Consider the following 50,929-nt stretch of genomic DNA (forward strand, 5'->3'; position numbering starts at 1 on the left):
TGCCCGCTCGCCCTGCTCGGCAGCGCCTTCTATCCGGTTCTTGTCCATCGGCTCGCAGATTACGATCCACGCTTCCTTCCCACGCTCGGTCACCCTCACGCAGTTGCGCTTCACTTCGTTCGCTGTGATCAACTCACGACGGGACTTGCACCCGCAGGAGTGCGCCCGTGCCGGGCGCACATAAAAAAATCCCGCGCCAGTGTGGCACGGGATTGAAAGTCCCATCGTTGCGATGGGTCAGGGAGGGTCAAACATTGTCAGCGGGGGACGCTGAAGCAACGACTGCAGTATAGGTGTTCAGTCGCCGGCGCGTCTGTGGTGCGTGTTGCCGCTTTTCGTGACCGAATGTGACCGGTGGTTCAGTGCTGCGAACGACCGGATTTCTGTCTCCAGTGGCGTAGCGCAAACCACACGAGCGTGCATGGCACGGCAATGGCCAAGGCTTTCACCAGATCCAGGCGTCCCTCGCTGAGCAGATCCCAGGCGAGTACGCCAACAAAAATTCCGGTTCCTTCGGCGATCGGGATCCTCGTCGGGCGAAGTGCCATGGTGTTCAACCGTGTGTTTTTTCAGAGAAAAAAACAAGAATTGGAATGGGGGGGGCGGGGAGGGGGCGGGGAATGGAAAGGTCAGCGATCGTGAGCAGCACGTCGCGCAAAACAGCAGATATCTGAATGAGCAGCAGCATGCGGGAGCGTTCCACCGGTCTGATCATCAAGGCGCCGATCTTAGTACACGGCCTTGGGGGGGGTTTAGTACTTTCGTCAGGGTTGTGTGACGCTCTGTAACAGAGGCCAGCTCAGGGTGAAGCGTGCGCCGCCGAGTGGCGACTCGTCGGCAAAGGCGCTGCCGCCGTGCTGTTCGAGAACGAGGCGGACGATGGCCAGACCCAGTCCGTGGCCGCCGGTCGCGCGGTCACGCGAGCGGTCGAGCCGGGTGAAGGCGGTGAACACGCGCTGACGTTCGTCCGGAGGGATGCCGATTCCGTCGTCGTCGACGTGCACCCGGATATTCTTGCCGACGACCTCGGTGCTGACGACGATTCTGCTCCGCGTGTATTTGAGCGCGTTGCGCAGCAGGTTGGTTACCGCATACGGCATGCTCTTCAGATCGAGTTCCACTTTCTGGTCTTCCGGCAGGCTGCTGGTGTCGATCGAGATGTCGAGGTTACGGCCGAGAATGCGCACCGATTCGACTTCATCCGCCAGCCAGGAGGCGAAATCGACCGAGGTGAGGTGCGGCTGCGGCTGCTCCCGTTCGAAGCGCGAATAGGCCAGACTGGACTCGATGAGTTCGTCGAGTTCGTCGAGATCCTCCTCCATCATCTGCCAGAGCCGTTCCCGCTCATCCTTTTCCGGTGTTTCGGCCAGCATTTCGAGGGCGAAGCGCATGCGGGCGATCGGCGTCCGCAGTTCGTGCGAAATGGCGGACGAAAGCTCCTTCTGCGTGGCGATCAAACGCTGGATACGCTCGGCCATCCCGTTCAGGGTTTCGGTGAGCAGATCGAATGCGCTGCTTCTGGCCTCCGGCGCGCGTCGTTCGAAATTGCCCTCGCCGAGTGCACGTGCCGTCTTGCGCAAGGCCTCGAGGTCGCGCCAGACCGGGCGGACCCAGAACCAGACGGCGATGGCGAGGAACAGTCCGATCAGGCTCCAGGTGAGCAGCCGGATGCGCAATTCAAAGGGCAGCGTGCGCGGTTTTTCGGGGTTGCCGTCGGGACGGATCGGCCCGACGACGAGAATCTGCGGGGTCTGCTTCAGGCGGTGGTAGATGATATCGCCTTCGGAGTCGACCACCAGTTCGCCGGCATCGAGCTTTTCTGCCTGCTTGGGTTTGAGCTTGAGGGTCCAGCGCTCGACGATGTCGATCTTGTAGGCGAACTTGGAGTCCAGTTCCTTGATGATATCGGTCCACTCGCCGCGTGGCTTGCGGAACAGCGCATCCTCGACGAGCACGATCGTGCCTTGCATGAAGCGGCTGGTGTAGTCGTCGGTGATGCCCTTCAGGGCGGACGAGATGACGAAGTCGGCGACGAAGGCGATGACCACGAACGAGCCCATCACCAGCAGGTAAAAGCTCAGGAACAGGCGCGACAGGCTGTAGCCGCCGCGCCAGGGCGAGTGCTTGTTGCGCCCGAGAATGCTCAGCAGGCTGCTTTTGCTGTCGCTCGTGTTATTGCCAGTCATGCTTGCTGAACAGGTAGCCCTTGCCGCGAACGGTCTTGATACGCGTCGGATTCTCGGGGTCGTCGCCCAGCTTGCGCCGCAAGCGGGAGATGCGTGCATCGATGGAGCGGTCGAGCCCGTCGAAACCGATGCCGCGCAACTGTTGCAGGAGATCGTCGCGCGACAGGATGTTTCCGGCATGCTTGGCCAGCAGCCAGAGCAGGTCGAATTCCGCGGTCGTCAGGTCGATGATTTCGTCGCCGAGATAGGTGCTGCGCGTTGCCTGGCTGATGCGGAAGTTGCCGAAGGAGAGTTCCGCACTGTCGCCGCTCTCGCTTTGTTCTTCCGCAGGGGCGGCGCCGGGCGTGCGTCGGAGCAGGGCCTTGATCCGCGCGAGAAGCAGGCGGGGCTGGACCGGCTTGGATAGGTAATCGTCGGCGCCGAGTTCGAGGCCGAGAATCTGGTCGAGGTCCTCGTCGCGAGCGGTGAGCATCAGGATAACGCCCAGGTATTTGTCGCGGACGGCCCGACAGACCTCGAATCCGTCCTTGCCGGGAAGCATGATGTCGAGGATGACGAGGTCCGGATTGTCGTTCAGGATCCGCGTCTCGGCCGTATCGCCGCGCGCCTCGATGGTGACCTCGAAATCGTTCTTCTGCAGGTATTCAGCGGTCAGTTTGGCCAGGCGGTCATCGTCCTCGACCAGCAGGATGCGTGTTTTCATGGCGTTGTGATGACGTTCCGAAAAATGGTTCGACAAGATGATACTCGATGAATCGCATCGTACTTCGAATGCGCAGAGAAAACTGGTTGGGCGCTGATAGAATCCTCTGCGTTTTTTTCTGGATTTCCATCATGCGCATTTCCCCTCGGATGGTTTTCGGTGCACTGGCCGTTGTTTCTCTCGGGTTGCTCGGGGCCGGTTTGACACTTGGTGAGTGGTTCCGGCTGCAGCCGTGCTATTGGTGCAATTTCCAGCGGCTGATTTACCTCGTTCTGGCATTCGTCGGTGTGTGCGGCGTTTTGAAACCCGATTGGGCGAAAACGTGGAGCGTGCTGGCGGTTGTTGTCGCCGTTGGCGGCGTCCTCTCCGCCGGCAAGCAAAGCTGGATGCAGTTCGCGCCCGAGGATGCGATCGAATGCGGCTTCGGTGATCCGACCCTCGTCGAGCGGATCGTCGACTGGCTGGGCAACGTGTGGCCGTCGATGTTCATGGTTACCGGGCTGTGCAAGGAAAAGGACTGGGTTTTCCTCGGCCTGTCATTGGCCAACTGGTCGATGCTGTGCTTTCTTCTTCTGGCGGCCTTCTTTGTGTGGTTCCTGCGGGCACGGTGCGCCGACGGCGGGCGATTGAAGTAGCAGGTAGCGCGCCGGTCGGTGCATCGTAATGGTGCGCCGGCCGTTGCGCTGTGGTGCATTCGTCGAGCCCGCTCCCGGATGTCCGGGATAAGCCTGTGAAAATGGTCGGGCGCGTTGTTTGCGTCGCGATGCCTTGGGGTTCGTTCCCCGTTGTCTCGCTGTGGTTCGTAAACCGTTGATTCGGTATCATACGCAGCTTTTCTTGGTGCCTGTTTTTCCCTCCGGGAGATCTTTGATGAAAACTACCATTGCGGCAAAGCTTCGTCGGCTCGTGGTGATGTCTGCTTGTGTTCTGGCAGCCGGCGGCGCGACCGCACAGGATGCCGGTGTTCTCAATATCTACAACTGGGCGGATTACATCGCGCCGGACACGGTCAAGAACTTCGAGAAAGAAACAGGCATCAAGGTCCGCTACGACTTGTTCGACAGCAACGAATCGTTGCATGCCAAGCTGGTGGCCGGTAATTCCGGTTACGACATCGTCGTTCCCGGCTCGCATTTCGCCAAGCAGCAGATTGCGGCGGGCCTGTTGCAGAAGCTCGACAAAAGCAAGCTGCCGAACCTGAAGAACCTGGATCCGGCGATTCAGGCGCAGCTCGCGAAGATGGATCCGGGCAACGACTATCTCGTCGACTGGCTGTGGGGCTATACCACGGTCGGGGTTAACGTGGATAAGGTCAAGCAGGCACTCGGTGGCGGGGAGCTGCCGGAAAATGCCTGGGATCTGCTCTTCAAGCCCGACTATGCCAGCAAGTTGAAGAAGTGCGGCGTCGCCTTCCTCGACTCGGCCTCGGAGGTGATGCCGATCGCGTTGCATTACATCGGCAAGGATCCGTACAGCAAGGACAAGGCGGATTATGCCGCGGCGGAAAAGATGCTCAAGACGATCCGTCCGCACGTGACGCGCTTCGTCGGTTCGGGATCCGACTACATCGACCAGCTGGCCAAGGGGCGCATCTGCGCCGTGCTCGGCTGGTCCGGAGACATCATGATTGCCTCCAACCGTGCCGTCGAGAACAAGACCCAGCAGAACATCAAGGTGCTGGTGCCGAAGAGTGGCGGATTGCTGTTCTTCGACGTGATGGCGATCCCCAAGGATGCGAAGAACGTCGAGAACGCGCACAAGTGGATCGACTACATCATGCGCCCCGAGGTGCATGCCAGCCTGACGAACACCGTTTTCTTCGCCAATCCCAACAAGGCGTCCTTGCCGCACGTCAAGCCGGAAATTGCCAGGAACGAGGCGGTGTTCCCTGCGGCGAGCGTGCTCGAGTCGATGCTCGCTCCCGGTGTGCCGGATCAGGCGACGCGCCGGCTGATCACCCGTACCTTCACCAACTTCAAGGCCAATCGTTAGCACGGCAATGAGTACTCCGTTTCCCATTCCCGACGATCCCGGCTTTCTCCAGATCAAGGAGGTCGTGAAAGATTTCGGCGCGGTCAGGGCGGTAGATTCCGTCAGCCTCGATATCGCCCGCGGCGAGATTTTTGCCCTTCTCGGGTCGTCCGGGTGTGGCAAGACGACGCTGCTTCGGATGCTGGCGGGGTTCGAAACGCCGACCTCCGGGAAAATCATCCTGAACGGCCATGATCTTTCCGGACTGGAGCCGTATCGCCGGCCGATCAACATGATGTTCCAGTCGTACGCGTTGTTTCCGCACCTCTCGGTATGGGACAACATCGCGTTCGGCCTGCGGCGCGACGGCTTGCCGAAGGATGAAATCGCCGGGCGCGTGGAGAGCATGCTGCGGCTTGTCAAGCTGGAAAAGTTCGGCAAGCGTAAGCCGCATCAGCTTTCCGGCGGCCAGCAGCAACGCGTTGCCCTCGCGCGCAGCCTCGTCAAGCGGCCGCAGCTGCTGTTGCTCGATGAGCCACTGGGGGCGCTCGACAAGAAACTGCGGGAAGAAACACAGATCGAACTGGTCAACATCATCAAGGACGTCGGCGTGACCTGCGTCATGGTGACGCACGATCAGGAAGAAGCGATGACCATGGCCGACCGGATCGGCGTGATGGACGAGGGGCTGCTGTTGCAGGTCGATGTGCCGAACGAACTCTACGAGACGCCGAACAGTCGTTTCGTCGCGGACTTCATCGGCAACGTCAACCTGATGGAGGGGGTCGTCATCGACGATCAGCCGAGTTCGGTCACCATCGAATGTGCCGACTGCGTGCACTACGTCGGTCACGGCATCACGGGCCACGTCGGCTTGCCGGTTACGGTCGCGCTGCGGCCGGAAAAGATCTACCTGAGCCGCGAAGAGCCCGAAGGCGAACACAATCGCGTGCAGGGGGTCGTCGAGGAAATGTCCTACTTCGGCAGCTACAGCGTGTATTTCCTGCGACTTCCCAGCGGAGCCAAGCTCAAGGTCAGCGAAGAGAACGATCAGCGTCATCGCGAAAGCAAGCCGACCTGGGACGATACGGTCTGGGCCAGCTGGCCGCCATCGGCGCAAGTCGTGCTGACGCATTAAGGGAGGTGCCGGCATGCCCTTTCTGACGGGTTCCTGGCGGCCGCGCTCGCGGGTCGCGGTGATCGGCATCCCCTTCTTCTGGCTGTCGATCTTTTTCCTGCTGCCCTTCCTGCTCGTCTTCCGCATCAGTCTGGCGCAGATGGACGGGGCGCTGATCACGCCGTTGCTGACGCTGTCGGACGGGGTGCTGACCCTGCAGCTCCACCTCGCCAGTCTCATTCAACTGGTTACCGATGATCTGTACGTCGCGACGTATTTCGTCTCGGTCAAGTATGCGCTCGTCACCGCGAGCTTTTGCCTGCTGATCGGCTATCCCTTCGCCTACTTCATGGCGCGCAGCGAGCGGCGCTGGCAGCCGGCGTTGCTGATGGGCGTCATGCTGCCGTTCTGGACCAGCTTTTTGATCCGCGTTTACGCGTGGAAGAGCCTGCTGGAGCCGAACGGCTGGGTCGGGGCGCCGATTCACGCGCTGGGGATCGACGAGGTGCTCGCCTTCCTCGGGATGATTCCGTCACCCGACCAGCTGATGTACAGCCCGTTCAGCCTCGTTCTCGGCATGGTTTATACCTATCTGCCGTTCATGGTGCTGCCGCTGTACGCCACCCTGTCGAGGATGGACCTGCGCCTGATCGAGGCCGCGCAGGATCTCGGGGCGACGCCGTGGCAAGCCTTCTGGCGCATCACCGTGCCGCTGTCGCGTTCCGGCATCGTTGCGGGATTCATGCTGGTGTTCATCCCCTGTGTCGGCGAGTATGTGATTCCGGAGCTGCTCGGCGGCCCGGAGACCTTGATGATCGGCCGTGTGCTGTGGGACGAGTTCTTTTCCAACAACGACTGGCCGATGGCCTCCATGGTCGCCGTGGTGATGATCCTCGTCATCATCGTGCCGCTGGCCATCTTCGGCCGCAACCAGGTACAGGCGCAGGAGGGATGATGCGATCGGACAAGAAATCCCGCCTGTTTTCCCGGTTCTGGATGGTCGCGGTCTTCGGCTTCCTCTACCTGCCGATCGTGTCGCTCGTCGTCTACAGTTTTACGGAGTCGAGCGTCCCGAACGTCTGGGGCGGATTCAGCCTGCGCTGGTACCGGGCGCTCCTCGTTGATAGCGATCTGAAGGAAAGCCTCTGGCTGTCCCTGAAGATCGCGACCTCGACGGCGACTGCCGCGGTGATCCTCGGCAGCCTCGCAGCCGCCTCGCTGCACCGCTATCCGCGCTTTTTCGGGCGCACCTTCTTTTCCGGCATGGTCAGCGCACCGCTGGTCATGCCGGAGGTCATCGTCGGCCTGTCGTTGCTGCTGATGCTCGTTTCGATGCAGCGGTTGCTCGGCGTGCCGGACCGCGGGATGGTCACCATCTGGCTGGGGCATCTGCTGGTCGGCATGGCCTACGCCACGGTGGTCATTCAGGCGCGTCTGCGCGACCTCAATCCGCAACTCGAGGAAGCGGCCCAGGATCTCGGCGCGAAGCCCTGGCAGGTATTTTTTCTGGTGACGATCCCGATGATTGCGCAGGCGCTGCTTTCCGCCTGGCTGCTGACCTTCACCCTGTCGCTCGATGACGTGGTGTTGTCCGCATTCCTGTCCGGGCCCGGCTCGACGACCATGCCGCTGGTGATTTTCTCGCGGGCGCGGCTCGGGCTGAATCCGTCGGTCAATGCGATCGCAACGGTCGTCGTGGTCATCGTGGCCATCGGGGTGACGATCGCCAGCTACGTTCTGGCGAAACAGGAACGCAGACGATCTCTGGAGGCTGCGGCCGCGCAGCGCCCCGGTTGATCGAATGAAGACCGAGGGCGTTACCGTTGCGGTTGGCCCGTAATTTTCAACAACGCAGATACGACTTGAGGAGGGGAGATGGCGCTGTTTCTGAACGAGGACGATGTCCGCCAACTGTTAACCATGCCGATGACCATCGATGCGGTCGAGGAGGCGCACCGCGAGCTTGCGCACAACCGGGCGATCGACATCCCCCGACAGCGCACCCGTCTGCCGCAGACGGCTCTGCACATCCTGCAAGGCGCGCTGCCCGGCCGCGACGCGATCGGTTACAAGGCGTACACCAGCAACCGCTCCGGCATCCGTTTCCTGGTCCACGTCTTCAGCGCGGCCAGTGGCTCGCTGCGTGTGGTGATGCAGGCCGATTACCTCGGCATGATGCGTACCGGCGCGGCTTCGGGCGTGGCGACCAAGTGGCTGGCCCGCCCGGACGCCGAGGTCCTTGGCGTCTTTGGCGCTGGCTGGCAGGCGGAGGGCAACATCGAGGCTGTCGCCGCTGTGCGCAAACTGAGCAAGGTAAAGGTGTTCGCGCGCAACGCGGAACGCCTCGCGGCGTTCTGCGCCCGGATGTCGGACCGTCTCGAAATCGACGTCGTTCCGGCAGCGTCGGCCGAAGACACAGTGCGTGGCAGCGATATCGTCAGCACCATCACCACGGCCAGTTCGCCGTTGTTCGATGCCGCCTGGTTGTCGCCCGGAACGCACATCAATGCCGCCGGATCGAATTCGCTGATTCGCCGTGAAGTCGGCGAGGATGTGCTCAAAATCTGCAAGCCGATCGTAGTCGATAGCGTCGATACGGCGCTCAAGGAAGCGGGCGACCTGCTGCCGGTGCTGGAGAAGGGCCGTCTCAATGAGCGCCAGCTGGTCGAGCTCGGCGACGTGATCGTCGGCAGCCATCCCGGCCGCGCGAAGCCCGAAGACATTACCCTCTTCGAATCGCAGGGCATGGCGATTCAGGACATTGCCGTCGCGGTGCGCCTTGAGGCGCTCGCTCGCGAGCAGGGGATGGGGGTCGAGTTGCCTTATGGTGATTAGGGCGATTAAGAAACGGGCAAGCGCCTGCGCTGACGATTGACGGCGCGCGCGTCTTGCCATGACAATGCGCCACGGTCCCGCAGCAGGAAATGGCGGGGTAACCGACTTTACACGAATTCATCGACGGGGGAGTTTGTGGCCAGGGGACTGAGCGAAGCGCTCGAAATTGCCGTGCGGACCGATCCGGGGCTGGTTCGCGGGCTCAATGAAGATTCCGTCTTCGCCAATCCTGTTCGCGGCCTGGTGATCCTGGCCGACGGAATGGGCGGCTACAACGCCGGTGAGGTCGCCAGCGGAATGGCGACTTCGTTTCTGGCCTCGGCGCTCGAAACCTCGTTTTTTGACACGCCGTCCGCTGCCGGGAGCGGAGTGAATGCTCCGGCGTTTGCCAGTACCTGCCTACGGGAAAGCATCGAGAAGGCGAATACGGCAATCTACAACGCGGCAAGCTGCGAGCCTGACTTTGCCGGGATGGGGACGACGCTGGTGAGCGCGCTCTTCCATGACGGCCGCGTGACCGTGGCGCATGTCGGCGATTCGCGACTGTATCGCCTGCGCGACGAGGCGCTCTGCGTGATGACCCGCGATCATTCACTGCTGCAGCAGCAGATCGACTGCGGAATGATTACGCCGGAAGAGGCTCGCTTTTCCCAAAACAAGAATCTGGTGACACGGGCCCTGGGCGTCGATCCGGCGGTCGATCCCGAGATCAACGAATTCCCGGTGCTTCCGGGCGACCTCTACCTGTTCTGCTCCGACGGCCTGAACGACATGCTGCCGGACGAAGAGATAGCCCTGGCGCTGCAGATGCTCTCGGCCAATCCGGAACTGGCGGCCACGCAACTCGTTCAGATGGCCAACGACAACGGCGGGCGGGACAACGTGTCGGTCGTCGTCGTCAAGGTCCTGCAGCCGTTTTGAGGAACAGGTGAAAAAACAATGGCAAAACTGATTTTGAGCATGGACGGCCTGGTTCTCAAGGAGATCACGCTGACCAAGGAACGGACCACCATCGGCCGGCGCCCGAGTAATGACATTCAGATTGACAACCTGGCGATCAGCGGCGAGCATGCCGCGGTGGTGACCATCCTCAACGATTCCTTCCTCGAGGATCTGAACAGTACCAACGGCACGCTGGTGAACGGGCAGCCGGTGAAGAAACATTTCCTGAAGAACGGCGATGTTGTCGAACTCGGCAAATACAAGCTCAAATACATCGCCGAGCAAGCCACGTCCACCGCGGAAGCGGATTTCGAGAAGACCATGGTGCTGCGCCCGGGCGAGGGGCGTCCGGTGCCAACGATCGTTGCGGAGTCAAGCAGCTCGGGAGGCCACACGTCGTCGGCGCCGCCGGCAACCCCATCGGCCGTTGGCGCGATTCAGGTGCTCAACGGCGCCAATGCCGGGCGTGAGCTCGAATTGACCAAATCGTTGACGACCCTGGGCAAACCCGGTGTCCAGGTGGCAGTGATCGCCCGGCGCCCGCAAGGGTATTTCATCACCCACGTGGAAGGGCCGACCTATCCCTCCGTGAATGGCCAGCAGCTTGGTACGCAGGCGCATCCGCTGGCGGATCACGACGTGATTCAGATTGCCGGCATAAAGATGGAGTTCTTCCTGAAAAGTTGAGGGGTGGTCGGGGATTCCTGCCGTTCCGGCTGTGAAATAGTTCCTGTAGCCTCGGCAACTGATGGGCTAGGATTTTCCACATCATAATCGGGGGGTAATCGGGAAACGATGAAAGTCCGGGTCCTTGGGTGCAGTGGTGGTATTGGTGGCATTGGCGGCGGAAACTGGCGAACCACATCGTTCCTGGTCGACGACGATATTCTGATCGACGCCGGGACGGGGCTTGCCGAATTGTCGCTGCCGGAACTGGCGGCGATAGATCACGTTTTCATTACCCACTCGCATCTCGACCATATCGCGGCACTGCCGCTGATGATCGATGCCGTGGCTGACCTCAGGAAAACTCCGGTGACCGTGCATGCGCTGGCCGCGACGCTCGAGACGATCCGCAGCCACGTCTTCAACTGGGCGATCTGGCCGGACTTCAGCGAAATATCGGTTCGCGACCGGCAGATCCTGCAGTATCGGCCGATTACGGTTGGACAGACTACGGTGCTGGCGGGGCGCAACATTACCGCCTTGCCGGCGGAGCATACGGTTCCTGCGGTCGGGTATCACCTTGATTCGGGGCAAGGAAGCCTGGTATTTACCGGGGATACGACGGTTAACGAGCAGCTCTGGCCGATCGTTAACCGGATCACCAATCTACGCTATCTGCTTGTCGAAGCGGCTTTCTCCGACAGCGAAGAGATCCTGGCACGTGTTTCAAAACATCTGAGCCCGCGCTTGCTGCGTGCTGAACTGGCCAAACTGGTTTCACCCGTCGAGGTTCTTGTGACGCACCTGAAGCCCGGACAGGCGGCGGCGATCATCGACGAGATTGCCGATGGTGCCGGCAAGCGTCCGGGAATATTGCGGGATGGGCAGGTCTTTGAGTTTTAGGATGCCGGGAATGCGCCAGCCGTTCTTTTTCCGGTTCGCGCGGAGCTTTTGTCCGTGAGTGTTTCTGCCGATCTCTCCCAACGCTACGAGCAACTCAATGAAATCGGTGCGTCGCTGTCGAACGAGCAGAACATCGGACGGCTGCTCGAAAGCATCCTGCTGGCCGCGAAGGCCATCACGCGCGCCGATGGCGGCACCTTGTACCGTGTCAGCGAAGACCGCCAGTCGTTGCGTTTCGAGATTGTCCGGACCGATTCGTTGAAGCTGGCTTTCGGCGGGGGGGCCGGCGAGCCGATCTCGGCGCGATTCCCCGACCTGCCGCTTTTCCACGCGGATGGTGCGCCGAATACCCACCTCGTGGCGGCGTATTGCGCACTCCAGGCGCGTACCGTCAGCGTTGCCGACGCCTACACGGAGGCAGGGTTCGATTTTTCCGGGACGTGCAGTTTTGATCAGGTCACCGGCTATCGTTCGCAGTCGTTCCTGACCGTGCCGATGAAGAATCACGAGAACGAGGTCATCGGCGTTCTGCAGTTGATCAACGCGATCGATCCGGTGACCGGCGCGGTGTGCGCCTTCTCTGATAGCGACCGGCGCCTCGCCGAGTCGCTGGCTTCGCAGGCGGCGGTGGCGCTGACCAATCGCCTGCTCGTCGGACAGCTGGAGCGGCTTTTCGAGTCGTTCATTTCGCTGATCAACCTGGCGATCGACGAGAAGTCCCCCTACACCGGCGGGCATTGCCAGCGCGTTCCAGCGCTGACCATGATGCTCGCAGACGCCGTCTCGGCGGTGCGCAGCGGGCCGCTGGCCGACTTCGTCATGACCGACAAGGATCGCTACGAGCTGAAGATCGCCGGTTTGCTGCACGACTGCGGCAAGATCACCACGCCGGTGCACATCGTGGACAAGGCGACCAAGCTGCAGACGATCTTCGATCGCATCGAGCTGATCGATACCCGCTTCGAGGTCGTTCGCCGGGATGCCGAAACAGCAATGCTGCGGGCTGTTCTCGCCGGCGCCGACAAGACCGTGGCCGAACGCGAATTCGGCGAAATACTGCAACGGATCGCCGAAGACCGCGCCTTTCTATGGCAGGTCAACAAGGGTAGCGAAGCCATGCGGCCGGAAGATCAGGTGCCTGTGCGACAGATTTCGCGGCGCTACCGCTGGGTCAATCCGGAGGGCGAGGAGGTTGATTTCCTGACCGACGACGAGATCGAGAACCTGACTATCCGCTACGGAACACTGACACGGACGGAGCGCGAGACGGTCAACCATCATATCGTCGCGACCAACAGGATGCTCGAGTCGCTGCCGTGGCCGATGCATCTCCGGAACGTTCCGGAGTATGCCGGCGGCCATCATGAGCGGGTCGATGGCCGGGGTTACCCGAAGGGCTTGACCGGGGCGCAGATGTCGTTGCCGGCGCGGATCATGGCGGTTGCCGACATCTTCGAGGCTCTCACGGCCCGTGACCGCCCGTACAAGCCCGGGATGAAACTTTCGGAGGCGATGCACGTGCTGGAAAACCTGAGCCGCAACGGGCACATCGACCGCGACGTATATGACGTCTTCGTCGCGCAGAAGATCCACTTGAAGTACGCTTGGCAACATCTTGATTCCGACCAGATCGACCTCTTCGGCTGAAAGTCCGTGGTAGCGGTGACGCGGTAGAATTGTGATTTTTTCGCAGGCAGGCTCATGTATCTGATCGCTCCCAGCATCCTTTCCGCCGATTTCACCCGGCTCGGCGAAGAAGTGGTCGACGTCATCGCCTCAGGCGCCGACTGGATCCATTTCGACGTGATGGACAACCACTACGTCCCCAACATGACCATCGGTCCGATGGTCTGCAAGGCGATTCGTCCGCTGACCCAAGCGGTGATCGATGTGCACCTGATGGCCAAGCCGGTGGATAAATTGATCGTCGATTTCGCCAAAGCCGGGGCGAACGTCATCACCTTCCACCCGGAAGCCTCGGATCATGTCGACCGCAGTCTGTCGATCATTCGCGAACACGGCTGCCAGGCCGGTCTGGTGTTCAATCCGGCGACGCCGCTGCACTACATGGATTACGTGATGGACAAGCTCGACCTCGTCCTGCTGATGGGGGTCAATCCCGGCTTCGGCGGTCAGAAGTTCATCCCGTCGACGCTGACCAAGCTGCAGGAAGCGCGGGCGCGGATCAAGGAGTACGAGCTGGAAAGCGGTCGCCGGATCCGCATCGAGATCGACGGCGGGGTCAAGGTGGACAACATCGCCGCGATCGCGCTGGCCGGCGCGGATACCTTCGTCGCCGGTTCGGCCATTTACGAAGCCGGTCAGGAGGACGGCCCGCACCGTTACGATTCGGTGATCGCCGCCATGCGCGCGCAACTGGCGCGGGTGTGACATGCCGGAGGCGACGTTGCCCGGCGATCAGCCTGGCCGTCACCTCCTTACCGGGGCAAGGTCGCCCGACGTAGCGTCAGCCTGGTTCGTGCTCTTGCACCGAACTGCAGGAATCCGGTTGCAATAAAGGGAGTTTTCTATGGACCTGTCTGGCCCGAACACGATGGAACTCGTGGCAACCGTAGTATTCGCGATCGCCGTGGCGCATACCTTCTCGACGAAGATCTTTGCCCGCATGGCGCGCGTCCAGCCGCAGCATGCCGGTTTGTGGCACTTGCTCGGCGAAGTCGAGGTCGTTTTCGGCTTCTGGGCATTCATGCTGATGGCGACGCTGTACATCACCCTCGATTCGAGCACGGTGATCAAGTACCTCGATGGGCTCAATTACACCGAGCCACTCTTCGTGCTGGCGATCATGGTCATCGCATCGACGCGTCCGGTATTGAGCGCCGTGGCGTCCTTCGTCAAAGGTGTGGCCCGGCTGATGCCGATACCGAAGGAGCAGGCGTTCTATTTCCTCTGCCTGAGTCTGGTTCCGCTGTTCGGCTCGTTCATCACCGAGCCTGGCGCGATGACGTTGGCGGCCCTGCTTCTGCGCGACGTGTATTTCAAGAGCACGCTGACCGAGCGGATGAAATACGCCACCCTGGCCGTGCTGTTCGTCAATATCTCCATCGGCGGAACCTTGACAAATTTCGCGGCGCCGCCGGTGTTGATGGTGGCCGCCAAGTGGGATTGGAGCACGCTGTTCATGCTCACGCATTTCGGCTGGCGCGCGGCCATTGCCGTATTGATCAATGCGGCGGGCATTACCTGGCTGTTCCGGGAGGAGTTGCTGGTCAAGGCGCGGATCAAGGCGGACGAGGAGAGAGTTGCTCCGCCAATGGTGGTGAGCGCGATCCACATCCTGTTCATGGTCGGCGTGGTGTTCTTTTCGCATCACCCGGTGATCTTCCTCGGCATCTTCCTGTTGTTCCTCGGCTTTACGGAAGCGTACAAGCGCCACCAGCACGAGAAGCTCTTCCTGCGCGAAGCCCTGCTGGTCTCGTTCTTCCTTGCCGGTCTCGTGACGCTCGGCGGTTTGCAGAAATGGTGGCTGGAGCAGGTGCTGGGCGACATGTCGCCGACGCTGATCTACTTCATTTCGACCGGCCTGACGGCGATTACCGACAACGCGGCGCTGACCTACCTGGGGTCGCTGGTGTCGGGGGGCAGTGAGCAGTTCAAGTATGCCCTCGTCGCCGGGGCGGTTACGGGCGGCGGCCTGACGGTCATCGCTAACGCACCGAATCCGGCGGGCCTCTCGATCCTGAAAGATTCGTTCCGCGACCAGGCCGTGAGCCCGGTGCGGTTGTTTCTGCATGCGCTGCCGCCGACCGGCATGGCGATGCTTGCGTTCTTGATCCGCTAGGTCGCCTACCCCCTTGAAGGGCTTCTGTATGCACACATCGTGATGGCAACGGACTTGTGTAAATGCTGTAGCCCTTGAAGTGCGAGGAGTCAATGCGTAGGGCATTCATGCGATCGCCCTGCATGGAAGCGCTTGCTTCCTGCCGTTCATGTTGATTCAGCGTAACATTCGCTGCTTCGTCACCATTTCGGCGCCCGATTCGCCGCTTTTGTCCCCCATGTTTTCCGTATTTGCGAAGCGGTTCTTCGTCCTTTTTTCCGGTTTGTTCATCATGGCTTTCGGCGTTGCCCTTTCGGTCAAGGCCAACCTGGGCACCTCGCCGATTTCCAGCCTGCCTTATGTGCTCAGCCTCATCTTCCCGTGGTCGATGGGGGTGTTTACGATGGTCATGAACTTGCTGCTGGTCTTCTCGCAGGTCTTTTTGCTCAAGCGTGACTTCCGCCTGACGCAACTTCTCCAGATTCCAATTGTGTTGCTGTTCAGCTTGTTTACCGACTGGACTCTGGCGCTGGTTTCAGCACGTCACTACGTCACCGGATATCCGCAGCAAATGGCGTTGTGCCTCTTCAGTGCCCTGGTCATTGCCTTTGGCGTGTGTCTGGAAATCAAGGCGAAGCTGTCGTACATGGCCGGGGAGGGAGTCGTTGTCGCGGTCGTTCGCGTGTTCAAACGCGAATTCGGCAAGGTCAAGATCGGCCTCGACTGCACGTTGGTATTGCTTGCGCTTGTTTGTTCGCTGACCATGCTGCGCGAGGTGCGTGGTATCCGCGAGGGGACGGTGTTGGCGGCGCTTCTGGTCGGGTTCTTCATCAGGCTGTTCAATCGCCATCTGAAATTCGTCGATACCTGGGTCGGTACCAGCGTCCCGGCGAGTGAGAAGGAAGCGCAGCCGGTGGCCGTTGAGAAATTTGTCGTGACCATCGCCCGGGAATACGGTAGCGGAGGTCACGCGATCGGGGAAATTGTCGCGCGAAAACTGGGTGTCCCGTTTTACGACAAGGAACTGGTCGCGTTGTCTGCCGCCGAGGCACGGCTGTCTCCTGACTATGTCGAAGCGCACGAGCAAAAGCTGACGAGCGGGTGGCTGTACGAGTTGTACAGCCAGAACTACGCGTATGCCGATGGAGAGACTCCGCCGCTCGACGCGTTGTTCCTGGCTCAGGCGAAGGTTGTGCATGAGCTTGCGGAAAAAGAGTCGTGCGTCATCGTCGGGCGCAACGCCGAATCGATTTTGCGTGGGCGCCCCAACTGTCTGAGCGTTTTCATCCACGCCGCCCGTCCGGCGCGGATCGAACGAATCATCGGCGATTACGGTATCGAGCGTGCGCAGGCGGAGCGGGAACTGGATACCCGCGACCGGGAACGTGCGAATTACTGCGAGCATTTCACACACCAGAAATGGGGCGTGATGGGAAGCTACGACCTCTCCATCGACAGTTCGCGGTTCGGCATCGAAGGTTCAGCCGATCTTGTGGTCGCGGCGGTGCGTGCCAACGCGCCAGCGGTCGTCCGTTGAGGAATGCCGGATACCCGTGGCTATAATCGCCTGGTCATTGATCAATGATTTTTTGACGACGCAGAAGGAAACATGAAATCACTCAATTTTATCGGCGGTGAAAAAGGTGGCGTAGGCAAGTCGGTTGCAGCCCGTGTCCTGGCGCAATACTTCATCGATCGCGAACGTCCGTTCACGGGCTTCGATACCGATCGCTCGCATACATCCTTAACCCGCTTCTATGCAGACTATGCCTCTCCCATCGTCGTTGATAGCTACGACGGGCTGGATCAGGTCGTCAGCGTTTTTGAGAGTGAGGCAGCAGACGGAAAACAGGCGAGCGTGATTGTTGACCTTGCCGCGCAAACGGCTGCGCCGTTGGCGCGCTGGATCAAGGATTCCGACCTCGTCGCGCTGCTCGCGGAGATGGATGTGGCAGTCAATTTCTGGCATCTGGCCGATGCCGGAAAAGATTCAGTCGACTTGCTGGACCGTCTTCTTGCTTCCTATGGAGAAGGACCGAATTATTTTGTGGTGAAGAACGAGGGGCGTGGTTCCGATTTCACGTTGCTGAAGCGCCAGCGCGTGAAGACCTGGCTGAAGTCCGTTTACTCCACCTTCGACACGCTGCCGCTTTAAGCACATAAACCGCCGGGATTCGTCATCCCGGCGTAGACCAAAAACCAGAAAATTCAACGAACCGGACCCCGACCCCCGCCGGGTTGACTGCTTCTTCAGCGCTTCTCTCTTTCTCTGGCAGCCGGCTCCAACGCGCCGCGCGACTTCGTTCCCTCTTGTATCGCCGCCGGCCAGGCAGATGTGGCTGTCCCGCGAACAATCCTGAAAACGAAATCTATCGATTGGAAGAAATAATCGATTGGACGCTATGGGTCATTGTTCCGATGATGCCTCACAAGCGGTTCGAGCCAAGGAGTTCGATACCGTAATAACCATATACAGGAGGTTCCGATGAAGCTACTCAATGCAGCCGTTGCCACGCTTGCTGTGACTTTTTGCGCAGCGCCTTCCTTTGCGGCGGATGATTCGTATCCCGAAAAGGACATCAACTTGATCGTCGGATTCGCGGCCGGAGGGGGGACCGATACCTTGGCGCGGTTGATTTCTCCGTATGTCGAGAAGAATCTGAAGGGGGCGAAGATCGTCGTGAAGAATGTGCCGGGGGCCGGCGGGTTGATTGGCACCACGCAAGTCGCGAAGGCAAAACCCGACGGCTACACGATTGGTTTGTTTACCTTGCCGGGAACGGTAGCACGGACCCACGATAGGAAGACGGAGTATGGTGTCGGCAGCTTCACCTACATCGCGAACATCGTGAATGACCCAAGCGTCATCGTCGTTAACAAGGCATCGAACGCCAATTCGCTTGCGGACCTCGTGAAGCAGGGCAAGCAAAGTCCCAATGGCGTGACGGTCGCGGTATCGACCATGGGCGGGGATGACCAGTTCGTCATGATGGCGCTGGGAGAGCAGAGCGGGATTCGCATCGACTATGTGCCGTTCAAGGGAACGGCCCCGGCCCGGAGCGCCCTGATGGGAGGACACGTGGATTCATCGGCGATGAACCTCAGCGAGGTGATCGGTTTCGAGGACGAATTGAAAACGCTTTGCGTGGCACAGAAGGAACGTTCACCGCTTGCACCGAATATTCCGACAGCCAAGGAGCAAGGATTCGATATCAAGATGGGAACCACGCGCGGCTTCGTTGCGCCGGCGGGGCTGCCCGATGCCGTGCGTGAGAAACTGATCGCCGCGTTCAAGGCGGCTTATGACAATCCGGAGTTCCAGAAGGCGATGAAGGCGACAGGTGCACAGCTCGAGTACGTCGGTGGCAAGGACTACGAGGAGCAGACGAAGCAGCAGGACGCGATTGCCAAGAAAGTATGGGAAACCAACCCCTGGAGCAAATAAGCCTAGCATTTTCGGTCGGCTGGATGCTGGATTCAATGCGTCTGTCGTGGGTCCCCTCGACGGGCAAGGGATGAATCGCCACGGCGAGCCAGCACACCGGGCACCGAACAGTCTTCAAAAAGACTGAATAACAATAAAGCGCTATTTGATGGCCTCGACTGCAATCGAGTCGGGTGCTTTACAAAGTCTGAGTCTGGAAAACATGGAGGGGCAACGTATGAAATCCAACACGTACCGGTTGGCGACGAGTCTCGTACTCGCCTTGGCATTGGCACCGCTCGCGGCACGCGCCGCGTATCCCGAAAAACCGATCACGATCGTCGTCGGCTATGCCGCCGGCGGCGGTACCGACATCCTCGCCCGGACAGTCGCGCCTTACGTCGAAAAGTATCTCGGCGGCAATGCAAAGCTGGTGATCAAGAATGTCCCGGGCGCCGGGGGGCAAATCGGCTTTACTCAGGTCGCAAGCGCCGCGCCTGACGGCTACACCATCGGGACGTTTAACCAGCCAGCCGCGGCGGCCATGACCCTTGACCGCAAGGCCGACTACACGATGGACAGCTTTACCTACCTGGTCAATATGGTGGAAGACCCCAGTACCCTGGTCGTCCAAAAGGATAGCCCGATCAAATCCGTCAGCGACCTGGTTGCGGTCGCCAAGAAGGAACCGGGTTCAGTTACGGTGGGGTTGGCCTCGCTGGCAGGAAACGATCATTTTGCCGCGCTGGAATTCGGTAAGAGCGCAGGTGTCGAGTTGGCACTGGTGCCGTTCAAGGGCGCAGCGCCGGCCCGCTCGGCGCTGATGGGCGGGCACGTCAAACTCGGCACGATGGCGTTCAGCCAGACGACCGGTTTCGATGAGGAGTTGCGCGTGATCGGCGTGTTCTCCGCCGAACGTCTGCCCCAGGCGCCCAATGTTCCGACCGTCAAAGAGCAGGGCTTCAACGTCGAGATGGGTTCTCTGCGCGGATTCGTCGGGCCAGCAGGCTTGCCTCCTGAAGTCGCGAAGAAGCTCACGACGGCCTTTGAATCCGCGTTTGCTGACCCCGCGCTTAAATCTGCTCTGGAAAAACAGGGCGCGCCATTGCGCATGGTTTCGGGGGCTGCCTACAAGGCGCTCAGTCAGCGCCAGTCCGCGGTTGCCAAGGAGATCTGGGAGCGGGTGCCGTGGAAATAACCGTGGGTCGGTATCGAATCAAAGGGTCTTGCCATTCTCAAAACAGAGGGAAAAACGAAAATGAAGTCTGATGGATTGAGCCGTTTGTGGTCTGCCGATGCGACGAGCGGTGTTGTCTTGATCGGCATCAGCGCCTATCTCTTGCGCGATGCCCTCAAGATGCCCGGGGCCTCCGGCATGCTCCCGGTCTTCATGCTGGTGCTTTCCATTGTGCTGTCGGTCATCTTGGTGGCGGGAAGTATCCGGCGACGGCTTGACGGTGAGGCGGCCAAGGCGTTTTTTCATGACAAGAAACGCTTCTTCATCGCGGCCTCGCTGGCCTGTGTGTATATCCCTTGCGTGGACTTTCTCGGGTTCTACACCTCGAGCACGATCCTGATTCCGCTGACCGCTTGGCTCTTCGGTTATCGCAACGTCAAGGTCATCACCGCCGCGACCGTGGGGTTCGTGGGTGGGATGCTGGGCATTTTTACGCTGGTGATGAGCGCCAATTTCCCCGCTGAATTCTTTCTTCGCTGAACGAAGGGCTAATCATGTTTGATCAATTGTTCGGTGCGCTGCCGCAGGTTTTTGCGCTAGCCAATTTCTTCGCCGTCATCGTCGGCGTGATTGCCGGAATCCTGGTCGGGGCACTACCGGGGTTGAGCGCCACGATGGCGATATCGGTCCTCGTTCCCTTCACCTTCGGCATGGATCCGCTGGTGGCCTTGGGTATGATGGCCGGCATCTACAACGGTGCCATGTACGGTGGCGCCATTCCGGCCGTTCTGTTGCGCATCCCCGGTACGCCGGCGGCGGTGGCAACGACGCTCGACGGCTACCCGCTGGCGCAGGCAGGGAAGGGCGGGTACGGCTTGCAGGTGGCACTCGTGTCCTCCGCCATCGGCTCGCTGGCCAGCGCGCTGGCGCTGATGCTGCTGGCACCGCCCCTGGCCAAGCTGACGCTGATGTTCGGCCCGCCGGAAGTCTTCTGGATCGCGATCTTCGGCTTGACGAGCATCGTCTTCCTGGTCGGCGGAAACGTGACCAAAGGGCTCTTGAGCGCCTGCTTCGGCGTGCTTCTGTCGCTGGTCGGCGCCGACTCCATTACCGGCAACGATCGATTCACCTGGGGCAACCTCCACCTGCTCGATGGAATCAACGTCGTCGTTGTTCTGGTGGGCTTGTACGCGATGCCGCCGGCCATTTCCTTGCTCGAAGAAATCATGCCGGAGGCGGCCAAGTCCTCCATGCGCTTGCATACCGAGAGCATCTGGAAGGCACTCCCCAGTATGTTCGGTTTCTGGAAGACGTGGCTGCGCGGCTCGATCTACGGGATTCTCGTCGGCATCCTGCCCGGTGCGGGCGGGTCGATGGCGGGTTTTCTCAGCTACAACGAAGCGCGCAGTAATTCCAAAGACCCGGACAGCTTCGGCAAGGGCAACCCGGAGGGTGTCGCGGCATCGGAAGTGGCCAACAACGCCGATACCGCCGCGGCGATGATTCCCGCGCTCACGCTTGGCATTCCGGGCACCTCGGTGGCGGCGGTAATGCTTGGCGGCATGATGATTCATGGCCTGCAACCCGGCCCGATGCTGTTCCGCGAGCATCCGGACGTGGTCTACGGCTTCATGTGGCAATTCCTGGCCTCGGGGATTCTGCTGTTCTTCCTCGGCGGTTCCCTGGCGACGAATGCCTTTGCCCAGGTCTTGCGCTTGCCGCGCCAGTTGCTCGGCCCGATCATCATGGCGCTGATGGTGGTTGGCGTGTTCATGATCCACGAATCCATGTTCGACGTGTATCTGATGCTCGGATTCGGCCTCATCGGCTACGCGATGGATCGGTTGAAGTTCCCGATGGCTCCGGTTGTGCTCGGTCTGATCCTGGGCGAATTCGCCGAAGGCAATCTCCGCCTGGCGTTGCGCATGAGCCGCAATGACTGGTCGATCCTGTGGAGTCGCCCGATATGCCAGATCATCATCGTCTTTACGGTGTTCATCATCGTCTGGCCGATGATCAAGAAGATGCTGGCGAGCCGGAAGCGCCGGGGTAACGACACCTTGGCAGCAGCGACGGAGAAGTAAGCCGGACGAAAAACGAGGTCCGCCGCGGGCATGCGTCTGCAACGCCCGCGGCTTTTTTTCGCTGTAAATATCCTGGGGAGGATGAAATTGAAGCAACAATCGACTATTCGCTGTGCCGCGGTGGCTGGAAAACTGCTTGTCTCGTGCGCCGCAACCATGAGCCTTTTGGGCTGCGTTACCGCCGACTCCATTGGGCAGGCCGTTCCCTTTTCGGCTGGCGTCGGCAGACCGACGATCAGCGTGCCGCCCAACGCGACCGACACGCACCATCATATCTACGACGCCCGCTTTCCTGCCGATCCGAAATCGACGTTGCGGCCGCCCGATGCAACAGTCGCCGACTACAAGCTGCTGCAAAAGCGGCTCGGTACCTCGCGCAACGTCATCGTGCAGCCATCGACCTACGGGGTGGATAACCGCGGGTTGATCGCTGCCCTCAAGGCGTTCGGGCCGGAAGCGACCCGCGGTGTGGCCGTCGTCAATGACCGGGTTGCCGACTCAGAGCTCAAGGAACTGAATGCCGCGGGCGTACGAGGCATTCGCTTCAACTTGTCGGTGCCCGGCGGAGCAGCCACTCTGGATATGGTTCTTCCGCTTTGTAAACGGATCAAGCCCATGGGGTGGCATATCCAGGTGGTGGCGAAGCCGGAGACGATCGCTGCGAACGCCGACATCTGGAACAAGAGCTCGTGCCCGATCGTTTTCGATCACCTCGGACATGTTACGGAGCTCAACGATCCGGCGATTGGGGTGATCGTGAAACTCATGCAGCAGAAGAAAGCGTGGGTGAAACTGTCTGGTGCGTACATCCGGTCCAAGGTGGGGGCGCCTTCGTACTCTGACAGAGCGCCGATCGCCAAGGCTTTCATCAAGGCCGCGCCGGATCAGGTGGTCTGGGGGAGCGACTGGCCGCATCCCACGTCCAAGCCGGACAGCAAGCCGGATGACGCGATTCTGTTGAGTCTGCTGGGCGAATGGGCCGGAAAAGATGCTTTGATCAAGCGCATCCTGGTCGACAACCCTGCAAGGCTCTACGGGTTCTGATCGATTGGCGGGAAATCCGGCAATACGCCGGGTTTCTCTTGTCTCCGCTCGTTGTCCCCCGCTGACTGATTCAGTCCCCTACGCGTCGCCGTCCAGCCCGATCGAGTGCGGGAAGAGTTCGATCAATCGCCGCGCCGCGGGCGGGAGGTAGCCACCCTCTCGATAGGTGACGACGAGCCGGCGGCGCATGCTGAGCTCGCTGACCGGGACCTCTTTCAGTCGAGCGGCCTCCGGATTCGATTCGAGGTGCAGGCGCGAGATGAAGCTGAGCAGTCCTGTTTCGGCTATCAGCGCGGGCAGCATCAACAAAGTCGTGGTTTCGACCTGTACCTTCGGGCGCCGCAAGTGGTGCTGATCGAAGGCACGGTCAAGCCAGTCGCGGGTTGGTGCGCCCGGCGGTTGCAGTGCCCAGGGGTAGCGGCAAAGATCCTCCAGTGTCGGCTCGTGGAGAAAGATCTCGTGGTTGGCCGCGGCAGACACCACGATCATGTCTTCCGTGAGGATCTGGGAAACCAGCCCCTCTTCCGTGCTGCTTTCGGTCCCTACGATCAGATCCAGCTCGCCTTGCAGCAATTGTTGCTTGAGGGAGGTGGAAAGCGCGACGACCGTCCGCAAGGTGACCTTGGGTGACTCTGCCAGCAGCTTTTGTACGGCCGGTGGCAACAGGAACTGCGCCGCCGTCGGCACGATCCCGATGCGTATATGACCGGTCACGCCGCCGCACAACTCCTTGATTTCCCGTTCGGCATCTTCGGCCTGGGAGCGCAGGCTTCGCGCCCACTTGAGCAGCACCTTGCCTGCAGCCGTCAGGCGAATACCGCGCCCCGACTTTTCGAACAGCGGTGCGCCGCAGGCCTCCTCCAGCCGGCGCAGGCAGCCGGTCAGTGCCGGCTGGGTACGGTGAAGAATGTCCGCAGCCCGGCCGACATGCTCCAGTTCTGCAATGGTTTCGAAGTAGCGAAGGTCGCGCAAGTCCATGGGAAGGTGTCGCGTTGGTGATTGTCTGGAAGTTGTTTCGGAGTCCGTTGGCAGATTACCAAAGAACGGTCATTTCTCCGCAGCTTTCCACGAGGGACAACCGGCCGCATCGAATTCGAACCGGTTTCGCTGGCGAAAGCTGTCGACCTCGGCGGCCATGCTGTCGATGAACGCGGAAACCGACGGGCGCTTCAGGGACGACACCCGCACGACGATCCCGATTTCCCGCATCAGCGGACGACCCGGCAAGGGGAAAACCTTGACCGTCGGCGTGGCGGCGAGCGGGATCAGTTCTCCGGGAAGAATCGACCATCCCAACCCTTCGCCGACCACGTTCATGATTGCCAGTGGTTCGTCCAGTTCGAGCGTGTCTCGCACCGAGAGGTTGTTCTGTTTGAGGTAGCGATCGACCATCTGCCCGCCGTGGGAGGTGCGGTTGTAGCGGACGAAGGAGAGACCGCCGGGAAGCTCGTTGAGCGCGAGCGATAGCCCTGCGGGTGCGATGACGACAAAGGTTTCCTGCATCAGCGGTATCCACCGCAGATCGGGAGGGATGCCCAGTCGGGGTTTGATGATAATGGCGATATCGATCTCCCGAGCATCAATCTGCATGAGCAGTTGCGTCGACATTCCTGGAACGATATTGAGCCGAACGTCCGGGAAATCCTGGCGAAAGCGGAGCAATGCCTTGGGCAGCAGGGTCATCTGGGCAGTTGAAATCGCGCCGATGTCGATGGGCCGGGTATCCGGCCGGTCGCCGGACCCCTTCATCCGATTGAACAGGTCAAGCAGCTGCATCGCTTCAGGCAGGAGGCGTAGCCCGGCCTCGCTGATGGTGACGGACTTGCCGTTGCGTTCGAATAGCTGGCAGCCGAGATCGTCTTCCAGTCTTCGGATCTGAGTGCTGACCGCCGACTGGGTCAATCCCAGGCGCGCGCCAGTCGCCGAAAACGATGATGCTTCGGCGGCAACGACGAAGGTCCGCAGGTATCGGATCATATATAAAAAATATCGATTACGAGTAGAAGAGAAATTCGTTTCATATTAGAGAAGCGGATATATAGAATCAACCCCGACATATGGTCAGATCGTGTTTTTCCGCCAGATGATTGCGTCCTCTATCGGGTGTCGGGGAAATCGCCTTCACGATGGGGCCAAGGCCTGTACAGGGCTGCTTGGCATTTTTTCTGGTAACAGCTAAGGAGCAAATGACTTGGAACTCGGAATCAAGGGAAAGACCGCGCTGGTGTTCGGTGGCGCAGGCGGGCTGGGTGGGGCCATCTCACAGGCACTCGCTGCCGAAGGCGCCAATATCGTTCTGGCGGATATCAACGCCGAGGCGCTGGCAATAGCGGCGGAGAAATTGCAGAGTACAGGCGTGCAGACCATGGCAATGACATGGGATCTGGCTGACCTGTCGGTGATCGATGCCACTATCGGCGCCATCGAAGATCGCTTCGGAGGCGTGGATATCCTGGTCAACAATACCGGCGGACCACCTCCCACCCCGGCCGCCGGGCAGTCGCCCGAGTTGTGGTCCAAGCATTTCCAGGCGATGGTGCTGTCGGTGATCGCGATTACCGACCGGGTGCTTCCGGGAATGCGGGCGAGGAAATGGGGGCGGATCGTGACCAGCACGTCCTCCGGCGTCATCGCGCCGATTCCCAACCTGGGTGTCTCCAATGCCCTGCGCATGTCCCTTGTCGGCTGGTCGAAAACGCTAGCGCGCGAAGTCGGCGGCGATGGCATCACCGCCAACATCGTCTTGCCGGGCCGTGTCGCAACGGCGCGGATCACCTTCCTCGATGAGCAGAAGGCCAAGCGGGAAGGCCGGACAGTTGCCGAGGTTGCTGCGGAAAGCACGGCGTCGATCCCGCTGGGGCGTTATGGCCGTCCCGAGGAATACGGCTCCGTCGTTGCCTTCCTCGCCAGTCAGCAGGCCGGTTATATGACGGGCTCGGTGATCCGGGTCGATGGCGGAATGATTTCGAGCATCTGAAATACGGCAAAACCAGGTGCTTGCATGCATGCATCCGGGCATTCAGGAACTCTCTGGAAAGGAATGGCCATGCAAACTGAATCAAAACCCCTCGATCCGGCAATTCGCGACGCATTGTCCGGCATTACGACCGCAACGCTGACCACCGTGTTGCTCAAGAAGGGACTGAGAAACGTGTGGATGCGCGGCACCGTGCCGATCGCAGCGGGGCAGCCGCGCATTGTCGGCCGCGCTTTCACCCTGCGTTTCGTCCCTGCCCGTGAGGATCTGGCCACTCCGGCCTCGTGGGCCTCGCCCATCTCGACGCGCGCCGCGATCGAAGCCATGCCGGCAGGCTGCGTCGCCGTCGTGGATGCCATGGGCGTCAAGGATGCGGGCATTTTCGGCGACATCCTCTGCAACCGCATGACCACGCGTGGCGTGGCCGCACTGGTGACCGACGGGGTGATGCGCGACATGGCGGGTGTGCTTGCTACCGGCCTGCCGGTGTGGTGCTCAGGCACGGCGGCGCCTCCTTCGGTGGCAGGGCTGACCTTCGTCAATTGGCAGGAGCCGATCGCTTGCGGCGGCGTCGCGGTGTTCCCCAACGATGTCGTGGTGGTCGATCAGGACGGCGCCGTGCTGATTCCGGCCGATCTCGTCGATGAGGTCGTTGCGCTCGCTTCCGAGCAGGAACGGCTTGAGGGCTGGATCATGGAGCAGGTCGAGCAGGGGGTTCCGTTGCCTGGCCTGTATCCGCCAAACGAGGAGAACAAGGCGCGTTACGAGGCTTGGAAGGCAAGCCGTAAGGGAAGCGCGGATTGAAGATTCGTCATCCCGGCGAAGGCCGGGATGACGACTATTTCCGTGTTTCCAGGATTTGACGGGAGATGAGGATGCGAAACGAGGATGCGAGATGACGACTGCCAATACGTTTGATGCTTCGGCCAAGGGCGTCTATCTGATTGCCGTCACGCCGTTTCGTGACAATGGTGAACTGGATCTGGAAAGCACGGACCGCCTGGTCGATTTCTATATCGACAAGGGCGCGACGGGGCTGACCATTCTCGGCATTCTGGGTGAGGCCACCAAGCTTACGGCTGACGAAGCGCGCATCTTCGTTCGGCGGGTCCTGGCACGAGCAAATGGCCAGGTTCCCGTGATCGTCGGCGCCTCGGCCCCCGGCTTTGCCCCGATGCGTGAGCTGGCCGTGAGTGTGATGGACATGGGGGCGTCCGGCGTCATGGTGGCGCCTCCGCAAACCGTGCGCACCGACGACCAGATCGTCGCTTACTTCGAGATGGTCAACGAAACCCTTGGCTCGAATATTCCATGGTGTTTGCAAGACCATCCGGTATCCACTGGCGTCCAGATGTCGACCAATACCATCCTTCGCATCATCAAGAATTCGCCGACCTGCGTCATGCTGAAACACGAGGACATCCCGGGTCTCGCCAAGCTCAGTGCAATCCGGGCGGCAAGTGATCGCGGCGAAATCGGGCGCGTCGCCATCCTCACCGGCAACGGCGGCGGCCTCTTCCTGCCCGAAGAGTTGTCGCGGGGCGCGGACGGAGCCATGACGGGGTTCGCCTATCCGGAAATGATGGTCGGCGTCGTGGCTGCACATGCGGCAGGTGATATCGAACGCGCGCACGACATCTTCGACGCCTATCTGCCGCTGGCGCGCTATGAGCAACAACCCAATGTCGGATTGGCTGTGCGCAAGCATATCCTCGCGACGCGAGGCGTAATTGCCTCTGCCGCCGTTCGCAAACCGGGGCCGAAATTGACGGCCGCCGATATTGCCGATATCGAACGCCTGACCAGAAGGCAGGAGAAACGGTTGCGGGAAATCGAGTGAGGTTGTCGTGCCGATTCGAGCCTTGCCCAATACCCCGATTGCAATAAAGTTGACCGGGAATTTTCCTTGTGTCTGACCAGCGGTGTCGGGGCTTGATCAGCAGTCGTTCATAATCGACGAATCGGCCGCAGTCGGCCACTGCGGACGTTGCCGGGGAAAACAAGGTCGGGCGGCAATGCGCCGGTCAACTACCGTTCAGCATAAACTCACACTGAAGCACAGTTTGCCGACTCGGCGAACTCACTCTGGCCAAGAGCCGAAAGCCGCCATGATGTGAGAGTGCTCGTCCCCAGAATGTCCCTCTTCGCGCAAGCAATTCCATTGTTTTAATTGATCGGTTTTAAATAAAAATCGATTGGTGTTTATGTTTTGCGCTTGAAATAATCGATCGCAAGGGAAGGGGCATGGCAGCGGATTACGCCTGTCCCGACTTCTCAAAAGAATTAAACACCAGGGCCTCGCTTCAACTTTAGGCCATTCGGCAATTCATTCGGCATTTGGTCCGACTTTTTTGGAGGTTTCGTTCATGAATATCCCCGCCCAGCTTCCTGACGTCATCCGCGAAATCGAGCGCGTCAGTCCGGAAATTGTCGAGCAGGCAGCACAGTTTCCTTCTTCGATCCTGGCCGACGTCGCCGGTCGGCGTGGCGCGCTCAACGGGCGCATTTCCCCGTTGTCGCCCTCGATGAAATTTTCCGGTCCCGCCGTTACCGTGGAGGTGCGCCCCGGGGACAACCTGATGATTCATGCCGCGATGGCCATCGCCAAGCCCGGCGACGTCATCGTCGTCGACGGCAAGGGCGACCTGAGCTGCGCGCTGATGGGCGAGATCATGTCGCAGCAGTGCGTTGCCCTCGGCATCGCGGCGGTCGTGATCGACGGTGCGGTACGCGACAGCGAGGCGATCCGCGAACTCGGCTTTCCGATGTACGCCGCCGGACTCAACCCCAACGGCCCGACCAAGTCGGTCTCCGGGCGGTTGAATCATCCGATCTCGATCGGCGGCGTCAGCGTCTCGCCGGGCGATCTGGTGGTCGGCGATGCCGACGGTGTCACCGTGATCGAGCGCGACAAGGCGGCCGCAATGCTTCCGCTGGCGGTGCAGAAGGTAGCCGCCGAGACCAAGCGGATTGCCGAGATCAAGAGCCGCAAGGCGCTGGCGCCCGCCTGGCTGGATGGCGCGTTGCGTGCCGCCGGAGTGATCAAGGAAGGAGAGACGCTGTGAGCGCGCGTCCCGTCATCCTGATCACCGCGGCGGACCTGGCGCCGCAGGCGCTGGCGTTGCTGACCGACTATGAAATCGTTTATGCCGGAAAAACGCCGACCGAGGACGACATTGTCGCGCTGTGCAAGCAGCATGATCCGGTGGCGATCATCGTGCGCTACAGCAAGGTCGGCGCGGCGGCGATGGATGCGGCGCCGAATCTGAAAGTCATCTCGAAGCATGGCAGCGGGACCGATACCATCGACAAGGAAGCGGCTAAACAACGCGGGATTCAGGTGGTCGCGGCGGTTGGTGCGAATGCGGCCGCGGTGGCGGAACAGGCGCTGGCGCTGCTGTTGGCCTGCGCCAAGTCCGTAGTGACGCTGAATGCGCGCATGCACGCCGGCTTCTGGGACAAGGCGACGCACAAGAGCGTCGAACTCGAAGGGCGCACCATCGGCGTGGTCGGGCTGGGGGCCATCGGTCTGCGCTTCGCGAAGATGGTCGATTCGATGGGGATGCGCGTGCTGGGATTCGATCCGTTCGCCAAGGATTTGCCGTCGTACATCCAGCGCGTCGATCTGGAAACGATCTGGCGCGAATCGGATGCCATCTCACTGCACTGTCCTCTGACCGACGACAATCGCAAGCTGGTCAATGCGCAAACCTTGGCGGCGTGCAAGGAAGGGGTGATCATCGTCAATACCGCGCGCGGCGGGTTGATCGACGAGGCGGCGCTGCTTGAGGCGGTACGTTCGGGGAAAGTGTCCGGCGCCGGACTCGACAGCTTTGCCGTCGAACCGATGACTGCGCCACATCCGTTCCATGGAGAATCACGGATTACCTTGAGCCCCCACATCGGCGGCGTGACCGCCGATGCCTACGTCAAGATGGGCTTGGCGGCGGCGCGAAATGCACTGTTGGTCATCAACAATCAACGCTGATGCGGAAGAACATCAGTCAAGGGAGCAGTTCAACATCGTCACATTCGTCACACTTGTGACTCTACGCAGGAGACTCGTAATGAACGCAATGAAACTCATGGCTGCCTCGCTGGCCGTTCTCGTCGGAAGTGCTCCGCTTGCCTCCGTTGCGGCGGATAAATGGACCGGCTATACCTATTCGGCGGTTTCGAGCACCGCCGCCGTGAAAGGCATGGAGCGCGCGATCGAGAAGGTCAAGACCGAGACCGGTGGGAAACTGAGCATCAAGCTCAATCTGGGCAAGACGCTGCAGATCGGCTCGAACGACATCACGCAGGCCGTCGGCGATGGCCTCGTGCAGTTCGCCGCGGACGGGTTCTTCCTTGGCTCCGTCCCGATCGGCGGCGTCCTCCGGCTGCCGCAGCTGATCAACTCCGAAAAGGAGTGGAAGTTGGCCGTTGCCGCGATGGAGCCGTATCTGAAGAAGGGCTTCGAGAAGCAGGGCGTGGTCTATCTGGGGCAGTATGTCTATCCCCAGAACACCCTCTTCACCAATTTCAAGGTCGAGTCGCTCGATGATCTCAAAGGGAAGAAAATTCGCGTGACTTCGCCGGAGCAGGGCGAGTTCATCAAGTCGTTCGGCGGTCTGCCGCTGAACCTTCCGGGAACCGAAGTTCCGACCTCGCTGGAGCGTGGGGTCGTTGACGGGGTGATTACCGCGAGCGCCGGCGGCGCTAAGAACTGGCATGAGTTCCTGAAGTTCAACTACCGCTTCGGCGTCAGTTACTTCAACAGCGTCATCATCGCGAACAGGGACGCCTTCGATGCGCTCCCGGCCAAGAGCAAGTCGGTCCTGGCGCAGGCGGTCTCGGCTGAATGCGAACGCATCAACGCCGAATTCCTGGACGATGAAGTCAAACAGATGGAGGTTCAGAAGAAGGCCGGAATGACCATCATCAATGCGCAGCCAGCCGATGCGTCGCAGGCGATCAAGAAGCTCGAACCTTACTGGTCGGAATGGGCCAAGGCCAAGGGGCCGGAGTATGTTGAAGCGCTGGCGGCGGTAAGAAAGGCGATCGGGAAGTAGAAAATATTCTGCACCACTCAATCACTTTTCAGAAAATCTGCGGTGGCTCATGGCGAAAGAAGGTGCCATGAGCCGACTGCCAGGAGGCAGCATGAATTCAATATCTCGATTACTGGCGCGTCTGTGTAACGCGATTGGCGGAGCAGCGCTGGTCGTGATGACCACGATTGTCGTGGTGGACGTTCTTCTGCGTACGCTGTTCAACCAGACGCTGGGCTTCGTCGAGGAAATAACCGGCTATCTGGTCGTGGTGGTTACCTTTTTCGGTGTCAGCATCACCTTTCGTGAAGGCGCGATGTTTCGCGTCAGTTTCCTCTTCGAGAAGTTTTCGGCCTCTCTGAAACAAGCCCTGGGGATTGTCTATCTGGCAATCACCATCGTTTTTTGCACCACGATGATGTGGTTCACGTCGTTGATGGTATGGAGTTCATTTACACGCGGAAAAATCGCCGCGACCGAACTTGAGACGCCCATCTACCTCCCGCAGCTTCTTCTTCCCATCGGTTTTCTGATCCTGCTGGCATTCGCCGTGGACAGGCTGTTGCAGGGTGGGAGCATGGGCGGCTCGGAAGAGCATGCATTGCCCGGTGACGAACCGGCAGGAGAGTAATTCATGGAAACCATCCTGATTCTTGGCTTGCTGATCGGCCTGATGCTCGGCGGCCTGTGGGTGCATTTCGCCGTGGGCATTTCCGCCATTTCGTACATCTATCTGCTGCGCGGCTTCGGCGGGCTGAAATCGCTCGGCCTCGTCAGTTGGGGAGCGGCGGACAGCTTCACGCTCTCGGCGATTCCTCTGTTCGTGCTGATGGCGGAGATCCTGTTGGGCAGCGGTCTGAGCTCGCGTCTCTATTCCGCCATCTCGCCGCAGGTTCGACGCTTGCCCGGCGGCGTGCTCAACACCAACATCTTCGGCTGCGCCATTTTTGCGGCGGTTTCCGGTGGGAGCGCATCGACTGCGGCCGCCATCGGAACGGTCGCCCTGCCCGAACTCGGGCGGCTCGGCTACGACAAGCGAATCGCGGCGGGATCGCTGGCAGCGGGCGGCACGCTGGGTATTCTGATTCCTCCCAGCATCACGATGATCGTCTACTCGACCTTTACCGAGACCTCCATCCCGAAGCTGTTCATGGCCGGCATCGTGCTGGGGCTCGTGCTGGCCCTGCTCTACGTGATCTACATCATGGGGCGATCGATCGCCAATCCGGCGTTGGCACCACGAGCGGCCGCAGGGGAGGTCAGTCTGCTCAAGTCCTTCCGGGATCTGTTTCCTTTCCTCGCCCTGATCGGGCTGGTCATGGGGAGCATCTACGGCGGCGTGGCGACCCCGACGGAAGCCGGCGCCATCGGCGTGGTCAGCGCGCTGGTCATTGCGGTGGGTTACCGTTCGTTGAGTGTCGGGATTCTCAGGACGGCGATCCATCGTACGCTCGTGATGAGCGGGAACATCCTGTTCATCGTTTTTGTCTCGATGATCTTCGCCTACGCCACGGCGCTGTCCGGGTTCGGCGAAACGCTCGCCGAATGGCTGCGGGATGCAGGACTTTCGCGTACAGGCTTCTTGCTTGCCGCCCTGGTGTTCTATTCCATTCTCGGTTGCTTCATGGAAGGCCTCGGGATGATCGCGATCACCATCCCGATCATCTTTCCCACGCTCGCGGTGTATGGCATCGATCCGATCTGGTTCGGGATCTACATCGTCATTCTCGTCGAACTCGGCCAACTGACGCCGCCGCTGGGCGTGATCCTGTTCGTCGTAGCCAGTACCTGGAGAGAACTCAAGGTGGAGGACGTGGTGGCCGGGACGGCGCCGTTCTTTGCCCTCATCATCCTGTTCATCTTCCTGCTGATTGCCGTGCCCGATATCGCGCTTTGGCTGCCGAGCCAGATGCGCTGATCGGCCCATTCTTGTCTCCGGAATAAAACGATGATTTTCTTGCAACCCCCTGTGATTCATGACGCTGAAGTATTCACTTCCATGCCACAGCACTTCCGCCGCACCGGCGTGCGTTCGGTGTGGGCCGATGCCAACCGGGGCGGCCTCGAGACAGACTCGTTCCTCGAAGGGCCGGTGTTTGATGCCGCGGGCAATCTGTACGTGACCGACATCCCGTTCGGCCGGATCTTCCGCATCGATCCGGCGGGCGAGTGGACGCAAATTGCCGAGTACGACGGCGAACCGAACGGCATGAAGTTCCTGAATGAGCGCGAGTTGATCCTCGCTGACTACAAGAACGGGCTGGTCATCTGCGACATCGCTACCGGAGAAACCCGCTCGTTCCTCGCGCGCCGCAACAGCGAGCGGTTCAAGGGAATCAACGACCTGACCTTCGACTCGCAAGGGAACCTGTACTTCACCGACCAGGGGCAGAGCGGTTTGCACGATCCGAGCGGCCGCGTTTACCGGCTGAGAAAAACCGGGCAACTCGACCTGCTGCTGTCGAATGTGCCGAGTCCGAACGGCATCGTGCTCTCGCCGAACGAGAAGGTTCTTTTCATCGCCGTGACTCGCGGAAATTGCGTTTGGCGCGCCCCGCTGATGGAGGATGGCAGCGTGTCCAAGGTCAGCCAGTTCTTCACCTCGTTCGGTTCCAGCGGGCCGGACGGCCTGGCCATGGACGAAAGCGGTCGCCTCATCGTGGCGAATCCGGGCCTCGGCGTGGCCTGGGTGCTCAACCGTCGCGCCGAAGCCGAAATGGTCATCCGCAGCCCGGTCGGCTTTTTGCCCACCACGGTAGGCCCGTCGCTAACGAATCTGGCGTTTGGCGGACCGAAGCGGAGCACGCTGTTCTGCACCGAGTCGGTGACCGGCAGTGTTTTGCGCTTTGAGCTGGAGACCCCCGGCGTCACCGTCAGAAACGGGGGCCGGGACGTCGGTGAGCGCGGAACCGGGCAGTAGTTGGAAACTATTCGATAACAGATCGCTTGGGAGGGGGTTATGCAGGGAGAAACAATCGTTGTGCCGCATTCTTTCGGAGCGGCGCCCCCGAAATTCGTGCTTCCGCCCGGCGCCACCGATTGCCACCATCACATTTTCGATCCGCGCTTCCCCCGCCCGAACGGCCGCCAGGGCATCTGGGGTACGGTGACGGACTACCGGTTGTTGCTCAGACGGTTGGGGCTGTCGCGCTCCGTCATCACCTCGCCGCAGAGTTACGGGTTCGACAACAGCTGCCTCGTCGATGCGCTCGATAATCTCGGCGCCACCACGCGCGGTGTCGCCGCAGTGAAGCTGGATGTCAGCGACGAAGAACTGGCGCGATTGCACGAGCATGGTGTTCGAGGCATCCGGCTTTATTTGATCGGCGATGCCCCGACGCCGCCTGAACAGTTCGTTGCGTACGCGAATCGTATCGCGCGGTTCGGCTGGCATATCCAGATGGTTGCAGTCCAGGGCGACGCGCTCGTCGCGGCCGAGTCGGCATTGGCCGGGTTGCCGTGCACGCTGGTCATCGATCATTTCGGCTACGTGAGTCAGCCGGAGGGCGTTCGCCATCCATCGATGAACACGTTGTGCAGATTGCTCGATACCGGGCGCGTCTACGTGAAGCTTTCGGCACCCTACATCACGTCGCGCGTAGGACCGCCCGAGTACTCGGATATCGATGAGGTCGCCGCGGAGTTGGTTCGGCACGCTCCGGAACGCACTCTTTGGGGAACGGACTGGCCGCATCCGCTGGTTACGACAGACCCCAAACCGGATGATGCGTTGATCCTCGACAGGCTTCTTCTCTGGGCGCCTGACGAGGCGACCCGGCACAAGATTCTGGTGGATAATCCGACGCGGGTTTATTGGGCGGATTGATCGACGGGAACATCAGCCAGACTCGTCTTCTGCGATCAAGCGCCGAATTGTGGGCATGGCGCGTTGCTCGATCAGCGAGGCGATCCGTTCGGTCAGTGACATTCTGGTCTGCGCGTGCCACTCCGGCCTCTTGCGCGTGGCCCTCAAGGCTGTGTCGAGTGTTTGTGTGGAATCGAGTTGTGCCATGGCCCGTCCGGTAAGTTTTCCGATCGGGAAGATTGGCGTCGCTGTTAACGGCCACCTCCGCTTCCTCCGCCGTTTCCTCCTCCGGCTGCACCTGAATTTCCCGAGGTTCTACCACTGCCGTGTGTTGTTCCATGCAAAGAGCCCGAACGGCCGTGTTGATTCATGGTGGACTGACCTCTGCCACCGTTATCGCTGCCAATGGTGATTTGTTCCACCACCATGCGCTGATTTTCGTCGATATGCCCCCGTACTTGTACTTCCTGGTTAACGGTCAGTGACTCCAGCGTTCCGCCATGCACACGAACCTGTCCGGAAACTATCATCGAGTCATAGCCCAGCGATAACTCGTTGCCGTGCGCGGCATGCACGTATCCCTGCAGCACCAGCGTGTTGGTCCGTCCGAGTTCGGCACGGGTTGGCTGCAAGGTGCTCTTCGAGACGAGGATATGATCGGAAGCCCAGCGTCCTCGAACAGCGATTTCGCGTCGCAATTCCAGACCGTCCGGGAGTGAGTCGAATTGCACGGCTGTCGTTCCCACGTGGACGGTGGTGCCGTGAATGCTCGTGACAGGGCCAAGGACCAGTGCCCGAGGCGACGGCGAGGTTACGCGTTCTACCTGGTTGGCGCGTATGCTTCCATCTGCCAGACGGTGCCCGCTCACGCGGACCCAATCGCCTACGTGCAGTCGGTTCAGGTCGTTCTTCACGAGTGCCGTTGCTCGTTGTCCCATTACCTCGAATTCGCCTGTTACCTTGTCCAGGCGGGTGAGAGGACCGATGGCGGCGTGCAACACGGCGATCTGTTGCGCCTGGATGGGATCATTACTGTCTTCCAGCGTGCCGCTCGCACGTATGGCGACGAGTTGCCCCACGGCAAGATCGCTGGTTCGGCCAGTGTTGCCATCCTCAAGTACGGGGGTTGATGGCGTGTAATGCACTTCCACGTCATTTACGCAAATGCTGGCGAAGCCCGTGACAACGCCAACCAGTCCGATGTTCCGGTCGGCGGCATTCGCCGGGGTTGCGGCGCTTCCCGTTCCTCCAATCCCCGGACGCAGTGCAATCTGCCCCGTTCCCCCAATGCCGGGGGCGTTGGCCGACTGCCCGGTGCCGCCGATCCCCGGCGCGGCCTCCGGATTTATCAGGGAGGCACCGGATGTGCATACGCTGATACGCTGAAGGCTGGATAGCTTTTGCGGCGAAACGCTGCAGCTGTTTGCCAGCGTCAGACAAAGGACGGCCATCAGGGAAACGGAGGGACGCATGAAGGCGGCTTTCATGAGCCGCCTCTTTCGTTGGTGCCGTCGTCCGAGGTCATCGGTTCGGTATAGAAATAGACGCCAAACCTCATGCGGTAGCGCGGCTGGTCAGAATTCTCGGCCTGGTCCTTGGCATAGGCTTCCAATGTCGATTTGTTGACATCGAGCAAGGCCCGCGTGCCCAGTGTTTCGCAGCGTTTGCTCAATGACTGGAGCGAAGCGGAAGAGAGTTCGTCGCAGTAGACGCAGCGTTCCATGAACGGAACGAACTCACCGGTGCCGGCTAGTGGTTCTTCGAGCAAGTTATGGACTGCGGCGGCGGCGTGGTCGTGGATGTTTTGCGCGAAGTAGTGAAGCTTTTCTTCCAGACCTTTCGCGGGTACGAATGCATCCGTGTTTAGCCAGACGCGCCGCTCATCGTCCAGGTGCGCAATTCCAAGGCGTAGCCATTCGTCGAGCACGACGCGGGATCGGATGTCGCTGCTGACACTGGCCACCAGCGCCTCGAAGGAAAGCTCTCCTCCTTCTCGGGCAAAACGCGCGAGCGGCCGGGCTTTGCCGGATTCGTCCTGATATTGCGGGGAACCTAGCCAGCGCGCGACCAGTTCTGCGCCCAAGGACACGACCTGGGGCACCGTGTCGTCGCAATCCGGCAATTGGGCACGGAGACGGCTGACGTCCTTTCGGTGAACGCCGCTCACCAGGCTGACACGGCTGTCTGTCGGAGGCTTGTCGTGCAGTCGAAACTCTTTCTCCGCTACCTCTACAAAGAGGACTTTCAGTAGTTCCGCGAGATAAGTGTAGTGAATGCCATGAGCGAGCATCAGGCGGACGAATGGCTTCAGCACCCGTCGCAATGCCTTGACCAGTGCCGAGGACGAGCCTGGCGTTACAGCGCTGGAAGTGTCTGACTTCGATGGCGTGGTCATGGATCTAATTCCTGAATCCGGGTTGTGAATCTTTTTGTGGGAAATTTTCACACAAATTTCTTGCTGTGTGCGCGGTTTGTGGTTAATGTATTGTGCGTGGGAAATATTCCCACGTTAGTTCTGGCGCACGGTTGGCTTGTCGACAGGAGTGAAGCAAATGCGAGATGCCCGGAAATGCCGGGCCTCTGACATTGGAAGGAGATCATCATGAAAAACACCGCACTGAAAGGATTGTTCGTCTTGTTTGTCGCGATTGGCGTCGCCCTTCCTTCCGTCTCGTATGCCCGCGGAGGTGGAGGCAGCGGGGGCGGTGGAGGGGGCGGGGGCGGCGGCTATGGCCCGTCGGCTTACGGGACTGCTTCGGATACGGCGCGCCAAACCACTCCTGTGCGTGACCAGACGCGGACACGCGACCGATCAAGAGTCCGGGATCAGAATCGGATAATGGATCAGAGCCAGATTCGGGACCAGACCCAGACTCGGGATCGAATCCAAACCCAGACAACGCGATAAGCCCAAGAAGCCGGCCCCCGGCATGGCCGGGGGCGTGACGGGGTGCAGGTTGGCTGACTGCTGGCGCGTGAGCGGGTGCGCCGGATTTCTCCGTGAGCGAAGAGAAGGAATGGAATCAGCCGGCCGTTTCCTGCATCGACAGCGAATGCCCCATGCGGTATTTTCCCGAGACCACGTTGATGCCTCCCCGCTCCTTGATCTTCTCCACCGCGAGTCCTTGCGTGGCGAGGTTGACGACGACCTTCTCGTCATGGCCCGTAACGAGGATGACCCAATCCACGCCACTGTCCTTTCCCCGGATACGCTGTTCCTGTGTCATCTCAGGTGTCAGCGCGGCTTCGAACAGGTGCGCGCTGACCAGCCCCGGCGTGCCGGGAAGAACGGGCAGGGCGTTGGTGACGAGCCAGTCGCGCAGCGCCGCTTCGCGATCGGGGTCGGGGCTCAGGCGGACCAGCAGGCCGCAGGTACCCAGACCGAACCCGTGACTGTAGGCGACGCGGCAGAAGCCGCGGTTCATGCCACGGTAGTGCGGCATCATGCGCGAGGTCCACGGGCTGGGGTTGTTCAGCCGCTCCAGGTAAGGCTTGGAGGCCAGCGTGTCGAGGTCGGCTACTTCGTACATGACGAAATAGCGTTGACCGCTTCCCATATTCGTCCAGCGCGATCCGCGCAGGAAGCCGGGGATCGACATGCGCTCGTTCAGATGTTCCTGCGAGTGCCAATGGTCGTGCTCGACGATTGCTTCCGGAACGATGTCGAACGCGAGGATCATTGCCGCCTTGCCGAGTAGTGCCATGTCAGCTCCTGTGCGAGGTCATCGAGAGTGTTGAATCACGCCTTTGCGGCGTCGGGGACCGGCGTGACCGGCGCCGGTTGGCGGATGTTCGGCAGGAATACGGCGAGCAGGCCGAGCAGCGGCAGATAGGCGCAGAGCCGGTAAACCGCCGCGATGCCCCAGTGGTCGGCCAGTTGCCCGAGGACAGCGGCGCCGATGCCGGCGAGGCCGAAAGCCAGGCCGAAGAACAGGCCGGAGACCGTGCCGATGCGGCCGGGGAACAGTTCCTGCGCATAAACGAGAATCGCCGGGAACGCCGAAGCCAGCATGAAGCCGATGATCATCGTCAGGACGATCGACATGCCGGGGCCGACATACGGCAGGGCCAGGGTGAACGGCGCGACGCCGAGGATGGAGACCCAGATCACCTGCCGGCGCCCGATGCGGTCGCCGATCGGCCCGCCGAGCAGCGTGCCGGCCGCCACCGCAGCGAGGAAGTAGAACAAGTGGTACTGCGCCGCCTCGGTGCTCAGGCCGTACTGGTGCATTACATAAAAAATCAGGTAGCTGTTGATGCTCGCCAGGTAGAAGAACTTGGAGAAGATCAGCGCCAGGAGCACGGCCAGGGTGCGCAACACGTGGCTGCGCGGCAAGGCGTGCCCGGACGACAGCGGCACCTTGGCCGGCTGGCGTTGCTGGTGGCGGTACCAGCGGCCGATGCCGATCAGCACGACCATCGCCAGCAGGGCGATCAGCGAGAACACGGCGATGCTGCGCTGACCGTTCGGCAGCACGATCCAGGCGGCGAGCAGCGGGCCGGTGGCGGCGCCGGCGTTACCGCCGACCTGGAAGATCGATTGCGCCAGTCCGTGGCGTCCGCCCGAGGCCATGCGCGCGACCCGCGCCGATTCGGGGTGGAAGATCGACGAACCGGTGCCGACCAGTGCCGCGGCGAGCAGCACGGTAGGGAACGTGCCGGCCTGTGAGAGCGTGAGCAGGCCGACCAGCGTGCAGCCCATGCCGACGGCCAGCGAAAAGGGCTTCGGGCGCCGGTCGGTGTAGAAGCCGACGACCGGCTGCAGCAGCGAGGCGGTGCATTGGAAGGCCAGGGTGATCAGGCCGATCTGCGCGAAGCTGAGACCGAGCCCGCTCTTGAACAGCGGGTAGATGGCCAGCATCAGCGACTGGATCGTGTCGTTCAGGAAGTGCGAGAAACTGATCGCGCCGAGGATCTTGAAGGCGGGCTGGCGTGCGGGGGAGGAGACCGAGGTGGATGACATGTTCAGGTGATGGACCGTGGCGGAATTGATCGAAGAGCGGGCGTATGCATGAATGACCACTCCCTCCCTTCAAGGGCTGCCGTATGCACACCACCCGTTCGTCATCCCGGCGCAGGCCGGAATCCAGGTTTTCGGAGCACGAGCTGGATCCCGGCCTGCGCCGGGATGACGGGGTTCTCGCGATGTGTGCGTACGCCAGCCCTTGAAGGGGGGTGAGATGATGCGCAGCAACGCTGAGAACTATAGAGGTAAGATGCCTGTCCGTCTCGCCATAATCGGGCATCGATCTTCGCCAAATGGACACCGTTACCCGCTTCAGCCTCAGCCACGGCAAGGACCGGGGAAACTTCCCGGTCACCGGCCGTGCGGCCAATTATTCCGCGGGCTTTCGGGTTCCCAGCCATTGCCACCCGACAGCACAACTGATCTACGCCGCGCAGGGCGTCATGGTGGTCAGCACCGATGCCGGCCAATGGGTGGTTCCGCCGACCCGCGGCCTGTGGATGCCGCCGGGGATGTGGCATCAGTTGCGCATGGTCGGCGCGGTCCATCTGCGCACACTGTATTTCCGCGAGGATGCCCATGCGGCGTTGCCGCGCCTGTGCCAGGTGGTCGGCATCTCGCCGTTGCTGCGCGAACTGATCCTTGCCGCCGTGGACGTTGAGCCGCCGTACGCGGAGGATTCCCGCGACGGGCGGCTGATGCGCCTGCTGCTCGACGAGGTCGCCTCGCTGCCGAGCCTGCCGCTGCAGTTGCCGTATCCGGCCGACACGGGGCTGCGCGGAATCTGCCAGCGGCTGACCGATCAGCCGGACGATCCGTCGACGCTGGAGGACTGGGCGCGTCGGCTCGGGGTGCACGGGCGGACGATCGAACGGCGCTTCCAGCGGGAGACCGGGTTGACCTTCGGGCAGTGGCGGCAGCAGGCGCGGCTCGTTCGGGCGCTGGAATTTCTGGCGGATGGGCAGAAAGTCGTGGACGTCGCGCTTAACCTCGGCTACAGCAGTCCCAGTGCCTTCGCGACGATGTTCCGGCAGCAGTTCGGGATGCCCCCGAGCGCCTATTTTCGCGATACGGTCGCTTCCAGCCGTTCCTGAAACCACGCGAGGTCTTCGCGCAGCTGGTCCGGGTCGTAGTCGCGCATGCTACGGAAAACCGGGTCGTATTGGCGCCGGCGCAACTCGGCTTGGAGCGCCTGCATGAACACGCCCGATTCTTCGCGCAGGCCGTTCTCGCCGTGATGAACGGCGCAGCCGGGGCTGAGCGGGTTGCCGCCGAGCACGGCGACCAGTTCGCAGCCGCGTGCGGCATAGGCTTCGATGGTGTTGCTGACCTCGCAGGCCAGCGCGCGGCAACTGCTGCGTCCGGCGTCGCTGTCCATCGCCGCGCGCAGGCTCTGCCCGGGCGGGCGCTTGCGCTCGGGGCCGAGCGCAGCGACTTCGGGGCAGGGCATTTGCAGGATGCCGACGCCGTAGCGGTGACAAAGCGCCAGCAGTTCGAAATTCATGGCCGGAAAGCATGCGGCGCCGGTATCGCGGGCGTTCTGGTTGAGCGCGCATTCAATTATGGCGACGAAGCGGTGGCTCCGGTTGTCGGTAGGGCCGCGCGAGATGCCAAGCAGGTTCTTCATGACACGTAGCGATTTCTGAAGCATTCCTGAGTCTCCCTTATAATCGCCGGCTATTCTGAGATCGGCAAGCCTAAAAGAAAGGGTAGCAGAGATGCAGGTGCTTATTATGGTTTTGATCGGCCTTGGCGCCGGCATAAGCTCTGGATTGTTCGGCATCGGTGGTGGCGTGCTGATTGTTCCGGGCTTGGTTTACTTCCTCGATTTTCCGCTGCATCGCGCCATCGGTACCAGCCTGGCCGTGTTGCTGCCGCCGATCGGCGCGGCGGCTGTCTACGCCTACTACCGTGCCGGGCAGATCGACTGGCGCGCGGCGGTGATCCTCGCCGTCACGATCTTCATCGGTGCCTGGATTGGTGCCAAGGTGGCGACCAACCTGAGCGTCCACTGGTTGCGCACCCTTTTCGGGGTGTTCCTGATCGGGTTGGGGTGCTACACGCTGTACTCGGGACGGGGCGCGTGACGGAGGGGGCTGCCGCGCCTACGCCTCCGGCGCGAGCACGATAGCCGCCAGCGGCGGCAGGGTCAGCGACAGCGAAAAGGGGCGGTTCATCCACGGTTCTTCCTCGGCGACGCATGCCGTGTTCCCGATGCCGCTGCCGCCATAGACCGCCGCGTCGGTGTTCAGCACTTCGCGGTAGCTGCCGCCGGCCGGCACCCCGATGCGGTAGTCCTGGCGAACGACCGGGGTCAGGTTGAGTATCACGATCAGCATTTCGCCGTCGTTACCGCGGCGCAGGTAGCTGATCACCGACTGCTGCGCGTCGTGACAGTCGATCCAGTCGAAGCCCTTCCAGTCGAACTCGTAACGGTGCAGCGCCGGAGTGTCGCGGTAGAGATGGTTGAGGTCGCGTACCAGCCGCTGCATGCCCTGATGCAACGGGTAGTCGAGTACGTACCAGTCGAGCACGCTGGTACTGTCCCATTCATTGCCCTGGCCGAATTCGGTGCCCATGAACAGCAGCTTCTTGCCAGGATGGGTGAACTGGTAGGTGTAGAGCGTGCGCAGGTTGGCGTGCTTCTGCCATTCGTCGCCGGGCATCCGGTGGAGCATCGACTGCTTGCCGTGCACCACTTCGTCATGCGAGAAGGGCAGCATGAAGTTTTCGGTGAAGCAGTAGAGCATGCTGAAGGTCAGCATGCCATGGTGATACTGGCGGTGGATCGGCTCGTTGGCCATGTAGCGCAGCGTATCGTTCATCCAGCCCATGTTCCACTTGATGTCGAAGCCGAGGCCGCCGACGTAGACCGGGCGACTGACCTGCGGCCACGACGTCGATTCCTCGGCAATCATCAGCGTGCCGGGGCACTGCTCGTGCACCGCGACGTTGAGTTCCTTGATGAAGTCGATGGCCACCAGGTTCTCGCGTCCGCCGTACTGGTTGGGAATCCATTCGCCTTCCTCGCGTGAGTAGTCGAGGTAGAGCATCGAGGCCACGGCATCGACGCGCAGGCCGTCGATGTGCATTTCCTCGAGCCAGTAGACGGCGCTCGACAGGAGGAAGCTTTTTACCTCGTTGCGCCCGAAGTTGAAGATCAGCGTCGACCAGTCCTTGTGCTCGCCGAGGCGCGGATCGGCGTGTTCGAACAGCGCGGTGCCGTCGAAACGCGCCAGGCCGTGCGCGTCCTTCGGAAAGTGCGCCGGCACCCAGTCGAGCAGCACGCCGACGCCGTTGCGGTGGCAATGGTCGACGAAATAGCGGAAGTCGTCCGGCTCGCCGAAACGGCGGGTCGGCGCGAAATAGCCGGTGACCTGGTAGCCCCATGACGGATCGTAGGGGTGTTCGGTGATCGGCAGCAGTTCGATGTGGGTGAAGCCCATCTCCTTCACGTAGTCGACCAGACGATGCGCGGCCTCGCGGTAGTCGAGGAAACCGCCTTCCGCGTCGCGCTGCCAGGAACCGAGATGCACTTCATATACCGACATCGGCAGATGCTGCCAGGCGGCCTGCTGCCGTTGCGTAATCCATTTTCTGTCGTTCCACGCATAGGTGCCGCGGGCGGGGATGACCGAGCCGGTGCGCGGCCGTAGTTCGTGCTGCTGGCCGTACGGGTCGGCCTTGAGCAGGATCTCGCCGCTGTCGCGGTTGCGGATCTCGTACTTGTAGATGTGCCCGGGTTCGAGGTCGGGAATGAACAGCTCCCAGATGCCGCTGCCGCCGCGCACGCGCATCGGGTGGCGGCGGCCATCCCAGCCGTTGAAGTCGCCGACCACGCTGACGCGTGCGGCGTTGGGCGCCCAGACGGCGAAGAGGATGCCGCTGACGTCGTCCGCTTCGTGCTCGTGCGCGCCGAGGAAGCTGCAGGCGTGGCGGTGCCGGCCCTCGGCGAACAGGTGCAGGTCGAGGTCGCCGACCTGCGGCAGGAAGGTGTAGGGATCGCGCGCGATGTGTTCGCGGCGGCTGCCGTCGCGCCAGACCAGGCTGTAGTGCATCGGCAGGTCGCTGCCGTCGCCGCGCCACTCGAAGTGGTCGGAGCCGGGCAGACGGGTCATCACCCGGTCGCCCTCGGCGATGCGCACCTCGGCGGCTCCCGGGAGGTAGGCGCGCACGAGCACGCCTTTTCCGTCGGGGTGGCGGCCGAGCACGGCGAAGGGGTCGTGGTGGTTGGCTGCGGAAATTCGTTGCAGTTCACTGTCGAGCGGGGTCTTTTTCATGATTGTCGTCCGTGGCTTCATTGATCGGTTCAGTATGGGCGATCAGGCCGGCGTTGGCCAGGATTGCCGGAGCAGCACCAGCGAGCGTCCCGGCAAGGGGAATACGCAGCCGCGGGCGTAGTGTTTTTCCGCGTGGCGGTTCTCCGGATCGTTCGTGTCGATCGCCACCTGCCAGCGTTTGTTGCCCTGGAAGCCGGGAATCTGGAAGGGCACCGCCTCGTGGTAGGCGTTGATCAGCAGCAGGAAGTTGGCGTCGCGCACCGGTTCGCCCGCGGCGTCGACTTCGCCGATCGCATCGCCCGCCAGGTACATGCCGAGACAGTGCGCGAATCCCTGGTTCCACTCGGTGTCGCTCATTTCCAGCCCTTCCGGGGTGAACCAGAGAATGTTCTTCTCGCCATTCGGCGCGCCGTGTGGCCGGAAGTAGGTACGCCGGCGGAAAATCCGGTGCGCGCGGCGCAGGGCGATTACCCCGCGAACGAAGGCGAGGAAGTCGCGATCTTCCGGTTTCAGGTTCCAGTCGAGCCAGCTCAGCTCGTTGTCCTGCGCATAGGCGTTGTTGTTGCCTTGCTGGGTGCGCCCCATCTCGTCGCCGGCGACCAGCATCGGCACGCCCTGCGAGAGGAACAGGGTGGTCAGCAGGTTGCGTTTCTGGCGGGCCCGCAACGCGACGATCTCCGGATCGTCGGTCGGTCCTTCCTTGCCGCAGTTCCAGCTGCGGTTGTGCGATTCGCCGTCGTGGTTCTTTTCGCCGTTGGCCTCGTTGCGCTTCTTCTCGTAGCTCACCAGATCGTGCAGCGTGAAGCCGTCGTGCGAGGTGACGAAGTTGATGCTGGACCACGGGCGGCGACCGTTGTGCGCGTACAGGTCGCTCGACCCGGTCAGCCGCGAGGCGAGGTCGCCGATCAGGCCGCCGTCGCCTTTCCAGTAGGCACGCAGCGCGTCGCGGTACTTGGCGTTCCACTCGGCCCAGCCGGCGGGAAAGTTGCCGACCTGGTAGCCGCCGTCGCCGACATCCCACGGCTCGGCGATCAGCTTGACGCCGGAGAGCACCGGGTCCTGGCGGATGATGTCGAGGAACGCGCTGCCCCGGTCGAATTCGTGCGCCTCGCGCCCCAGCGTCGCGGCGAGGTCGAAGCGGAAACCGTCGACGCGCATCTCCTGCACCCAGTAGCGCAGGGAATCCATGATCAGCCGGAGCACCTGCGGATGCTGCGTGTCGAGCGTGTTGCCGCAACCGGTGTAGTCGCGGTAGTAGCGCGCGTCGGGCATCAGGCGATAGTAGGCGGCGTTGTCGATGCCCCGGAAGCTCAAGGTCGGGCCGAGGTGGCTGCCCTCGCCGGTATGGTTGTAAACGACGTCGAGAATCACCTCGATCCCGGCGCGATGCAGGGCCTTGACCATCGCCTTGAACTCGCGCACCGGGTCGGCCGTTGCCGCGTAGCGCGGGTCGGGCGCGAAATAGCCGAGCGAGTTGTAGCCCCAGTAGTTGCGCAGGCCTTTCTCCAGCAAGTGCCGGTCGTCGACGAAAAAATGCACGGGCATCAGCTCGACGGCTGTTACCCCCAGCCGGCGCAAATGCTCCAGCACAGGCGGGCTGGCCAGCCCGGCGTAGGTTCCGCGCAGCGCCTCGGGAACCTCCGGATGGCGAATGGAAAAGCCGCGTACGTGCAGTTCATAGAAGAGCGAATCGTTCCAGGCGATGGCCGGCGGCGTGTCGTCGCCCCAGTCGAAACGCGGGTCGACGACTTCGCATTTGGGCATCAGGGTCGCGTTGTCGCGCCAGTCGAACGACAGGTCCTCGCGTTTGGAGCCGATCTTGTAGCCGAAATGGACGTCGTGCCAGCGCAGCTTGCCGCGGAGGGATTTTGCATACGGATCGAGCAGCAGCTTGTTGGGATTGAAGCGATGGCCGTTTTCCGGGTCGTAGGGGCCGTGCACGCGATAGCCGTAGAGCTGCCCGGGCGCGGCGTCGGGCAGATAGCCGTGCCAGACGTGGTCGGTCTGTTCCGGCAGCACCACGCGTTCGGTCTCGCGCCGCCCGCGCGGGTCGAACAGGCAGAGTTCGACCTTTTTCGCGTGTTCGGAGAACAGAGCGAAATTCACGCCGCGGCCGTCCCACGACGCGCCGAGGGGAAAGGGGTTTCCGGGCAGTATCCTGCGGGACTTCTCGGTCATTGTTCGCTCCTGGGTGTTCCCCGCAAACGGCCTTGCCGTTATTGTCCCTTGACGGGTGCAGCGGGCTAGGAAAATGCCGCACGGACTCTGCAGCATCGGATGCGCCGGGACAACGATGCCATCATCCGGCGCGTTATTGAATAAGTGGTTTCACTGAGGTGACAAACCGGTTACCGGTTCGTTCCCGGCGGTCGAGGTGTCCTGGTCGGGCCGGGGCGGGGAGGGCGGTGCTCTCCCCGGGCGTTGTCGGCACACGGCTACGGTGTTGGCGGTGTGCAGCTCGGCGAGATGCAGATCTGGTTGCGTCCTCGGTGCTTCGCTTCATAAAGCGCCCGGTCCGCATCCTGGAGGATTTCGTCCAGGTCCGATGAATTGGCGGGCAGGCAACTGATCCCGATGGAGACGGTAAAGCTGATCTCCCCGCCGCTCGGCAGCCTTGTTTTTGCGCTGGCGACCGCTTCCCGTAACCTGTTGGCCGCGATTGTCGCGTTGTCGGGAGATGTGTTCGGCAACAGGGCTACGAACTCCTCACCGCCAAGACGGGCAAAAAGGTCGATTTCCCTCAACGTGCCAAGGCAGATGCGGCAGAACTCCTTGAGTACGATATCGCCTGACTTGTGCCCGTAGGTATCGTTGATCCGCTTGAAGTGGTCGATGTCGAGCAGAAGCAGGACCAGTGGTTGGTAGTGGCGCTGGCTGCGCAGCAACTCTCGCTGGGTTACTTCGCCGAAATAGCGGCGGTTCCATACGGCCGTCAGGCTGTCCGTGTACGCTTGCCGCTCCATTTCCTCCGCGTGCCGGCGCGCAATTTCTTCCTGTTGTTTTTTCAAGTACACGAAAACGAGGCTTGCGCTCAGGATGGCCAGCAAGACATAGCCAAAAGAAATAATCGCCAGTCCCTGAGGCTGACGGGCGAAGGAGGTTGCATACAACGATGACTCGGGAAGCCACAGTACGAGTTTCGCATAGTAACTATCGATTTTCCCCGGCGGGAATTGGGCTTGCCAGGCAGCTTTCTGTTCTGGGTTGTCCAATCCCTCCTGCTTTAGCGGATACACCGTGCCATAGAGGAAAAGCCCTTTCTCGTTGCGTAACTCCCCGTGCTCGTTCCCCGTGATATAGCGCCATTCCGCCTCGAATTGCTCGGCAAAACTTCCTCCCCTCTGGCTCAACGCCTCCGGCAGTTGGGCGTGGGGCAGCGGACTATCGCTTAGCCAATGTCCCTCCTTGTTGACCAGCATGCTGATGCGGTTGTGGTTGTGCGTGTCTCCGATTCGCTGCAGTTCTTCCAGCATCTTGCTCCCCCGGTAATTGAATACGACGACGCCTTTGATTTCGCCGTCGTCGCTGGCCACTGCCTGCGCGAGCTGGATAATGGGTTCGCTGCGCTGGTTTTCCACCTGGACGGTCGGGCGAATGACCGTCGACAGGTAGATTTTCGTCGGGCCGAGATGCGTTGCCTCCTTGTAGCACGGACAGGTTGATTGATCTCGCAGTTCGTGCTCCGTTGCCACGACTGTGCGTTTCCCGACGTGGTGTATCCGGATAACTTCCCGACCTGCGGGGTTCAACAGAAGGATTGCGTCGTAGCGGCCGTACCGCTCGGCGAATTCCTTGAAAAACGCTGCAATCTCAACAGGACGCGAATCCTTGAGCGCCACGAGGTACGCGGCCACGCCGATGTCGCCGACTATTTCAAAAAAATCGCGTTCGATCTGCTGGCTGCTGGCGTCGATGTAACCAATTTCGCGTGTCTTGATGACCTCGATGCGATTGTGCTCGTACGAACTGATTACAGGGTAGACCATCACTACGGTGATCAGCACCGAGAAGACCACAAACAACCCGACGGCGCGGCGAAGCAGCCGAAGGGAAAAGAGGCGATCGACCTTTATAGGCATCGGAACTCTCCACGCGAGTTGCGGGGATAAGCCCATACTAGACCATCAACGAGGCGTGTGCCTTGCCGACCGGGCGCAGCGCAAAAAAATCCCGGCGCAAGGCCGGGATCAACATGAATCAGTTCGCGTGTTATGGGGTGGGTCGCGCGATTTTGACGTTCTTCTGACGTTCAGCTGCCGATCACGCCGCCGTCGTCGCGGGTGATTGCGACGACCGAAGGGCGCGGCGGGGTCTTGCCTTTGAAGTCGAAGTCCGGCCAGCGCGTCGACGGATCGTCGAAGGTCGAGTCCTTGTATTCGCCCGGGTGCTGCACTGCGACGAACAGGGTCTTGTTGTCCGGCGTGAAGGCTGGGCCGCACATTTCGGCATCCTTCGGGCAGGCGTAGAAGAACTTGGTCAGCGCGCGGCCGGCGCCGTTGACGTCGCAGGCATAGACGCCATCGGGGATGCCGCTCTTGCGCTGCGACGAGCCCTGGTCGGTGGTGATCCACAGACGGCCGCGGTTGTCGAAGGTGCAGTTGTCCGGCGCAGCCAGCCAGTTGCCGAGCTTCTGCGTGTCCGGGTGGTACTTCGCGCCGTGCTCGGGTTTCGACGGGTCACCGGCGAGCAGCAGCACTTCCCAGCGGTACTCGTCGGCCGTATGCATGGCGCCGCGTGCGCCGTCGCTGCCTTCGGTGCCGGGCGGCAGCAGTTCGACGATGTGGCCGTAGAGGTTGGTGGCGCGCGGGTGCAGCTTGCTGATCTGCTCGGCCTTGCGGGTGTTGTTGTTGGTCAGCATGACGTAGACGCGGCCGTTGACCGGGTTGGTTTCGACGTCTTCCGGCCGATCCATCGGCGTGGCGCCGAGCAGGTCGGCGGCGCGGCGCGTGTCGATCAGCACGTCGGCCTGGCTCTTGAAGCCGTTGGCCGCGGTCAGCGGGCCCTGGCCGAAGACCAGCGGCAACCAGCGCAGCGTTCCCTTGTCATCGAATTTTGCGACGGAGAGGACACCGTCATCGAGGAGGTCGCGGTTGGCGGCGGGGTTGTTCGGTACGAACTTCTTCGCGGTGACGAAGCGGTAGATGTATTCGAAGGCTTCGTCGTCGCCGGAATAGACGACGACGCGGCCGTCCGGCGCGACGACGCAGGTGGCGGCTTCGTGCTTGAAGCGGCCGAGCGTGGTGCGCTTGATCGGCGTCGATTTGGGGTCGTAGGGGTCGATCTCGACGACCCAGCCGAAGCGGTTCGGCTCGTTCGGGTTCTTTTCGACATCGAAACGCTCGTGGAAACGCGACCAGCTGTAGCGGGACTTGCCCTTGATGCCGAGGCGCTTGTGGTTGGCGGCCTCGGGGGTCTTCGCGGGATCGCCGCCGAAGTACATGTTGAAGTTTTCTTCGGCGGTCAGCACGGTCCCCCACGGCGTAACGCCGCCGGAGCAGTTGTTGAGTGTGCCGATGACGCGGCGGCCGCTCGGGTCAGCCTTTGTTTTCAGGCGATCGTGGCCGGCCGCAGGGCCGTTGACCTGCATTTCGGTGCTGCGCGCGCTGATGCGGCGGTTGTACTTGCTGCCCTGCACCGGCTCCCAGCCGTTGGCGCCTTTCCTGATTTCGACGATCGTATGGCCGTGCGCCGCAATTTCCACGTCGGCCTGTTCCTTCGTCATCTTGCTGGCGGCGGTGAGCGCCGTAAAGCCGGCGAACATCAGCTCCGGGTTGGTGTATTCGTGATTGACGGCGAGCAGGCCGTGCGTGCTGTTCTTCGAGCCGCGCGGCAGCGGCAGGAAGGCGACGAAGTCGTTGTTGTAGCCGAACTGCTTTTCTTGCGCCTCGGCAGAGATGTTGAACGGATCGAATGCCGGCGCGTCGGCGAGGACCTTGTCGCCCCAGCGCATCAGCACGTCGGCGCGATGGCCGGGTGCGACCTGATGGAACAGCTCCACGTTGTGCGGCGCCTGCGCGAAAGGCAGCGACGACGGGTCGGTGTTGCGCGTCGCAGCGAAGGCGGCAGGCGCGGCAACCGTGGCGGCGCCGGCGGCGAGCAGTCCCTTGAGCGCGGAACGGCGCGAAAGGCGGGCGTCGATCATGTCGGCAAGCGGTGTGGTCGTGATGATTTTGTCGGCGGTGTCGCTCATGCGGTCAATCCTCGTGGTGTCGTGAGTATGTGGATCAGTTGAAAAAGAATTCCTTTTCGGAGGTGCAATGCGGGCAGCACCAACTGTCCGGCAAAGTCTCGAAAGGGGTTTCGGGCGGCGTGTGGCTCAGGGGCTCGCCCTTGCTGCCGTCGTAGACGTAGCCGCAGCGGCTGCATACCCAGAGATCAAGGCGGCCGTCCGGGCGGCGGGCAACGGATTTTGGCGAGGCGGGTGAGCGGTTTTTATCGGCACTCATGATGGAGGCCGATGATCGCCGCTGGAAATGACAGGCGTGTTACACCAAGATGACGCGGAAATGAAAACGGGGAGGGCGATCAGGCCCTCCCCGCTGCGGTACCCGCGAATTGTCGATGAGGCCTGAAGATGTATGAATTCGTCACCCCGGCGAAGGCCGGGGTCCAGTCGGCGATTGCTCTCCGATACTGGATACCGGCCTACGCCGGTATGACGGCACCTTTCAACTTCATCGGGCCGAAGCAATATAGATTCGGCCCGAATAACGCTTGAATTTCGGGTTATTGTCCCGACATGGGAATGATGGAAACGACAGAAAAAGAAGTTCAAACGCTGGAGCAGTTGTATGCCCTACGCAAGCAAGCGGTCCGGCTGCACAAAAGCGGGATGCGTGTGATGCAGATTGTCACGGCGACGGGGCTCAGCTGGCCGGGCGTACGCATGGCCCTGGACTTGTACGAAGCAGGCGGCATGGTCGCCTTGAAGCCCTCCGTACGCGGGAAGAAACCGGGTACGGGTCGAAGCCTGTCAGCGGAACAGGAACAGGCCCTTCAGCGCATCATCTGCGACAAGCGCCCGGAACAGCTGAA

49 protein-coding genes are annotated in these 50,929 nt (G+C 61.3%); 32 read left to right on the forward strand and 17 right to left on the reverse strand.

Translation table 11 applies throughout. The features are described 5' to 3' along the window. Nucleotides 1–359 precede the first annotated feature (359 nt). The 4 genes from BO74_RS10995 to BO74_RS11010 form a co-directional block, all read right to left on the reverse strand. Complete coding sequence (locus tag BO74_RS10995) at nt 360–548, reverse strand: hypothetical protein (RefSeq protein ID WP_496442304.1); 189 nt, start codon at nt 546–548, stop codon at nt 360–362. Nucleotides 549–553: 5 nt separating this feature from the next. Next, nucleotides 554–688: a hypothetical protein gene (locus BO74_RS11000; RefSeq protein ID WP_496442305.1), complete on the reverse strand. Its 135-nt coding sequence runs from the start codon at nt 686–688 to the stop codon at nt 554–556. A gap of 76 nt (nt 689–764) precedes the next feature. Continuing rightward, on the reverse strand, nt 765–2,186 hold the full coding sequence (locus BO74_RS11005) for an ATP-binding protein (protein WP_496442307.1): 1,422 nt from the start codon (nt 2,184–2,186) through the stop codon (nt 765–767). After that, nucleotides 2,173–2,889 (reverse strand): winged helix-turn-helix domain-containing protein, encoded by a 717-nt coding sequence (locus BO74_RS11010; RefSeq protein WP_496442309.1) that lies wholly within the window; start codon nt 2,887–2,889, stop codon nt 2,173–2,175. Before BO74_RS11010 ends, BO74_RS11005 begins: the two co-directional genes overlap by 14 nt. A 131-nt stretch (nt 2,890–3,020) precedes the next feature. On the opposite strand from BO74_RS11010, the gene BO74_RS11015 reads away from it, so the two are divergent. From BO74_RS11015 to BO74_RS11105, 19 genes are all read left to right on the forward strand, one after another. Then, nucleotides 3,021–3,524, forward strand: a complete 504-nt coding sequence (locus BO74_RS11015; RefSeq protein WP_496442311.1) for a disulfide bond formation protein B — start codon at nt 3,021–3,023, stop codon at nt 3,522–3,524. Nucleotides 3,525–3,759: 235 nt separating this feature from the next. Beyond that, nucleotides 3,760–4,881: a polyamine ABC transporter substrate-binding protein gene (locus BO74_RS11020; RefSeq protein ID WP_496442313.1), complete on the forward strand. Its 1,122-nt coding sequence runs from the start codon at nt 3,760–3,762 to the stop codon at nt 4,879–4,881. 7 nt (nt 4,882–4,888) lie between these two features. After that, a complete protein-coding gene (locus tag BO74_RS11025; RefSeq protein WP_496442315.1) occupies nt 4,889–5,998 on the forward strand; it encodes an ABC transporter ATP-binding protein in 1,110 nt (369 codons plus the stop codon). 13 nt (nt 5,999–6,011) lie between these two features. Next, nucleotides 6,012–6,932: an ABC transporter permease gene (locus BO74_RS11030; RefSeq protein ID WP_496442317.1), complete on the forward strand. Its 921-nt coding sequence runs from the start codon at nt 6,012–6,014 to the stop codon at nt 6,930–6,932. Then, nucleotides 6,932–7,774, forward strand: a complete 843-nt coding sequence (locus tag BO74_RS11035; protein WP_496442318.1) for an ABC transporter permease — start codon at nt 6,932–6,934, stop codon at nt 7,772–7,774. Before BO74_RS11030 ends, BO74_RS11035 begins: the two co-directional genes overlap by 1 nt. 78 nt (nt 7,775–7,852) lie before the next feature. Beyond that, nucleotides 7,853–8,812: an ornithine cyclodeaminase family protein gene (locus tag BO74_RS11040; RefSeq protein WP_496442320.1), complete on the forward strand. Its 960-nt coding sequence runs from the start codon at nt 7,853–7,855 to the stop codon at nt 8,810–8,812. 135 nt (nt 8,813–8,947) lie between these two features. Next, entirely contained in the window at nt 8,948–9,733 is a 786-nt protein-coding gene (locus BO74_RS11045; RefSeq protein WP_496442321.1) for a Stp1/IreP family PP2C-type Ser/Thr phosphatase, read from the forward strand. A gap of 18 nt (nt 9,734–9,751) precedes the next feature. Further along, complete coding sequence (locus BO74_RS11050; RefSeq protein WP_496442323.1) at nt 9,752–10,441, forward strand: FHA domain-containing protein; 690 nt, start codon at nt 9,752–9,754, stop codon at nt 10,439–10,441. Nucleotides 10,442–10,549: 108 nt separating this feature from the next. Beyond that, nucleotides 10,550–11,323, forward strand: a complete 774-nt coding sequence (locus BO74_RS11055; protein ID WP_496442325.1) for an MBL fold metallo-hydrolase — start codon at nt 10,550–10,552, stop codon at nt 11,321–11,323. A gap of 54 nt (nt 11,324–11,377) precedes the next feature. After that, nucleotides 11,378–12,970, forward strand: coding sequence for an HD domain-containing phosphohydrolase (locus BO74_RS11060; RefSeq protein WP_496442327.1), 1,593 nt, complete (start codon nt 11,378–11,380; stop codon nt 12,968–12,970). Between the two features lie 54 nt (nt 12,971–13,024). Continuing rightward, nucleotides 13,025–13,714, forward strand: coding sequence for a ribulose-phosphate 3-epimerase (gene rpe, locus BO74_RS11065; RefSeq protein WP_496442329.1), 690 nt, complete (start codon nt 13,025–13,027; stop codon nt 13,712–13,714). A gap of 139 nt (nt 13,715–13,853) precedes the next feature. Further along, entirely contained in the window at nt 13,854–15,125 is a 1,272-nt protein-coding gene (locus tag BO74_RS11070; RefSeq protein WP_496442331.1) for a putative Na+/H+ antiporter, read from the forward strand. A 217-nt stretch (nt 15,126–15,342) separates the two neighbouring features. Beyond that, on the forward strand, nt 15,343–16,641 hold the full coding sequence (locus tag BO74_RS11075) for a DUF6198 family protein (protein WP_496442332.1): 1,299 nt from the start codon (nt 15,343–15,345) through the stop codon (nt 16,639–16,641). Between the two features lie 72 nt (nt 16,642–16,713). Next, a complete protein-coding gene (locus BO74_RS11080; RefSeq protein WP_496442334.1) occupies nt 16,714–17,259 on the forward strand; it encodes a P-loop NTPase family protein in 546 nt (181 codons plus the stop codon). Nucleotides 17,260–17,589: 330 nt separating this feature from the next. Further along, entirely contained in the window at nt 17,590–18,549 is a 960-nt protein-coding gene (locus BO74_RS11085; protein ID WP_496442336.1) for a Bug family tripartite tricarboxylate transporter substrate binding protein, read from the forward strand. A gap of 148 nt (nt 18,550–18,697) precedes the next feature. Then, entirely contained in the window at nt 18,698–19,726 is a 1,029-nt protein-coding gene (locus BO74_RS11090; protein WP_496442337.1) for a tripartite tricarboxylate transporter substrate binding protein, read from the forward strand. Nucleotides 19,727–19,843: 117 nt separating this feature from the next. After that, a complete protein-coding gene (locus BO74_RS11095) occupies nt 19,844–20,245 on the forward strand; it encodes a tripartite tricarboxylate transporter TctB family protein (protein ID WP_496442339.1) in 402 nt (133 codons plus the stop codon). A 14-nt stretch (nt 20,246–20,259) separates the two neighbouring features. Further along, nucleotides 20,260–21,789, forward strand: a complete 1,530-nt coding sequence (locus BO74_RS11100; protein ID WP_496442341.1) for a tripartite tricarboxylate transporter permease — start codon at nt 20,260–20,262, stop codon at nt 21,787–21,789. 87 nt (nt 21,790–21,876) lie between these two features. Then, nucleotides 21,877–22,833, forward strand: coding sequence for an amidohydrolase family protein (locus tag BO74_RS11105; RefSeq protein ID WP_496442343.1), 957 nt, complete (start codon nt 21,877–21,879; stop codon nt 22,831–22,833). 78 nt (nt 22,834–22,911) lie between these two features. Here the strand turns inward: BO74_RS11105 and BO74_RS11110 are convergent, their stop codons facing one another. Together BO74_RS11110 and BO74_RS11115 are read right to left on the reverse strand one after the other, a co-directional pair. After that, complete coding sequence (locus BO74_RS11110; protein ID WP_496442345.1) at nt 22,912–23,811, reverse strand: LysR substrate-binding domain-containing protein; 900 nt, start codon at nt 23,809–23,811, stop codon at nt 22,912–22,914. A gap of 69 nt (nt 23,812–23,880) precedes the next feature. Beyond that, nucleotides 23,881–24,810, reverse strand: coding sequence for a LysR substrate-binding domain-containing protein (locus BO74_RS11115; RefSeq protein WP_496442346.1), 930 nt, complete (start codon nt 24,808–24,810; stop codon nt 23,881–23,883). Between the two features lie 214 nt (nt 24,811–25,024). Here BO74_RS11115 and BO74_RS11120 point away from each other — a divergent pair, with 214 nt between their 5' ends. The 10 genes from BO74_RS11120 (at nt 25,025) to BO74_RS11165 (ending at nt 34,669) form a co-directional block, all read left to right on the forward strand. After that, nucleotides 25,025–25,810 (forward strand): SDR family oxidoreductase, encoded by a 786-nt coding sequence (locus tag BO74_RS11120; protein ID WP_496442348.1) that lies wholly within the window; start codon nt 25,025–25,027, stop codon nt 25,808–25,810. Between the two features lie 69 nt (nt 25,811–25,879). Further along, on the forward strand, nt 25,880–26,614 hold the full coding sequence (locus BO74_RS11125; RefSeq protein WP_496442349.1) for a ribonuclease activity regulator RraA: 735 nt from the start codon (nt 25,880–25,882) through the stop codon (nt 26,612–26,614). A 91-nt stretch (nt 26,615–26,705) separates the two neighbouring features. After that, entirely contained in the window at nt 26,706–27,650 is a 945-nt protein-coding gene (locus tag BO74_RS11130) for a dihydrodipicolinate synthase family protein (protein WP_496442350.1), read from the forward strand. A gap of 526 nt (nt 27,651–28,176) precedes the next feature. Next, nucleotides 28,177–28,875 (forward strand): RraA family protein, encoded by a 699-nt coding sequence (locus BO74_RS11135; RefSeq protein WP_496442352.1) that lies wholly within the window; start codon nt 28,177–28,179, stop codon nt 28,873–28,875. Continuing rightward, nucleotides 28,872–29,798: an NAD(P)-dependent oxidoreductase gene (locus tag BO74_RS11140; protein WP_496442354.1), complete on the forward strand. Its 927-nt coding sequence runs from the start codon at nt 28,872–28,874 to the stop codon at nt 29,796–29,798. Before BO74_RS11135 ends, BO74_RS11140 begins: the two co-directional genes overlap by 4 nt. Before the next feature lie 79 nt (nt 29,799–29,877). Next, nucleotides 29,878–30,864, forward strand: a complete 987-nt coding sequence (gene dctP / locus BO74_RS11145) for a TRAP transporter substrate-binding protein DctP (protein WP_496442356.1) — start codon at nt 29,878–29,880, stop codon at nt 30,862–30,864. Between the two features lie 67 nt (nt 30,865–30,931). Further along, a complete protein-coding gene (locus BO74_RS11150; protein ID WP_496442358.1) occupies nt 30,932–31,474 on the forward strand; it encodes a TRAP transporter small permease in 543 nt (180 codons plus the stop codon). A 3-nt stretch (nt 31,475–31,477) separates the two neighbouring features. Next, on the forward strand, nt 31,478–32,761 hold the full coding sequence (locus tag BO74_RS11155) for a TRAP transporter large permease (protein WP_496442360.1): 1,284 nt from the start codon (nt 31,478–31,480) through the stop codon (nt 32,759–32,761). 81 nt (nt 32,762–32,842) lie between these two features. Further along, nucleotides 32,843–33,763 (forward strand): SMP-30/gluconolactonase/LRE family protein, encoded by a 921-nt coding sequence (locus tag BO74_RS11160; RefSeq protein ID WP_496442361.1) that lies wholly within the window; start codon nt 32,843–32,845, stop codon nt 33,761–33,763. 39 nt (nt 33,764–33,802) lie between these two features. Then, a complete protein-coding gene (locus BO74_RS11165; RefSeq protein WP_496442363.1) occupies nt 33,803–34,669 on the forward strand; it encodes an amidohydrolase family protein in 867 nt (288 codons plus the stop codon). A 12-nt stretch (nt 34,670–34,681) separates the two neighbouring features. Here BO74_RS11165 and BO74_RS11170 read toward each other — a convergent pair whose 3' ends face one another. The 5 genes from BO74_RS11170 to BO74_RS11190 form a co-directional block, all read right to left on the reverse strand. Continuing rightward, nucleotides 34,682–34,855, reverse strand: a complete 174-nt coding sequence (locus BO74_RS11170; RefSeq protein WP_496442364.1) for a hypothetical protein — start codon at nt 34,853–34,855, stop codon at nt 34,682–34,684. A 44-nt stretch (nt 34,856–34,899) separates the two neighbouring features. Further along, the gene (locus tag BO74_RS11175; RefSeq protein WP_496442366.1) at nt 34,900–36,135 is read right to left on the reverse strand and encodes a DUF5666 domain-containing protein; all 1,236 of its coding nucleotides are present in this window, start codon (nt 36,133–36,135) and stop codon (nt 34,900–34,902) included. Beyond that, the gene (locus tag BO74_RS11180) at nt 36,132–37,043 is read right to left on the reverse strand and encodes a DUF6502 family protein (protein WP_496442368.1); all 912 of its coding nucleotides are present in this window, start codon (nt 37,041–37,043) and stop codon (nt 36,132–36,134) included. Before BO74_RS11180 ends, BO74_RS11175 begins: the two co-directional genes overlap by 4 nt. 628 nt (nt 37,044–37,671) lie before the next feature. Next, entirely contained in the window at nt 37,672–38,352 is a 681-nt protein-coding gene (locus tag BO74_RS11185) for a hypothetical protein (RefSeq protein WP_496442370.1), read from the reverse strand. Between the two features lie 35 nt (nt 38,353–38,387). Further along, complete coding sequence (locus BO74_RS11190; protein ID WP_496442371.1) at nt 38,388–39,671, reverse strand: MFS transporter; 1,284 nt, start codon at nt 39,669–39,671, stop codon at nt 38,388–38,390. A gap of 236 nt (nt 39,672–39,907) precedes the next feature. Between BO74_RS11190 and BO74_RS11195 the strand changes: the two genes are divergently transcribed. Continuing rightward, the gene (locus BO74_RS11195; protein WP_496442373.1) at nt 39,908–40,708 is read left to right on the forward strand and encodes an AraC family transcriptional regulator; all 801 of its coding nucleotides are present in this window, start codon (nt 39,908–39,910) and stop codon (nt 40,706–40,708) included. On the opposite strand, the gene BO74_RS11200 is transcribed toward BO74_RS11195, so the two are convergent. Beyond that, complete coding sequence (locus tag BO74_RS11200) at nt 40,672–41,265, reverse strand: hypothetical protein (protein WP_496442375.1); 594 nt, start codon at nt 41,263–41,265, stop codon at nt 40,672–40,674. The two genes, BO74_RS11195 and BO74_RS11200, sit on opposite strands and share 37 nt — an antisense overlap. Before the next feature lie 67 nt (nt 41,266–41,332). On the opposite strand from BO74_RS11200, the gene BO74_RS11205 reads away from it, so the two are divergent. Next, nucleotides 41,333–41,701 carry a sulfite exporter TauE/SafE family protein gene (locus BO74_RS11205; protein WP_496442376.1) on the forward strand — a complete coding sequence of 123 codons (369 nt, stop codon included), beginning with the start codon at nt 41,333–41,335 and terminating at the stop codon, nt 41,699–41,701. A gap of 18 nt (nt 41,702–41,719) precedes the next feature. On the opposite strand, the gene glgB is transcribed toward BO74_RS11205, so the two are convergent. The 5 genes from glgB to BO74_RS11230 form a co-directional block, all read right to left on the reverse strand. After that, nucleotides 41,720–43,894 (reverse strand): 1,4-alpha-glucan branching protein GlgB, encoded by a 2,175-nt coding sequence (gene glgB / locus BO74_RS11210; protein WP_496442378.1) that lies wholly within the window; start codon nt 43,892–43,894, stop codon nt 41,720–41,722. A 42-nt stretch (nt 43,895–43,936) separates the two neighbouring features. After that, entirely contained in the window at nt 43,937–46,072 is a 2,136-nt protein-coding gene (gene glgX, locus BO74_RS11215) for a glycogen debranching protein GlgX (protein ID WP_496442380.1), read from the reverse strand. A 257-nt stretch (nt 46,073–46,329) separates the two neighbouring features. Beyond that, nucleotides 46,330–48,009: a sensor domain-containing diguanylate cyclase gene (locus BO74_RS11220; RefSeq protein ID WP_496442382.1), complete on the reverse strand. Its 1,680-nt coding sequence runs from the start codon at nt 48,007–48,009 to the stop codon at nt 46,330–46,332. 134 nt (nt 48,010–48,143) lie between these two features. Then, on the reverse strand, nt 48,144–50,084 hold the full coding sequence (locus tag BO74_RS11225) for a PhoX family protein (RefSeq protein WP_496442383.1): 1,941 nt from the start codon (nt 50,082–50,084) through the stop codon (nt 48,144–48,146). 34 nt (nt 50,085–50,118) lie between these two features. Beyond that, the gene (locus BO74_RS11230; protein WP_496442385.1) at nt 50,119–50,340 is read right to left on the reverse strand and encodes a rubredoxin; all 222 of its coding nucleotides are present in this window, start codon (nt 50,338–50,340) and stop codon (nt 50,119–50,121) included. A gap of 302 nt (nt 50,341–50,642) precedes the next feature. On the opposite strand from BO74_RS11230, the gene BO74_RS11235 reads away from it, so the two are divergent. After that, nucleotides 50,643–50,929, forward strand: a 287-nt coding sequence (locus tag BO74_RS11235) for a helix-turn-helix domain-containing protein (protein ID WP_496442386.1), incomplete at its 3' end; no start/stop codon positions are given.

The organism is Propionivibrio pelophilus DSM 12018 (genome assembly GCF_059569095.1).

Bases quoted from the DNA above. Each gene is read 5' to 3' on its own strand.
- BO74_RS11155 (WP_496442360.1), top strand. From the start codon at position 31,478: ATGGAAACCATCCTGATTCTTGGCTTGCTGATCGGCCTGATGCTCGGC.
- BO74_RS11030 (WP_496442317.1), top strand. From the start codon at position 6,012: ATGCCCTTTCTGACGGGTTCCTGGCGGCCGCGCTCGCGGGTCGCGGTG.
- glgB (WP_496442378.1), bottom strand. From the start codon at position 43,894: ATGAAAAAGACCCCGCTCGACAGTGAACTGCAACGAATTTCCGCAGCC.
- BO74_RS11200 (WP_496442375.1), bottom strand. From the start codon at position 41,265: ATGCTTCAGAAATCGCTACGTGTCATGAAGAACCTGCTTGGCATCTCG.
- BO74_RS11075 (WP_496442332.1), top strand. From the start codon at position 15,343: ATGTTTTCCGTATTTGCGAAGCGGTTCTTCGTCCTTTTTTCCGGTTTG.
- BO74_RS11055 (WP_496442325.1), top strand. From the start codon at position 10,550: ATGAAAGTCCGGGTCCTTGGGTGCAGTGGTGGTATTGGTGGCATTGGC.
- BO74_RS11180 (WP_496442368.1), bottom strand. From the start codon at position 37,043: ATGACCACGCCATCGAAGTCAGACACTTCCAGCGCTGTAACGCCAGGC.
- BO74_RS11025 (WP_496442315.1), top strand. From the start codon at position 4,889: ATGAGTACTCCGTTTCCCATTCCCGACGATCCCGGCTTTCTCCAGATC.
- BO74_RS11100 (WP_496442341.1), top strand. From the start codon at position 20,260: ATGTTTGATCAATTGTTCGGTGCGCTGCCGCAGGTTTTTGCGCTAGCC.
- BO74_RS11130 (WP_496442350.1), top strand. From the start codon at position 26,706: ATGACGACTGCCAATACGTTTGATGCTTCGGCCAAGGGCGTCTATCTG.
- BO74_RS11175 (WP_496442366.1), bottom strand. From the start codon at position 36,135: ATGAAAGCCGCCTTCATGCGTCCCTCCGTTTCCCTGATGGCCGTCCTT.
- BO74_RS11160 (WP_496442361.1), top strand. From the start codon at position 32,843: ATGCCACAGCACTTCCGCCGCACCGGCGTGCGTTCGGTGTGGGCCGAT.
- BO74_RS11170 (WP_496442364.1), bottom strand. From the start codon at position 34,855: ATGGCACAACTCGATTCCACACAAACACTCGACACAGCCTTGAGGGCC.
- BO74_RS11230 (WP_496442385.1), bottom strand. From the start codon at position 50,340: ATGAGTGCCGATAAAAACCGCTCACCCGCCTCGCCAAAATCCGTTGCC.
- BO74_RS11225 (WP_496442383.1), bottom strand. From the start codon at position 50,084: ATGAGCGACACCGCCGACAAAATCATCACGACCACACCGCTTGCCGAC.
- BO74_RS11010 (WP_496442309.1), bottom strand. From the start codon at position 2,889: ATGAAAACACGCATCCTGCTGGTCGAGGACGATGACCGCCTGGCCAAA.
- BO74_RS11110 (WP_496442345.1), bottom strand. From the start codon at position 23,811: ATGGACTTGCGCGACCTTCGCTACTTCGAAACCATTGCAGAACTGGAG.
- BO74_RS11115 (WP_496442346.1), bottom strand. From the start codon at position 24,810: ATGATCCGATACCTGCGGACCTTCGTCGTTGCCGCCGAAGCATCATCG.
- BO74_RS11220 (WP_496442382.1), bottom strand. From the start codon at position 48,009: ATGGGCTTATCCCCGCAACTCGCGTGGAGAGTTCCGATGCCTATAAAG.
- BO74_RS11195 (WP_496442373.1), top strand. From the start codon at position 39,908: ATGGACACCGTTACCCGCTTCAGCCTCAGCCACGGCAAGGACCGGGGA.
- BO74_RS11015 (WP_496442311.1), top strand. From the start codon at position 3,021: ATGCGCATTTCCCCTCGGATGGTTTTCGGTGCACTGGCCGTTGTTTCT.
- BO74_RS11150 (WP_496442358.1), top strand. From the start codon at position 30,932: ATGAGCCGACTGCCAGGAGGCAGCATGAATTCAATATCTCGATTACTG.
- BO74_RS11050 (WP_496442323.1), top strand. From the start codon at position 9,752: ATGGCAAAACTGATTTTGAGCATGGACGGCCTGGTTCTCAAGGAGATC.
- BO74_RS11135 (WP_496442352.1), top strand. From the start codon at position 28,177: ATGAATATCCCCGCCCAGCTTCCTGACGTCATCCGCGAAATCGAGCGC.
- BO74_RS11080 (WP_496442334.1), top strand. From the start codon at position 16,714: ATGAAATCACTCAATTTTATCGGCGGTGAAAAAGGTGGCGTAGGCAAG.
- BO74_RS11125 (WP_496442349.1), top strand. From the start codon at position 25,880: ATGCAAACTGAATCAAAACCCCTCGATCCGGCAATTCGCGACGCATTG.
- BO74_RS11085 (WP_496442336.1), top strand. From the start codon at position 17,590: ATGAAGCTACTCAATGCAGCCGTTGCCACGCTTGCTGTGACTTTTTGC.
- BO74_RS11000 (WP_496442305.1), bottom strand. From the start codon at position 688: ATGCTGCTGCTCATTCAGATATCTGCTGTTTTGCGCGACGTGCTGCTC.
- BO74_RS11090 (WP_496442337.1), top strand. From the start codon at position 18,698: ATGGCCTCGACTGCAATCGAGTCGGGTGCTTTACAAAGTCTGAGTCTG.
- BO74_RS11020 (WP_496442313.1), top strand. From the start codon at position 3,760: ATGAAAACTACCATTGCGGCAAAGCTTCGTCGGCTCGTGGTGATGTCT.
- BO74_RS11165 (WP_496442363.1), top strand. From the start codon at position 33,803: ATGCAGGGAGAAACAATCGTTGTGCCGCATTCTTTCGGAGCGGCGCCC.
- BO74_RS11205 (WP_496442376.1), top strand. From the start codon at position 41,333: ATGCAGGTGCTTATTATGGTTTTGATCGGCCTTGGCGCCGGCATAAGC.
- dctP (WP_496442356.1), top strand. From the start codon at position 29,878: ATGAACGCAATGAAACTCATGGCTGCCTCGCTGGCCGTTCTCGTCGGA.
- BO74_RS11035 (WP_496442318.1), top strand. From the start codon at position 6,932: ATGCGATCGGACAAGAAATCCCGCCTGTTTTCCCGGTTCTGGATGGTC.
- BO74_RS11040 (WP_496442320.1), top strand. From the start codon at position 7,853: ATGGCGCTGTTTCTGAACGAGGACGATGTCCGCCAACTGTTAACCATG.
- BO74_RS11070 (WP_496442331.1), top strand. From the start codon at position 13,854: ATGGACCTGTCTGGCCCGAACACGATGGAACTCGTGGCAACCGTAGTA.
- BO74_RS10995 (WP_496442304.1), bottom strand. From the start codon at position 548: ATGGCACTTCGCCCGACGAGGATCCCGATCGCCGAAGGAACCGGAATT.
- rpe (WP_496442329.1), top strand. From the start codon at position 13,025: ATGTATCTGATCGCTCCCAGCATCCTTTCCGCCGATTTCACCCGGCTC.
- glgX (WP_496442380.1), bottom strand. From the start codon at position 46,072: ATGACCGAGAAGTCCCGCAGGATACTGCCCGGAAACCCCTTTCCCCTC.
- BO74_RS11005 (WP_496442307.1), bottom strand. From the start codon at position 2,186: ATGACTGGCAATAACACGAGCGACAGCAAAAGCAGCCTGCTGAGCATT.
- BO74_RS11185 (WP_496442370.1), bottom strand. From the start codon at position 38,352: ATGGCACTACTCGGCAAGGCGGCAATGATCCTCGCGTTCGACATCGTT.